Raw genomic sequence first — 57,671 nt, forward strand, 5'->3', positions numbered from 1 at the left:
TACTCGTCCGCTCGACGAGGGGGAAGGGGGGTAGGGGGACGGGGGACGGGGTGGAACGGCGTTCAGCGTCGGGTGTGCTCGGCGGTGCGCTCGGTGTTCTCGGCGATCGCGATGAGGGCGACCACGCCCTCGATCACGAACCTGAGGGCGATGATCAGCAGCAGCGTCGCGATCGGCACGAGGACCACGGTCGCGACGATCAGCGCGATGCCGCCGCCGGGGTTGTACCAGAGCGCCGAGACGCCGTTGAGGATGCCGCCGATGAAGTACACCAGGAAGCCGATGCCGATCGCGATGAGGCCGACGAGGTAGAAGACGCTCGCCAGGCGCCGCGTGATGAACGTGCGGAACGACAGGTCGAACAGCGCGCGCATGAACCCTCGACCGACCTCTTGCGCGTCGTCTGTCAGCGACTGCGGCACGCCGGTGTCGTCGGGGTCCGTCGCCGGGTCGTAGGCGGGGCGAGTGGGCTCCGGTGCGGTCGCCGCCGACGGCGGCTGCGCCGCGCGGGCGGCCTCGTCGGCGGGCTGATCGGGCAGGGGCGGGGGAGTGGGGTTGGACATGGGTCACCTCCGGGGACGTGCCGCCAGCGTATCCGCGGCGCGGTGGCTTCCTTTCCCGCCGCTCCGACACGGGTGCTGACACGCGACGGATCGCCTCGCTAGCATGTGTCGAGCGGGCGGATGCCCCGTGGACGTGTCCCGACGCGTTCCCTACATCGACTCATGGAGGTCGTGCATGGAGTACTACGACGGCTACGGGGCTTGGCTGGCCATCTGGCTCGTGCTGCTGCCAATCCTTTTCATTCTCGCAATCGCCGGATACGTCATCGGCGCTTGGTTCTTGATGAAGGTCTTCGACAAGGCCGGGGTACAGGGCAAGTGGCGCGCGTGGGTGCCTGTCTACAATTCGCTGATCGCCGCCAAGCTCGGTGACCTGTCTCCGTGGGTGATGCTCGGTGCGATCGTCGCTGCCGCGCTCCTGGGCCAGATCCCGATCATCGGCTGGTTGTTCTCGCTCGTCGGGCTTGCGGCATGGGTTCTCGCGGGATGGCGCATTGGACTGAAGCTCGGAAAGGACTGGCCGTGGCTGCTCCTGTGGCTCATTCCCGGCGTCGGTACGTTGATCTGGCTCGGAATCCTCGCTTTCGGCAAGGAGAGCTGGAATGCCGCCGTCAAGCCTTCGCCGTGGCGCAACAGCTTCCTCAAGGACACGACCGTCTGGCAGGGCATCCCGGTTCAGCCGGATGCAGCCGCCGCCGGCGCCCCGGCGCCCGGCTACCAGCCTCCGGCCGGCCAGACGCCCCCGCCCCCGCCCGCCGGCTACACGCCGCCCCCGGCACCGCCCGCCGCTCCCGCGGCCGCGCCGGAGCCGCCGGTGACGCAGCCGCCGGCTGCCGGCTGGCCCGCGGCACCCGAGCCGCCGGCCGCACCGGAGCCGCCGTCGACGGAGCCCCCGTCGGCGCCGGAGCCGCCCAAGCAGCCGTAACCTCTCCGATCACGCCAGACGGCGGTCCCCTCGCGGGGGCCGCCGTCTGGCGTCGGGATAACGTGGAACCATGACCTCTGACCTGCCCCTGCGCCGAGTCGGCGCCTCCGGTCTGCTCGTCTCGGCGGTGGGCCTCGGCTGCAACAACTTCGGCCGCCCCGGCGCCCCGACCGAGAGCCTGGAGGGTACGCGCGCCGTTCTGGACGCCGCGATCGACGCGGGGGTGACGCTCCTCGACACCGCTGACATCTACGGCGCGGAACCCGGCGTGTCGGAGAGCCTCATGGGACAGGCCCTCGAGGGACGCCGCGACCGCGTCCAGCTCGCGACGAAGTTCGGCCACTCCGGCCGCGACATGGGGTACCCGATCTCGGGCGCCAAGGGTTCGCGGGCGTATGTGCGTCGGGCGGTGGAGGCATCCCTCACACGCCTGCGCACCGACTGGATCGACCTCTACCAGCTGCACACGCCCGATCCCGACACGCCCATCGCCGAGACCTTGGACGTGCTCACCGACCTCACGCGCGAGGGCAAGATCCGCTACGTCGGCCACTCCAACCTGCCGGGCTGGCAGATCGCCGAAGCCGAGTTCACCGCCGCGGAGCGCGGCGGTGTGCGGTTCGTCTCCGCGCAGAACCACTACAGCCTGCTCGCGCGCGGAGCCGAACGCGAGGTGCTGCCCGCCGTGCGTCGGTACGACCTCGGCTTCCTGCCGTTCTTCCCCCTGCACAATGGGCTGCTCACCGGCAAGTTCTCGCGCGAACACGCTCCGTCCGACACCCGGATCATGCGGCAGCGGCCCGAGATCTGGCAGAACGCGCCGTGGGACGCGCTCGACGCGTACGCGGCCTTCTGCGACGATCGCGGCATCACCATGCTCGAGGCGACGTTCGGCTGGCTGCTTGCGCAGAAGGGTCTCGCCAGTGTCATCGCGGGTGCCACGTCGGCCGAGCAGGTGCGATCGAACGCCGCCGCGGCGACGGCATGGGCGCCCACGTCCGACGATCTCGCCGAGATCGACCGGATCTTCCCGCTGCCGCGCGACCCGGCCGCCTGACCGATCGAGAGGAACGACGACCGTGCTCGGCAAGCTTCTCGTGCGCTATCTGCGTCCTGCGTGGGCGCTGATCGTCGCCGTCGTCGTCTTCCAACTCTCCCAGTCGATCGCCTCGCTGCTGCTGCCGACGCTCAACGCCGACATCATCGACGAGGGCGTCGTCAAGGGAGACATCCCATACATCTGGAGCACCGGCGGGGTGATGCTCCTCGTGAGCGTCGTGCAGATCGTGTGTGCGATCGTGGCCGTCTACTTCGGTTCACGCCTGGCGATGGGCATGGGCCGCGATCTGCGCGGCGATCTGTTCGAGCGTGTCGTCGCGTTCTCGCAGCGCGAGGTGGGCCAGTTCGGTCCGGCCTCGCTGATCACCCGCAACACCAACGACGTTCAGCAGGTGCAGATGCTGGTGCAGGTGTCGGCGACGCTCATGGTCTCGGCGCCGATCCTCGCGATCGGCGGCGTCATCATGGCCATCCGCCAGGATGCCGGTCTCTCCTGGCTGATGGCGGTCTCGATCCCGGTGCTCCTGGTGATCGTCGGTCTGATCGTGTGGCGCATGGTGCCCGCCTTCACCAGGATGCAGAAGCGCATCGATCGGATCAACCAGATCATGCGCGAGCAGCTCACCGGCATCCGGGTCGTGCGCGCCTTCGTCCGCGAAGACCAGGAGCGGGCCCGGTTCGAAACCGCGAGCGACTCGGTGATGGAGACCGCGCTGCGGGCGGGCAACCTCATGGCGCTGATGTTCCCGGCCGTGATGCTCGTGCTGAACCTGTCGAGCGTCGCGGTCATCTGGTTCGGTGCCTTCCAGGTGCAGAACGACGGTGTCGAGATCGGCACGCTGTTCGCCTTCCTCACCTACCTGATGCAGATTCTGATGGGCGTGATGATGGCGACGTTCATGTTCGTCATGATCCCGCGCGCGGCCGTGTGCGCCGACCGCATCGGCGAGGTGCTCCACACTGCGCCGTCGGTGACGGCGCCGACCGCGGCGGCGTCGGCGCCGGCGCCGCTCGGGCGGGTCGAGTTCGAACACGTGGACTTCGCCTACCCGGGAGCCGAGGACCCGGTGCTCCAGGACATCAGCTTCGCCGTGGAGCCGGGGACCACCACCGCGATCATCGGCTCGACCGGTGCCGGCAAGTCCACCCTCATCGGCCTCGTCCCACGGCTGTTCGACGTGACCGCCGGGGTGGTGCGGGTCGACGGTCTCGACGTACGCGACTACGACCCCGACGAGCTGTGGCGACGGATCGGTCTCGTCCCGCAGCGCGCGTTCCTCTTCTCGGGGACGATCGGCTCGAACCTGCGCTACGGCGATGCGGATGCCACGGACGACCAACTGTGGGAGGCGCTCGACATCGCGCAGGCCGACTTCGTACGCTCCTCCGAGGAGGGCCTGGAGGCACCGATCGCGCAGGGGGGCACGAACGTGTCGGGCGGTCAGCGCCAACGCCTCGCGATCGCTCGGGCGCTCGTCAAGCGGCCGAGCGTGTACGTCTTCGACGACTCGTTCTCGGCGCTGGATCTCAGCACCGATGCCGCGTTGCGGCGCGCGCTCGACCGTGAGCTTCCCACGGCGACACGGCTGATCGTCGCCCAGCGCGTGTCGACGATCCAGCACGCCGACCAGATCATCGTGCTCGATCACGGCCGCATGGTCGGCATCGGGACGCACGACGAGCTCGTGGAGTCGAACGAGACCTACCGCGAGATCGTCGAATCGCAGCTCGCGGCGGAGGAGGCGGCGTGAGCGGCGGGCGCCCGATGGGTGGGCCGATGGGGCGTGGGATGCAGGCGCCCGCAGCCAAGGCGCAGAACTTCGGACCGAGCGCGAAGCGGCTGCTCGGCACCCTGCGCACCGATATGCCCCGGCTGATCGTGGTGCTGGTGCTCGGTGTGCTGTCGGTCGCGCTGAGCGTCATGGGGCCCAAAGTGCTCGGCGAGGGCACCAACATCGTGTTCGCCGGATTCATCTCGATGCAGGTGCCTGCCGGCGCGACCCAGCAGGAGGTCGTCGACGGCCTCATCGCGAACGGTCAGCAGGAGCAGGCCGACATGCTCGCGGCGATGGAGTTCACCCCGGGCGCCGGAATCGACTTCGATGCGCTCGGCGGGATCATGATCGCGGTCCTGGCGATCTACATCGGCGCGAGCATCTTCGGCTGGCTGCAGGCGCGCATCCTCAACGGTGTCGTGCAGCGCGCGATGCACCGGCTCCGGATGCGCGTCGAGGAGAAGATCCACCGGCTGCCGTTGTCGTACTTCGACAGGGTGCAGCGCGGCGAGCTGCTCAGCCGCGTCACCAACGACGTCGACAACATCGGCCAGACGATGCAGCAGACGCTGTCACAGGTGATCGTCTCGCTGCTGACGGTCGTCGGCGTCATGGTGATGATGTTCATCATCTCGCCCCTGCTCGCCGTCATCGCGCTCGTCACGATCCCGCTCACGATCGCCATCACGATCGTGGTCGCCCGCCGTTCGCAGAAGCTGTTCGTGGCGCAGTGGAAGACCACCGGCATCCTCAACGCCCGCGTCGAGGAGACCTTCTCGGGCCATGCGATCGTCAAGACCTTCGGACACCAGGAAGAGGCCGAGCGCGACTTCCGCGCCGAGAACGAGCAGCTGTATCGCGCGAGCTTCGGCGCCCAGTTCGTCTCGGGCATCATCATGCCCGCCATGATGTTCGTGGGGAACCTCGTCTATGTCGCGATCGCCGTCGTCGGCGGCATCCAGGTCGCGGGCGGCCTGCTGTCGATCGGCGACGTGCAGGCGTTCATCCAGTACTCGCGGCAGTTCACGCAGCCGCTGAGCCAACTCGGATCGATGGCGAATCTGCTCCAGTCCGGCGTCGCAAGCGCCGAGCGCGTGTTCGAACTGCTCGACGAGCCCGAGCAGACCCCTGACGACGATCCCTCCCGGACGGCGCCGGAGGACGCAAGCGACCTCGAGTTCGACAGCGTGGCGTTCCGATACGTCGACGACAGGCCGCTGATCGAGGGCCTCTCGCTCGCGGCACGGCCGGGCAGCACGGTGGCGATCGTCGGGCCGACCGGCGCGGGCAAGACGACGCTCGTGAACCTGATCATGCGGTTCTACGACGTCGACGGGGGCCGGATCACCCTCGACGGCGTGGACACGCGCCGCATGACCCGTGACGATCTGCGTTCGCGCACCGGCATGGTGCTGCAGGACACGTGGCTGTTCGCGGGCACGATCCGCGAGAACATCGCGTACGGCCGCCCCGGTGCGACCGAGGAGGAGATCGTGGATGCCGCGACCGCGGCGTACGTCGACCGCTTCGTCCATGCGCTGCCCGACGGCTACGACACCGAACTCGACGACGATGCCACGAACCTGAGCGTCGGCGAGCGCCAGCTCGTGACGATCGCCCGGGCGTTCCTGGCCGACCCCCGCATCCTGATCCTCGACGAGGCGACCAGCTCGGTCGACACCCGCACCGAACTGCTCATCCAGCGGGCGATGTCGAGGCTGCGCGCCGACCGCACCGCGTTCGTCATCGCACACCGGCTGTCGACCATCCGCGATGCCGACCTCATCCTCGTGATGGAGGACGGATCGATCGTCGAGCAGGGGACGCACGACGAGCTGCTGCGCGCGCGCGGAGCGTACTTCCGGCTCTACAACGCCCAATTCGAAGCGCCGCTCGAAGACGACAGCGACCCCGATGTGGCACCGCTGGTCGCCGGCGAGCCGGTGACCTCGCGCGTGCCGATCGCCGCGCCGTCCGAGGGCGATCCCGAGGGTGGCACTAGGATGTGAGCACGCCGACCCGCCAGACGGCCGGGTGGTGACGCAACCGGCCGACGGGAGGACAGGGCGTGCCCGAGGTATCCACCCAGACCCGCAGCATCCCGGTGCCGGGTGGGCAGCTCGAACTCTCGTGGGCCGCGGCCACCGACACCGGGCGCCGCCGCGACGTCAACCAGGACGCCGTGATGACGGCCTTCCCGCTGTTCGTCGTCGCCGACGGGATGGGCGGCCACCTCGGGGGCGAGATCGCCAGCGCCAGCACCGTCGACCGCCTGCGTGCCGTGGCCGAGAGCGGTCAGGTCAGCACCGACGCCATCGAGGATGCGCTGGCCGCCGCGGTCACCGACATCTCCCTTCATCCGGAGACCACCGATGAGGGCACCGGGACGACCGTCACCGGCGTGTTCCTCGACGTCGACGGGGACGAGCCGCACTGGGTGACGCTCAACATCGGCGACTCCCGTGTCTACCTCGTCCGCGACGGATCGGTCGTGCAGGTGACCACCGACCACTCGGTCGTGCAGGAACTCGTCGCGGCGGGCCGCCTGAGTCCGGAAGAGGCCGAGAACCACCCGTACGGCAACGTGATCACCCGCGCGGTCGGTCCCACCGAAGGGGTGACCCCTGACTACGTGCGCATCGACATCGTCGACGGCGACCGATTCGTCATCTGCTCCGACGGACTCACCAAGGAGCTGACCGACTACGGGATCCTCCACTTCCTCGGTGAGAACCCCGATCCGGCTGCCGCTGTGACGGCAATGCTCGAGGCCGCACTCGAGAACGGCGGACGCGACAACATCACGATCATCGTGCTCGATGTCGCCCTGCGCGAGACGCCGGGCGCACCGGCGTCCTGACCGGCACTCCGCCCCTCCACAGGCGTCGATTCCGCGTCATCGATCCACAGGTCCGCTCTCATCGAGCGGATGCCGGCGGACACAGGCTGTCATAGGGGTGTGACCACCGCACTCGACGCCGCAGAGCCGCTCGTCCTGCCCGATGCGTGGGAGCCGCCGGCGCGCCCGCCGCTGCCGCTCGTCGCCTCGACCGTCCCGATGGTCGGCGCGGTGGTGCTGTGGGCGGTCACCGGGTCGATGCTCACGCTGTGGCTCGCCGCGCTCGGACCGCTCATCGCGCTCGCGTCGGTGCTCGACCACCGCCGGGCCACACGGTCCGGCCGTCGCCGTGCAGACTCTGCTGCGGCCGGAGCCCGCCGTCGGGTGGCCGCCGAGATCGAGGCGCGACACGCGCGTGAGCGCGCCGCCCGGTGGCTGCGGCATCCCGACGTCGCGGGCGCCGTGACGGCGAGCGACGCGGTCTGGCGCGAGCGCGAGGTCGGAGGGCTCGTGATCGGCGCCGGCGAGGTCGCGTCGTCGATCACCGTCGCCGGCGGGCGCGGCGACCAGGAGTCCACGTCGTTGCGCGCGCGCGCGTCGGTGCTCGACGGCGCTCCCGTGGTCGTCGACCCGCGCGACGGCGTGGTCGTCGTGGGGCAGGGGGTGGCGGCCGCTGCGGTCCACCGGGCCCTGGTCCTGCAACTCGCCCTCACCGCGGCGCCGGGTTCTGTGCGGCTGGTCGGGCCGCTGCGCGGTGGGGATGCCTGGGCTGCGGAGCTGCCGCATCGGCTGGTCGCCGAGGGGTCGACGCTCGCGCTCGCGGCGACGGCGGACGCCGACCTCGTGATCGCGCGCGCGGACTCATCGCGAGCCCGACCCGCGCGGTGCGCCGTGGTCGTACGGGTCGACGCTCCGGGCACGGCGGTCGTGTCGCAGGCCGGGATCGATCGGGTGGTCGTTCCCGAGGCGATCGCGATGGAGCAGGCCGTCTGGATCGCCCGCGACCTGGCGGCGCGGGCCGAGCGCACACTCGGCGTCACCGCGGCCCCGCCCGCTTCGCTGTCGCTGTCGTCGCTGCCGGCGACATCACGGGCCACGCAAGGGCGCGACGCACTCGAGGTCGCGTTCGGAATCGGCGACGACGGCCCGGCACTCGTCGACCTCGTCGCCGACGGCCCGCACGCGATCGTGGCGGGCATCACGGGATCGGGAAAGAGCGAGCTGCTCATCAGCTGGATCGTCGCCCTGTGCGCGATGCACAGCACCACGCAGGTGACTTTCCTGCTCGCCGACTTCAAGGGCGGCAGCGCTTTCGAGCCGTTGGCGGGTCTTCCGCATGTCGTCGGCGTGGTCACCGACCTCGACGGCGGCGGGGCGCGCCGGGCGCTGGAGAGCCTGCGTGCCGAGATCCGTCGACGTGAAGGCGCGCTCGCCGACGCCGGAGCCCGCGACATCCTCGATCCGCGAGTCGAGCTTCCTCGACTGGTGGTGGTCGTCGACGAGTTCGCGGCGCTGCTGGCCGATCATCCCGAGCTCGACGTGATGTTCACCGACCTCGCCGCACGGGGTCGTGCCCTCGGCATCCACCTCGTCCTGGGCACGCAGCGCGTGACAGGAGTCGTCCGCGAGCGTCTGCTGGCAAACGTGCCGCTTCGGCTCAGCCTGCGCGTGGCCGACCCCGTCGACAGCCGAACCGTGGTCGGCAGCGATGCCGCCGCGCGCATCCCCGGCGGCGTGGCCGGCCGGGGCGTCGCCCTGGTGCGCCGTGCGGGCGACGCCGTCCCCGAGCGGGTGCGCGTCGCGCGGGCTGATGCCGACGACATCGCGCGTGTCATCGAACGCGCTGCGGGGCAGCGCGCGCCTCGCACCTGGCTTCCTCCGCTGCCGCGCAGGGTCGAACTGCCCGACCTCGTCCGTGCCGACGACGAGATCGCTCTGGGACTCGCTGATGAACCCGAACGTCAGCGTCAGGTCACGGCGGGCCTCACGCTCGCCGACCGCGGCTTGGCCGTCGTCGGCGGCGCGGGGTCGGGGCTGACGACGGTGATCGACGTGATCTCGGCCCAGGCCGATCGTCTCGTGCGGGTTCCCGCCGATCTCGAGCAGGCGTGGGACGCGGTGTGCCGGGCGACCGACGTTCCTGTCGACCGCGGCACCGTCGTCGCGATCGACGACCTCGACGCGCTTCTTGCGGGGTTCCCGCCCGAGTACGCGCAGGAGCTGCGGGAGCGGCTCGAGCATCTGGCGCGCACCGCCGGCGCCACCGGGTCGCTCGTCGTGGCCTCGGCGCGGCGCCCGTCCGGACCCGTCGCGCGGGTGCTCGACCTGCTGCCGCGCCGCCTGCTGCTTCCGCTGCCCTCGCGAACAGACCACGTGGCCGCCGGTGGATCCTCCGAGCACTACCTTGCAGGGGCCCCGCCCGGACGCGCGCGCCTGGACGGCATCGCGGTCCAGGTCGCGACGGCGCCGCGCCGACCAGTCGCGCTCGCCGGCCCGCCCTCGCCGTGGCATCCGAGTGCCCCCCTCACCGGATGGGTCGGCCGTCCCGGGCCGACCTCGCGCGCGGCGCTGGCCGCGTGGCGGACGGGCGGGGTGCGCGTCGTCTCACTCGACGAGTACGTCGCCGACCCCACCGTCACCGCCGACGGGCGGGTGCTCGTCCACGGCGACGCCGATGACTGGCAGCGACACTGGCGGGTGCTCGCCTCGCTGCGCGGCGATCACCACCTCGCGATCGACGCGGCCTGCGCCGCGGAGTACCGCGTGCTCACGGCATCCCGGGCCCTGCCGCCGTTCTGCCACCCGGGCCGCGGGCGGGCCTGGCTGATCGACGCCGGCGCCGACGCGGTGCGCGTCGTTCTGCCGCAGCCCGACGTCGGCTCGGAAGATGTCACGGAGTCGTCTTGACCGGGATGAGCACGCCCCCATAGCGTCAGGGTGTGGTGACATCCCCGATTCAGCTGGATCGGTCGGAGGGCAAAGGGCTCGCAGCAGGGACGCTGGGGCTCTGGGGCTCGACGGTGATCGGCTTGGCCTCGACGGCCCCCGTCTACTCCCTCGTGGCGACGCTGGGCTTCGTCGTGCTCGCCGTGGGTGGCCAGGCTCCGATCGCCTTCGTGCTCGCGTTCATCCCGATGCTGTTCATCGCCTTCGCGTACCGCGAACTCAACAACGAGATCCCCGACTGCGGCACGACCTTCACGTGGGGCACGAAGGCGTTCGGACCGTGGGTGGGGTGGCTGGGCGGGTGGGGCGTCGCGGTGGCGGGCATGGTCGTGCTGGCCAATCTCGCGCAGATCGCCGGGATCTATTTCTGGTCGCTGTTCGGTGACGGGTCTCTCGCCGAGAATGTGCCGCTCGTGACCGCGACGGGGGTCGTGTTCATCGCGACGATGACGTGGGTCAGCTGGCGGGGCGTCGAAATCGGCGAGCGCATCCAGAACGTCCTGCTCGGCATCCAGTACCTCGCACTCGCGATCTTCGTCGTCGCCGCGCTGTGGCAGTTCTTCGACGGCTCGGCGCCGAACCCGACCCCGTTCGATTGGGAGTGGCTCAACCCACTCGCCTTCACCGACTGGAGCGCGTTCACCGAAGCGGTGCTGCTCGCCCTGTTCATCTACTGGGGGTGGGACACGTGCCTCGCCCTCAATGAAGAGACGAAGGACCCCAAACGCATCCCCGGCCTGGCGGCCCTGTTGACGTGCGTGCTGCTGCTGTTCACCTATGTGACGGTCACCATCGCGGCGATGATGTACGCCGGCCTCGGCGACAGCGGCTCGGGGCTGGGAAACGAGGCCAACGCCGACGACTTCTTCCTCGCGGTCAAGGACGGACTCCTCGGTCCCTTCGGGTGGGTGCTGGTGGTCGCGGTGCTCATCTCGGCGATCTCGTCCACGCAGACGACGATCCTGCCCACCGCACGCGGGACGCTCGCGATGGCCGCCTACCGTGCGCTGCCCCGGCGGTTCCTGACGGTGCACCCGGCCTACCGCACCCCGTCGTTCTCGACGATCGTGATGGGCATCGTCGCCAGCATCTACTACATCGGCATGACGCTGATCAGCGACAACATCCTGCAGGACTCGATCCTCTCGCTCGGGCTCGCGATCGCCTTCTACTACGCCATCACCGGCTACGCGTGCGTCTGGTACTACCGGCGCGAGCTGTTCGCCTCGGCACGATCGTTCGTCTTCCGCGGGCTGCTTCCGTTGCTGGGCGCGCTCATGCTCACCTATGCCTTCGTGCAGTCGGCGATCGACATGTACGACGTCGACTACGGCTACACCGTCCTCTTCGGCATCGGCGGCACCTTCGTGATCGGCGTCGGAGCGCTCGCGTTCGGCGTGCTGCTCATGTTCCTCTGGTTCGCATTCCCGGCATCCCGTCCGTTCTTCCGTGGCGAGTCGCTGAACCGCGCGACGCCGGTGCTGGTGCCCGACGATCCCGGCGAGACGGCGCGGTCGGTCGACAGCGGGGTCTGACCCGCCTCAGCGATCCGCCCAGAGCCGTTCGATCGGGATGCTGCGACCGAGGATGTTCGACGCCGCGCGGTGACCGGACAGCATCGCGGCGGGCACGGTGGCCGGATCGTCGGTCCAGGTCGCCTCGCCCGCGAGGTGGAGTACGCCGCCGATCGGCGTCGCCAGGGCATCGTGATCGGCGGTGGTCGATCCGACCGTCATGTACGCGTAGGAACCGTGGGCGAACGGGTCGTCCTGCCACGCGGTGGTCCACACGCGCGTCGGCGCCGGCGCGCTCTCGCCGTAGAGGCGGCGCAGCTGCGCCATGACCGACGCCACGACGCGGGCCTCGTCCCATCCGCGCGTCTGGACGGCGGCCGGACCGGCGGCGAAGGTGAGCAGCGTCGGAGTTCCGTGCAGGGCGGTGAGGTCGTACCAGGAGTGCCACCACCGGCCCTCGGGACCCTGTTGGCGGATCGCGTAGACCCCCTCATCCCAGAACCGCTGCGGGAACTGCAGGAAGACCTTCTCGAACGCATTCATCCTCAGCCGGCTCAGCGCACCCGAGACGGGCTCGGGCAGGGGAGGATCGATCGCGAACCCGGCCGACTGCAGTACGCCCACCGGCACCGACACGACGACGGTCGCCGCGGCGAACACGCCGGTCTGCGTCGTCACCGTCACTTCATCGGTCGACCAGTCCACTCGCGACACGACCTGCGCGAGGCGGATGTCCAAGCCGTCCGCGAGGCGTGTCGGCAGCCGGTCGTAGCCATCGGGGAACACCACCTCGTCACCGTCGATGCTGTCGTCATCGAGTCCGTGCGCGGCGAGATTTTCGATCCACGCGCCGTACTGCTCCTCGCAGCGGTGCTCGAAGTATTCGCGCACCCGCTGGGCGCGGTCGTCGTCCCAGCCCTGGGCCGCAAGCGCCTGCTCGGTCACGTCGCGGTACGAGGCATCCGGCGCCGACGACTCGATCACGCCGAGCAGGGTCTCGTCGACCGAATGGATGTCGTTCGTGAACCGGCGGGCGGCGGCATCCGTCAGGCGCGTGCCGTCGGGTGCGTAGTAGGCGATCGGGCGACTGTCGGGCTGATAGCCGCCGACCGTGAACTCGACGGTGCGCATGCCGAACGCCTCGGCTGCCGCGGCGACGGGGCTGTCGTCGACACCGTGGATCCATGAGGCGCCGAGATCGGTGGCCGGTCCGGTGCTGCGGTCGGTGTGAACCCGCCCGCCCACACGATCGCGTGCCTCGAGCACGATCACGCGGCGGCCCGCGTCGACGAGCAGGCGGGCGGCCGTCAGGCCGGCGACGCCGGCGCCCACCACGATGGTGTCGACCCGATCCATCTCCGGTCCTCCGCGGAGCCGCGTGCCGTCGCCGACTCAGGCGAGCGTGTCGGCGAGCGACGCGAGAGGCAGATCGTGCGCGGTGGCAACACCGGGGTTGACGACGGCGCCGGCCACGGTGTTGAGCCCGGCGGCGAGCCCGGCATCGGCGCGCAGCGCGTCCGTCCATCCACGGCGCGTCACCTGGCGGATGTACGGGAGGGTGGCGTTGGTGAGCGCCGACGTCGACGTGTTGGGCACGGCTCCGGGCATGTTCGCGACGCAGTAGAAGACGCTGCCGTGCACGGCGAACGTGGGGTCGGCGTGCGTGGTCGGGTGCGTGTCGGCGAAGCATCCGCCCTGGTCGACGGCGATGTCGACCAGCACCGAACCGGGCCGCATGCGTGCGACCATGTCGTTCGTCACGAGCTTCGGCGCCTTCGCTCCGGGGATGAGCACCGAGCCGATCACGAGATCCGAGGCCGTCACGGCGCGGTCGAGGTCGAGCGGATTCGACGCGGCGGTCTTGACGCGCCCCTGGAAATGGTCGTCGAGGTAGCGAAGCCGTTGCACGTTCGTGTCGAAGATCGTCACGTCGGCGCCCATTCCCACAGCGATGACCGCGGCGTTCGCTCCCGCCACGCCGCCGCCGATCACGGTGACCGTCGCGGGGCGCGTGCCCGGGACCCCCGACATCAGCAGGCCCAGACCGCCCGCCGAGCGCATCAGGGTCGCCGCGCCGACCATCGGCGCGAGCCGCCCTGCCACCTCGCTCATCGGGGCGAGCAGGGGCAGGCCGCCGGTGGTCCCCTGCACCGTCTCGTAGGCGATCGCGGTGACCCCGTCGGCGACGAGCCGCTCGGTGAGCGGCCGGTCGGCGGCCAGGTGCAGGTAGGTGAACAGCACGAGGTCGTCGCGGAAGTAGTCGTACTCGCTCGCGATCGGCTCCTTGACCTTCAGCAGCAGCTCGGCGCGGGCCCATACCTCGGCAGGGTCGTCGAGCAGCGTCGCGCCGGCGGCGGTGTACTCCGCGTCGGGCATCGACGAGCCCTCGCCCGCGCCGCGTTGCACGAAGACCTCGTGCCCGGTCGCGACGAGGTCGTGCACGCCCGCGGGCGTGAGCGCGACGCGGTATTCGTTGTTCTTCACCTCGGTGGGGACGCTGATCCTCATCGTGTGTCCTTTCCGCTCCGCCGTTGGAGCGCTGTCGGCTCCGGGTCGGAGCGCCGCTAGAAGGCCGGGCGGATAGCGCCGACCGCCTGACCGCTGCCCGAGACGGACAGCGGAAGCTTCGTCATGACCTCGGCCACCGCGGACGGTGCGAGGGCGCCGGCGCGCTCGAGCAGCCGAACGGCGACCGCCGCCGCGGCGCGTCCCGAGCCGTCGAGCATCTTGAGCGCCGCCGTGGTGCCGTCGGGGGCGACCATCACCATCACGCCTTCGGCTCCGGTCTTGGCGAACACGCCGAGCTGTTCGATCGCGATGGTGTCCGGGCGGCCCGGACCGTCGATGGTCCAGGGGTGTGCCCGGACGGCCTCGACGAGGGCGCCGGCGCTGCGGTGAAGGGCGAACGGCGAGGTCGTCGACGACGTGCCGATGCGGTGGATCGCCTTGGCGAGTCCGAACAGGGTCATCGCGTAGACCGGGGCGCCGCAGCCGTCTACCGCGGTCGCCGACACCTTCTCTCCGATCAGCCGCTCCACGACGTCGCGGATGTGGGCCTGAAGCGGATGCTGCGGATCGAGGTAGCCTTCGGGACTCCAGTCGGCGGCCCGGCACGCGAGCAGCATCGCGGCGTGCTTGCCCGAGCAGTTCATGCGGATGCGCGAGGGTTCGGCATGGTCGCGCACCATCTCGTCGCGCGCCGCCCGATCGCCCGGCCACGCGGGAGGGCAGCCGAGGGCGTCTTCACCGAGTCCTGCGGCATCCAGGATGTCGCGCACCACCGCGACGTGACGGTCGGTCCCCGAGTGACTGGCCGTCGCCAGTCCCAGCCGCTCTCCTTCGAGCGCGGCGCCCGCCGAGACGCACGCGAGAGCCTGCAACGGCTTCAGGGTCGAGCGGGGGAGGATCAGCGCGCCGGTGTCGCCGAGCTTCTCGGCGACAGTGCCGTCAGGGGCGATGACGACGGCCGTGCCGATGTGGCGCGACTCGACGAAGCCACTCCGCTCGACGACGGCGAGTTCGACCGCCGAGGCTGCGGGAAAGGTCTGCGGCACGGGGCCAGCCTAGCGCTGAGCGGCGCCGCGGCGCCGTGACAGACTGTTGCGCATGTGGGGTGAGCATCGATACTCCGTCCGGACGACCTGGACGGGCGATCGCGGCACCGGAACCTCCGGGTATCGCGACTACGATCGCGCCGTCACGGTGTCGATCGACGGCAAACCCGACCTGCTCGCCTCCAGCGACAAGCCGTTCCGCGGCGATGCCTCGCGATGGAACCCCGAGGACATGCTGCTGGCCGCCCTCAGCGAGTGCCACCTGCTCGCGTACCTGCACGCGTGCGTCGGCGTCGGCGTCGTGGTCGTCGGCTACGAGGACGAGGCGAGCGGGCTCATGGTCGAGGACGGCCGCGGCGGCGGCGCATTCCACGAGGTCGTGCTGCGCCCGACGGTGACGGTCGCCGACGCCTCGATGACGGATGCCGCGACGGCCGCGCACGCGCAGGCGAACGAATGGTGCTTCATCGCCAACTCGGTGAACTTCCCCGTGCGCCACGAGCCGACGATCCGCGTCGCGCCCGCGTCGCCCTGACACCGCCATCCCTCGACGGGGCAGGGGAGGCGGTGTGCTCAGCGCCGCTCGTGCGGGAGGGCCTGCTTGATGCGCTCGATCGTGCCGTGTGCGGGGGCCTCGTTGTAGGCGCCGGCGAGCTCCTGGCCGGACAGCGCATGGATCGCGGACATGATGTCGTCCGTGGCCAGGCGTCGGGCACGGCCCGAGGTCGCAGGACCATGATGGGACAGGTCGAGCGGCGTGCCGAACCTCACGGTCGCGCGGTGGCGCAGCGACGGCATCCGCGCGCCCACGGGCATGACCTCGGCGGTGCCGATGAGTCCGACCGGCACCACGGGCGCGCCGGTCTGCAGGGCGAGGAATGCGACACCGGTGCGTCCCTTGTACAGCCGCCCGTCGAGCGACCGCGTGCCCTCGGGGTACAGCGCGACCGCGCTGCCTTCCTCGAGCAGGCGGCGCTGCTGGTCGAGTGCGTCCAGCGCGGCTTGTCCGGCCCCGCGCTGCACGGGCACGGCACCGATCGCCGTGAAGAACCAGCGGGAGGCGGGCTTGTCGAAGTAGCTCGACTTGGCGAGGAAGTGCACGGGCCGGGGCGCGCCGACCGGGATCGCGATCGAGTCGATGAACGACAGATGGTTGCTCGCGAGGATCACCGGCCCGTCGCGCGGAACGTGCTCGCGGCCTTCGATGCGAGGGCGGTACACCAGCCGGGCGAGGGGTGCCACCACCCTGCGACCGAACGCGTACGCGAGGCCCATGCGGGTGACGGACGCGGGGGTCGCGTCACCGTCGGATGCCATCCGTCGAGGCTACCCGCGGACTCATGCCGACGGAGGCATGACGCGTTCCCAGCCGGGTCAGAGGAAAAGTGCGGAAAGATGGAGCATCCCGACTTCCGAATGAGGTTCTCCTGTGCGCTTCCGCTCTGTCGCCGCTGTGTCCGCTGCCGCTTTGACGGCCCTCGTGCTGGCGGGCTGCACCTCGACGGCCGAGCCGTCGGAGTCGCCGGCATCCGCCGACCCGTCCGTGTCGGATGCCGCGCTGTGCGAGGCGGTGGCTGAATCGGGGGAGGCGTCCGAGGCCGTCACCGTCGAAGGAACCGCCGGCGAACCGTCCGAGGTCACGTTCGAGTTCCCTCTCGACATCCCGGCCCTGCAGAGCACGGTGATCGACGAGGGCTCCGGCGACCCGGTCGAGGCGGGCCAGCTCGTGTCGTATGCCCTGTCGGCGTTCAGCGCCGACACCGGCGAGAAGCTCGGCGACATCGGCTACGGTGACACCCCCGTGCTGCCGGCGCAGATCTCGGCCGAGAACCCGATCGGCCAGATCATCGGCTGCGCCGCGCCTGGAGCGCGCGTGGTCGCCACCTTCCCGCCGTCGGACGCCGCCGGCGGCGAGGTGTACGTCTTCGACTTCCTCGGCGTCGTGCCGGACGCCGCGTGGGGCGAGGAGCAGCCGGCCGTCGAGGGCATGCCCACCGTCGAGCTTGCCGAGGACGGCACCCCGTCGGTGACGCTGCCCGACGGCGACATCCCCACCGAGTTCGAGAAGGCGACCCTCAAGGAGGGCGACGGCCAGGTCGTCGAGCAGGGCGACGCCGTGCTCGTGCAGTATCACGGCGTGTCATGGGACACCGGCGAGGTCTTCGACCAGAGCTGGGGCGGTCAGCCGTTCACGTTCTCGACGAACGGCGGGGTGGTGCAGGGCTTCGCCGACGCGGTGCTCGGCGAGACCGTCGGCTCGCAGGTGATCGCGATCCTGCCGCCCTCGGTCGCCTACGGCGAGGGCGAGATCAATGACGCCGACCTGACCGGCCAGACGCTGGTGTTCGTCGTCGACATCCTCGGCGTGCAGCCCGAATCGTCCTGATCGTTCGGCGCGTCGCGGCATCCGCTGGATAGGCTGAGCGGATGCGGCGCGTCATCGTCCTCGGTTCCACCGGGTCCATCGGAACCCAGGCGCTGGAGGTCATCCGCGCCAACCCCCGCCGGTTCGATGTGGTCGGTCTGGCCGCAGGCTCCGACCGGGCGCAGGTCGAGCGGCAGGCCGCGGAGTTCGACGTCGAGCACACCGCGCTGGGCGCCGACGAGGCGGAGCAGCTGGTCCGCGACGTCGACGCCGACGTCGTTCTCAACGGCATCACCGGGTCGGTCGGCCTCGGACCCACGCTCGCTGCGCTCGAGACCGGTCGCACGCTCGCCCTCGCGAACAAGGAGTCGCTCATCGTCGGCGGTGACCTCGTCACGGCGAGGGCCGAGCCCGGTCAGATCGTTCCGGTCGACTCAGAGCACTCCGCCATCGCGCAGGCGCTGCGATCGGGCGGGCGCAGCGAAGTGCGGCGGCTCGTCCTGACGGCGTCAGGGGGGCCCTTCCGAGGTCGGGCCCGCCATGAGCTCGTCGACGTGACGCCGGCCCAGGCGCTGGCTCATCCCACATGGAACATGGGGCGGGTGGTGACGACGAACTCCGCGACGCTGGTCAACAAGGGACTCGAGGTCATCGAAGCGCATCTGCTCTTCGACGTCGCCCTCGGCGACATCGAGGTCGTGGTGCATCCGCAGTCGATCGTGCACTCGATGGTCGAGTTCATCGACGGGTCGACGATCGCGCAGGCGTCGCCGCCGGACATGCGGCTGCCGATCGCGCTGGGGCTCGACTGGCCTGACCGCATCGCCGGCGTGGGGCGCCCGCTGGACTGGTCGTCGGCCACTGCGTGGACCTTCGAGCCGCTCGACGACGCCGCATTCCCCGCCGTTCGCCTCGCCAAGCAGGTCGGTCGCGCCGGAGGCACGTTCCCGGCCGTGTACAACGCGGCGAACGAGCAGGCCGTCGACGCGTTCCACGACGGTCGCATCGGCTTCCTCGACATCGTGGACGTGATCGAGCGGGTCGTCGACGCCCACGACGCGCCCGACACCCTGACGCGTCAGTCGCTCGCGGCGGCCGAGGCATGGGCGCGGGATGCCGCCGACCGCGCGATCGCGTCGTCTTCGTCCTGAGGACGTCCACGGCGCGGACACCCTGCGCGCGGACGGTTCAGGTCCAGGCGGTGGTGGGGTCGGACAGGGGCGTCTCGTCGTCGGGGTAGGGCACCGGCCAGGTGGGATCGGGCACGGGCCAGCCGGCGGCACGCAACGCGCGGCGGGCGAGTTCGCGCGCCGAATAGGGGATGCGCTCGCCGCGGATGTCGCGGTAGTCCTGGTGGCCCGGACCCGCCCAGAGGATCGCGTCACCGTCGCCGACCATCGAGACCGCCTCGAGGATCGCACGCTCTGGTGGTGAGAACTCGTGGATGTCGCCGTCAGGACGGGCGGCGCGCGCCCCCGCGAGCAGCGTGCGGCGGATCTGCTCGGGGTTCTCCCTGCGCGGATGGTGGTCGGTGACGATGAGGATGTCGCTGCCCTCGACGGCGGTGCGCCCCATGTCCAGCCGCTTGGTGGCGTCGCGGTCGCCGTCGGCGCCGACGAGCATGAGCACCGTGCCGGGCGTGACGCGCCGCACGGCGGCGAGGGTCTTCTCGAAGGCGTCGGGGGTGTGTCCGAAGTCGACGTAGACGGCCGGCCCGCGATCGCCCGACACCAACTGGGTACGGCCGGGCAGGTGGGCCTGGATGCGCTGCCCGTCGAGAGCGCGCGCGATGCGCTCCCAGTCGTAGCCCGCCTCGAGGATCATGACGATCGCCAGGCCCGCGTTGGCCGCCATGTGCGGCCCGATCACGGGCACCACGGTGGTCAGTGAGCGGCCGTCGGCCGCCGACAGGGTGAACTCGGTGCCCGACGGGCGCTCGTCGAGGATCGTCACCGTCCAGTCGGCGGCGACGTCGGGGTCGACGGCGATCGCCGGGGTGGCGATCGTGACGAACGGCACTTCGCTGCGCGCCGAGACCTCGGCGCCGGGTACCGAGTCGAGGCAGATGACCGCCCGCCGCGAGCGGTCGGGCCGGAAGAACGGGATCTTGGCCTCGAAGTACTCGCGCATGTCGGCGTAGTCGTCGAGGTGGTCGTGTGTGAGATTGGTGAAGCCGGCGACGTCGAAGACGATTCCGTCCACCCGCTGCCGGCTGATGGCCTGCGCACTCACCTCGACGGCGACGGCTTCGACCCCGCGCTCGCGCATGAGCGCGAACAGCGCGTGCATCTCGTAGGCCTCGGGCGTGGTGAGCCGCGACACGACGACCTGGCCGGCGATGTGCCGCTCGGCGGTCGACGAGAGCCCGGTGGTCACCCCCATCTGCGAGAGGATGCCCTCGAGCAGGTGCGACACGCTCGTCTTGCCGTTGGTGCCGGTCGTGCCCAGCAGCAGCGGCAGCTCGTCGTCGCGTCCGGTGCCGTAGACCCATGCGGACAGGTCGCCGATGATCCCGCGAGGGTGGTCGACGACCACGACCGGGAGGCCGCTGGTGGCGGCGGTGTCCGCGCCCTCGGCGTCGGTGACCACCGCGACCGCTCCGTTGTCCGCCGCGGTCTGGGCGAACTCGGCACCGTGGCGCAGGGCGCCGCGGGCGGCGACGAACACGTCGCCGGCACGCAGATCGGCCGTGGCGAGGGTGATGCCGGTCAGTTCGACGCCGGATGCGTCACCTCGCAGTTCGCCGCGGAAGCGGTCGACGAGGTCGTCGAGACGGCGTCGGGGTGGGGTTTCGGGGCGCAGAACCGGGGGGAGGTTCGCGGGTGGGTCGCTCTGCATGGCGTTCCATCTTCTCACTCGGAGAGTGGGATCGCCGTCGTCCCGGAGGCCGGTGGGACGACGGCGATCCTCGGGCGCTCCCCAGGCGCCCCTCTCGGGTCAGCTCTTGCGGGTGCGCCAGAGCGAGACGCCGAGTGCCGCGAGGCCGGCCACCAGGCCGCCGGCGGCAAGCCAGCGTGCGACCGGGTCGTCCGCCGATGCCGAGGCATCCGTCGCGTCCGCCGAGTCGGAGTGTCCGTCGGTGTCGTCCGTCGCGGCGTGGTCGTCGGTCTCCTCCGACTCCTCGCCGTGACCGTGGCCGTCGTCGGTGGCCTCGCCGACGGTCACGACCGGCGCAGGCGAGTCGAGGTCGTGCGGGTCCTCACCCTCTTCGGCGATCTCGACCCAGGCGTTCTCACCCTCGGTGCACGACTGCACCGTCGGGAACGCGAGCGTGCTGCCGGCGGTGTCCTCGCCGAGCAGCACGTCGAGAGCGACGCTCGCCTTGTAGCCGTCCTCGACGGGCGTGTCCGTGGTGTAGGTCACGCTCGTGGGAACGCCGTCCTCACCTTCCTCGACGGTGATCGTCCATCCGGCCTGCACGTTCGGCTTGACGCCCGCGACTCCCTCGGGGATCTCGATGGCGAGCGCCGTGGTCGGTGCGCCGTCGCAGCCGTGCGAGAACGCGAAGGTGAGCGTCGTGTTCGAGCCGGCGGCAGGCGTTCCCGGAGTGACGTTGACGTGGGCGGATGCCGCGAGAGGGGCTCCCACGGCGAGGGCGACGCCGGCGGCGATGCCCAGGCCGACGGTGAGACGGCTGCGGTTGCGGGCACGGGCGGTGCTGTGGGTGGTGGACATGGTGATTCCTTCGTCGTCTGTGCGCGGGCAGGCACGGCGGCCCGCCCAGGCGGAGGGGTGTCGCGTGCCAGGAGGGCACGGCGACGGGGGGATGGGGTCAGCGGGCGGCGAGCGCCGGCGGACCCCGCCGAGACAACGACGAGAGGGCGAGGAGGAAGGCGGGGGCGGTGACCGGCGCGGTCGTGGCCGCGAGAGGGCCGCCGGCGACAGGGGCCGCGATGGCGCCGATGCGTGCGAAGACCGACCGCATGCCCCGTGCGAGGGCGCGCAGCATCCGCTCGCCGGAGTAGAGCACGACGATGGTCGCTGCGGCGGCGACGACGTGCATCGCGGTCATCGACGCATCGGGTGCGACGGACGGACCCGAGAGCAGCGCGAGGGAGACGGCGCCGTGGTGGCCCGCGGGTGACGCGACGGCCGCCGTGCCGTGGCCGACGAGCGTGAACGCGACGTGCAGGAAGAGCTGCGCGATCAGCACCGTTGCGGCCACACGCCAGCCGGCGAGGCGACGGCCGGCCAGGAGCACAGCGAACGGCCAGGCCAGCAGCGCGACGGCCGCGACGACGCCGGGCGACGGTGCCGCGCCGCCGCCGATCGTGTGGGCGGCGGCCCCGAGGAGCACGGCGACGAGCGCACCGATCGCTCCGCGCGCGGCGCGGACCTGTCGTGTCGTCACGGCTCCTCCTGCGAGGAGGCTAGCCGATGCACGGGCCCGCGACCAACAATTCGCCGGCGAATGTCGTCACGGCCAACTCAAAGACTCGCGCGGGTACCGTGGGGCGTGTGGAGATCCTGCTCTTCGTGATCGGCGTCGTGCTGCTGGTCGTGGGCCTGGCCGTGTCGATCGCGCTGCACGAGCTCGGTCACCTCTGGCCGGCCAAGCGCTTCGGCGTGCGCGTCGGGCAGTACATGATCGGCTTCGGCCCCACGCTGTGGTCGCGACGTCGGGGCGAGACCGAGTACGGCGTGAAGGCGATCCCGCTTGGTGGCTACATCTCGATGGCCGGCATGTACCCGCCCTCTCCTGCGCAGCAGGCGGCGAGGGCGTCGGGGCAGCGCACGGGTCGTGCGGGCGGCGGATTCTTCGCGACGATGGTGCAGGATGCCCGCGCCGCCAACGACGAGACGATGACCGGCGACGACGACCAGCGCGTCTTCTACCGGCTGCCCGTCTGGAAGCGCGTCGTGATCATGCTCGGCGGGCCGATCATGAACCTGCTGTTCGCGATCGTGCTGTTCACGGTCCTGCTGTCGGGGATCGGGCTCCAGATGGCGACGACGACCGTCGCGTCGCTGGCCGAGTGCGTGCCCGCCAGTTCCACCTCGGCGTGCGAGCCGGGTGATGTCACACCGCCGTCGGTGGAAGCGGGCCTCGAGCCAGGCGACGTGATCCTGTCGATCGGCGGCACTCCTGTCGCGGACTTCGCCGAGGCATCCGAGATCGTGCAGGCGTCGGCGGGGGAGCAGCTGGCCGTCGTCGTCGAGCGCGACGGTCAGCAGCTGACGCTCACGGCGACGCCCGCCGCGATCACCGGTCAGCAGGTCGGAGCCGACGGCGAGACCGCGAGCGTGGAGGTCGGGTTCCTCGGATTCCGGCCCACCGTCGAGTTCGTTCGTCAGCCCGTCTGGGCAGGTTCGCAGGCCGCGGTCGAGAACGTCGGCGCGGTCGCCGGCATCATCTGGCAGCTGCCGGTGAAGGTGTGGGATACGGCGGCGACCCTCGTCACCGGCGACGAGCGCGACCCGAACGGGCCGCTCAGCGTCGTCGGTGCCGGCGTCATCGCCGGCGAGGTCGCGGCGGCCGATGCACCGATCCTCAACCGTGTCTCGGGGCTGATCGCACTGCTGGCCTCGCTGAACATCGCGCTGTTCGTCTTCAACCTCATCCCGCTGCTGCCGCTGGACGGCGGGCACGTCGTCGTGGCGCTGTGGGACGGCATCAAGCGCGTCTTCGCGCGGCTGACCGGGCGTCCCGAACCGAAACCCGTCGACGCCGCGAAGCTCATTCCCGTCACGTTCGTCGTGGTCATCGGGCTCATCGCGATGGGTGCTGTGCTGATCCTCGCCGACCTGGTCAATCCCGTCTCGATCTTCTGATCCGAGGTCGCGCCGAGCGGCGCGATCACCGATGTCGCGAGGGACGAGTCGCGCGGACAGGCGCGGCGAGGTACGGCTAGGCGCCGACGGGCGCGAGGGCGTGCTGCACCAGCCGCTGCAGGGTCGTCATGCCGTCTCGCGACAGGATCGACTCCAGGTGGCCCTGGATCGACGCGCAGCCTGCTCCCCGCAGCGCGAACACGTCGCCCGACCGCGGGTCGGCGGCGATCTGCACGTCGCCGATCGCCTCGGTGCCGGGCGCGACGCGGGCGGTGAACGTGTTGTAGAAGCCGATGGATGCCGGCATCCCGAACACGTCCACGGTCTTCTGCAGACCCTGATGCGGCCTGTCGAGGGGCACGAGCGGGATCCCGAGCGAGTCGGCGAGGATCTGGTGGCTGAGGCACACGGCCAACAGCGGGCGGCCCGACGCACGCCGATGCGCAACGATCTCGCGCATCCGTCGCATCCGGATGCTGCGCTCAGCCCGCGGGTCGCCGGGGCCGGGGCCGGCGACGAGCAGCTCGGCCGAGAGCACGTCGTCATCGGTCACCTCGCTCCACAGCGCGATGCGCACCGACAGACCGAGGTGTCGCAGCTGGTGGGCGAGCATCGTGGTGAACCGATCCTCGGCGTCGACGACCAGCGCCGAGCGACCCTCGAACGGTCCGCCGGGCTCGGGGTCCTGCGGGTTCATCCAGAACGGCGCGAGCCGGGTGTTGCGCGAGGCGAGCAATGTCGCGATCTCGGGGTCCGCGGCGAGGGCGGGGTGCGCCGGGGCGGGGGCGTCCGGGTCGGCGTCGGCATCGGCCGATACCTCGAGGGCGGCTTCCCGCTCGATCGCGCCGATCGCACCCAGGACCCCAGCGGCCTTGCCGTGGGTCTCGCCGACCTCGCCCGCAGGGTCGGAGTGTCGCACGAGCGTGGCGCCCACGGGCACACTCAGCCGACCGCCCTCGAGGTAGGCGGTGCGGATGAGGATCGGCGCGTCCAGGTCGTGGGTCGGCGCTGCGGCATCCCCAGCTTCGGCGACCGGTGTGAACAGTGCCGCGACGCCCGAGTAGTACCCGCGTGGGGTGCGCTCGTGGCGGCGGATCACCGTGCACGCGTTCTGCATCGGCGAGCCGGTCACGGTCGGCGCGAACATCGTCTCGCGCAGGATGTCGCGCGGGTCGAGGGTGCTGCGACCGCGCAGCATGTACTCGGTGTGCGTGAGCCGCGACATCTCCTTGAGGTGCGGGCCGGTGATGCGGCCGCCGTCGGAGCACACGGCGCTCATCATCTTGAGCTCCTCGTCGACCACCATGAAGAGCTCCTCTGTCTCCTTGGTGCTGCGCAGGAACTCGCCGAGCGTCTCGGCGGTCGCGCCGCCCGCGGGATGCCGGAACGTTCCCGAGATGGGGTTCATGGTGACGACGCCGCCTTGGGCACTCACGTGCGCCTCAGGGCTCGCGCCGACCGCGACGTGGTCGGCAGTGACGACCGCGAAGGTCCAGTAGGCCCCGCGCTCGTGCTCGAGCAGCGCACGGAACCACGTCAGCGCGGCCGTGCGCGCGTCGGCGTCGACGGCGGCACGGTAGTCGCGACGGATGACGAAGTTCGCCCCCTCGCCGCGGCCGATCTCGTCCGAGATGACGCGGCGCACGATCTCGGCGTATCCCGCGTCGTCGATGTCGAACCCGGCGTCGCGCAGCGCGATCGGTTCGGTGGGAAGCTCGGCCATCGCCGTCTCGAGCGGCACGGCGACATGTCCGTCGACGACGAGGCAGCGCAGCGGCGCAGCGTCGTCGTGGCACTCGAAACCCCGCTCCTGCACCTGGCGGTAGGGCACGAGGGCGAGCACCTCGCGGGGCGTGCCCGCGGCATCCGTCAACGGGATGTCGGCGAGCACGGCGACATCGATGACGTCGCCGGTGAGCACTTCGACGGTGCGCCCGTCACGGGCGATCAGGGCGAAGGATGCCGCGTCCGCGAGCGCTGCGGACAGGGTCGGGCTGGATGTCATCGCCGTTCTTTCCGGGATCGGGCGGTCGCTCAGACAGAAAGACCGCCACAGGGGCGGTCTTCGGGTTCGCGAACACACGCCTCAGCGGGCGGGCCACCACGTGAGGTTCGCGAACATGCGCCGAAACTATCACAGCGCGCGGGATCGGCTCGTCGCGAGGAAATGCGGGCGAACGAGTGATCGTTGTCCTCCGCGGGTCAGGCACCAGTCGTCGATGCGACCCCGCGTCGCGGGCGCGTGCACGATACTGGCCGTGTCGGCCGGACGAGGAGCTGCGAGTGAAGAACCTTCCCCTCATCGAGCGCTCGCCCGACCCCGAGCAGCCGCCGTCGCGCGGCGAGAAGCGCCCGTCGATCGCGGCCAGGATCGGTTCGCTCGGCCAGAACCGGCTGGGCGCGCTGCTGCTGGTCATCGCCACCGTCGTCGCGATCGTGTGGGTGAACCTCTCAGCCGCGTCGTATGAGGCGTTCTGGGAGACGCACCTGAGCATCGCGTTCGGTGACATCCACCTCGACTTCACGCTGCACGCGCTCGTGAACGACGCACTGATGGCGATCTTCTTCTTCACCGTCGGTCTCGAGGTCCGCCGTGAGTTCGCGATCGGCGAGCTGACGAGCTGGTCGCGCGCCGTCGTCCCCGTCGTCGCGGCGGTCGCCGGTCTCGCGGTGCCGGCGGTGATCTACCTGCTGATCGCGAACGGTTCGGGGTTCGAGCACGCGTGGGGTGTCGTGATCTCGACCGACACCGCCTTCATCGTCGGCGCGCTCGCCCTGATCGGTCCCAAGGCGTCGGGGCGCCTGCGCATCTTCCTGCTGACGCTCGCCGTCGTCGACGACATCGGGGCGCTCAGCATCATCGCGCTGTTCTACACCGCCGATTTCACGCCGATGCCCTTGCTCGTCGCTGCGGCCGGGCTCGTCGGCGTGTACTTCACGCGGTACGTGCCGAAGGGGCGCGGTCCGATCTATGCGACCCTCGCCGTGATCGTGTGGCTGGCCTTCCTCGCGTCGGGCGTGCACCCGACGCTCGCCGGAGTCGCGATCGCCCTGCTCGTACCCGTCTACCGGCCCAACCGGCGCGATGTCGAGCAGGCGCTCGAGCTGGCGCGCACGTTCCGCCAGTCGCCGAACAGCGAGTACGCCCGGGCGGCGGCGAACAGCCTGCGCGAATCGATCTCGATCAACGAGCGGCTCCAGTCCGCGTATGCGCCGTACGTCGCCTACGTGATCCTTCCCGTGTTCGCGCTCGCGAACGCCGGGGTCCAGATCAGCGGCGAGATCCTCGCCGATGCCGCGATGTCGCCTGTGATGTGGGCGATCGTCGCCGGCCTCGTTGCGGGCAAGTTCCTCGGGGTGTTCGGCTCGTCGGTGCTGGTGAAGGTGTTCCGGCTCGGTGAATTCGGTCCCGGCCTGACGCTCGACCGCATCGCGGGCGGCGCGGCGCTGTGCGGCATCGGCTTCACCATCTCGCTGTTCATCGTGCAGCTCGCGATCGACGACCCGGAAGTGCAGAACGAGGCGCGGGTCGGGGTGCTCGCGGCATCCGTCATCGCTTTCCTGCTCGCGACGGTCATCTTCCGCGTGTCGGATTCCCGGCGCCCCGACGACGACGCGGGTCACACGCTCGTGCGGCCCGTCGACCCCGAGCGTGACCATGTCTACGGACGAGCGGATGCGCCGCTCGAGATCGTCGAGTACGGCGACTACCAGTGCGAGTTCTGTCTGAAGGCTTCCGGCTCGATCGAGCAGGTGCGCGAGCAGCTCGGCGATCGGCTGCGGTACGTATGGCGGCATGCGCCGCTCGAGCGCTACCATCCCAACGCACTCGCCGCGGCCGAGGCGGCCGAGGCGGCCGGCCTGCAGGGCAAGTACACCGAGTTCGCGCGCAGCCTGTTCGCCGATCAAGAGCATCAGCTGCCATCCGACATCATCCGCCGTGCGCGCGAGCTCGGCCTCGACATCGACCGTTTCGAGCACGACCTGAGCTCGGCGAAGGTGACCGCGCGCGTGCGCGACGACATGCTCGATGCCGAGACGATGGACATCACGTCGGTGCCGACGTTCTTCGTGAACGGGGTGCGCCACACCGGGCCCTACGACGCGCGCTCGCTCATCCGCGCGCTGGAGCGCACCGCGGCGGTCGTCCCGGACGCTCAGCCCGGCCCGACCGGCGCGGCGTAGGCTGGAGGGGTGCCTGCAGTCAACATCGGGATGCCCCGTGTACCGGAAGTCCTCGCGCCGCGCCGCAAGAGCCGCCAGATCAAGGTGGGCAAGGTGCTCGTGGGCGGTGACGCTCCCGTCAGCGTCCAGTCGATGACCACGACACCGACGACGAACATCAACGCCACCCTTCAGCAGATCGCCGAGTTGACGGCATCCGGCTGTGAGATCGTGCGTGTCGCCGTACCCTCTCAGGACGACGCGGATGTGCTGCACATCATCGCCAAGAAGAGCCAGATCCCGGTGATCGCCGACATCCACTTCCAGCCGAAGTACGTGTTCCAGGCCATCGATGCCGGCTGCGCCGCGGTGCGGGTGAACCCCGGCAACATCCGCCAGTTCGACGACAAGGTGGGCGAGATCGCCAAGGCCGCGAAGGACGCCGGGGTGTCGCTGCGCATCGGCGTGAACGCCGGCTCGCTCGACAAGCGACTGCTCGAGAAGTACGGCAAGGCCACGCCCGAGGCGCTCGTCGAGAGCGCGGTGTGGGAGGCGTCGCTGTTCGAGGAGCACGACTTCCACGACTTCAAGATCTCGGTCAAGCACAACGACCCGATCGTGATGGTCAAGGCCTACCGTCAGCTCGCCGAGCGCGGCGACTGGCCGCTGCACCTCGGCGTCACCGAGGCCGGACCCGCCTTCCAGGGCACGATCAAGAGCGCCACGGCGTTCGGAATCCTGCTGGCGGAGGGAATCGGCGACACGATCCGCGTCTCGCTCTCGGCGCCGCCTGCCGAAGAGGTCAAGGTGGGCCATCAGATCCTGCAGTCGCTGAATCTGCGCGAGCGCAAGCTCGAGATCGTGTCGTGCCCCTCGTGCGGTCGCGCTCAGGTCGACGTGTACACGCTTGCCGACAACGTGACCGAGGGGCTCAAGGACATGACCGTGCCGCTGCGCGTCGCCGTCATGGGATGCGTCGTGAACGGGCCCGGTGAGGCGCGCGAAGCCGACCTGGGAGTCGCGAGCGGCAACGGCAAGGGGCAGATCTTCGTGAAGGGGCAGGTCATCAAGACGGTGCCCGAGGCCGAGATCGTGCAGACGCTCATCGACGAGGCGAACCGGATCGCCGCCGAGATGGGTCCGGACGCTCCGACCGGCACCGCGCAGGTCGTCACCACCTGATCGACCGCGCATGGGTGTCGCGCCGTACCTCGATCTCGCCGACACGGGGTTCGATGTCACGTCGGATTCGGTGCACGCCGCGCGGGATGCGTCGTGGTACGCCGAGACCCCGTACGGCTGGGCGATCCTTCGGTACGCCGAAGGGACGGCGCTGCTGAAGGACAGGCGATTCCGGCAGGGGAACGCGCGCTGGCCCGACCAGAACGGCATCCACGACGGCCCGTGGCGGCAGTGGTGGCAGCAGACGCTGCTGAGCCTCGAGGGCCAGGATCATCTGCGGCTGCGGCGTCTGCTCGGACCTGCGTTCCGCAACAAGACCATCGAGGCGATGCGGCCGCGGTTCCAGCTGCTCGCGAACGAGCTGATCGACGGGTTCGCGGCTGCGGACGCGGATGGCTGGGGTCGCGTGGAGTTCGTCACGCAGTTCGCCGAACCCTATGCCTCGCGCATCCTCTGCTATCTGCTCGGACTGCCCGACGACGAGTGGCCGCAGATCGCGCAGTGGGCCGACGATCTCGGCAAGTCGTTCGGCGTCCGGGTGCGCGACGATCTGCCGCGGATCGAGGCGGCGCTCGAGGGCTTGACCGGCTACATCGAAGAGGTGATCGCCGAGCGTCAGCGGCGCCCGCAGGGCGATCTGGTGACGACCCTGATCCAGGCGCACGAGGACGGCGATGCGCTCTCGCGTCGCGAACTGAGCGTCGCGCTGGTGTTCCTCGCCTTCGCGGGCATGGAGACGACGCGCAACCAGCTCGGGCTCGCGCTGCAGACGCTGCTCGCCCAGCCCGACCAGTGGGCGCTGCTGGGAGAGCGGCCCGAGCTCGGGACGCGGGCCGTCGAGGAGATCATGCGCGTGAACCCGACCGTGACCTGGGTGACCCGTGAGGCGATCGAGGATGTCGATCTGAACGGCCTCCACGTGCCCGCGGGCGGGATCGTGCAGGTGCTCTCGCACGCGATGGGAACGGACCCCGAGGCGATGGGGTCGGTGGGGGCGGCCGCGAGGATCGACCTCGCGGTGGACGACCGGCCGCTGCACAGCGGCTTCGGTGGCGGCATCCATCACTGCCTCGGTCACTTCGTCGCTCGGACGGACATGTCGGTCGCCCTGCCGCTGCTGGCACGACGGATGCCTCGCGCCGAGGCCGATGGACCGGGGGAGTGGCTTCCGGTATCGGGGAACACGGGACCGGTGCGGTATCCGATCCGGTTCCGGCCCGCGGTCTGAGCCGGCTGCGTGCTCGGCCGCGCGCATCCGGCCGCCGCGCGGCCATACATTCCCCGGTGATTCGAGCTTGCAGAGGTCACGGAACGATCACGTTCGCCGAAGGGCGTAATCTATCGGCCATCACCGGGAGGGGCCGTGAAGCGAGGACACGCGAAGCACGTCATCGGCGAAGACGAGCAGATCGCCCGCTATGCGTATGTGCTGGGAAACGTGCCGTCCGCCGTCGCGGACAGGGCTTATGCGGCCGCCTTCGGCCGACTCTCACCGGCACAGCAGGAACAGATCACCAGCGGGTTGCGCGACCGACTTCCGGAAGGCGCTGTCGGAACGACTCCGCTCGATTGTGAAGCGTTCGCGACGTCGATGCGCAGTCTCCACGCGCGCCACGCGATCGTGACCACTCCCGGTGCGGCGGCGCTCGCGGCCGCCTTCGTCGCAAGCCCGCCGATCGTCGCCTACTTCACGACGGGTGCAGGGTCGGTGGGGATAGACGAGCAGCCGCCGTGGTTGCACGAGCTCGCCGGCCACGAAACGGCCCCGAAGGACGCCGGATGGCCCAGTCGCTTCGGACACCTGGAGCGCTGGGGGTGATCGCCGAGCTCGCTCGGCATCGATCCGGGCCCGCCGCGCGGCGCCACGAGGCTGTCCGCGTGGCGCTGCTCCGAGCCGTCGTGCTGTCGGGACTCGGCGCGATCGCCGTGCTGGCGGCGGCCGGCCGGGTGATTCGGTTGCTCGATGGCGACGATCCTCGCGAGGACCGGGCCGTACGTGCGCTCCAGGACGCGCTCGGCCACCGACCGGGCGACGGCGACGCGGTCGGCGCGACCGCCTCCGCGCAGTCGGGCGAGCCGCGCGAGATGCTCGACGTGCTCACGGCACCACTGTCGTGGTACTCGGGCGTGCCGCAGACCATCGCGAACGGGGCGATCTGGTGCGGGGCGACCTGGCTGCTGACCCGCGACCGGCGTTCGGCGATCGCGCCTGCGACGGCGCTCGCCCTCGAGACCACGTGCTTCGTGGCATCGGCGGCGCTCGTTCGCCGGCCACGCCCCGACCGGGTGTGGCGCCCGGAACAGCCGCACGCGACGTCGTCGTTCCCGTCGGGGCACACTGCTGCGGCCTTCGCGCTCCACGGCACCCTGGCCGACCTGCTCGACCGCCACGGCGCTCGCGGCGCCCGCCTCCTCGGCCCCATTCTCCGGTACGGGATTCCCGGAGCGATCGCGTTCTCGCGCGTCTACCGCGGCCAGCACCACATCTCGGACACGGTCGCGGGCGTCGCCCTCGGGGTGTGGAGCGCCGGGGTCGTGCGACGAGCGATGCTCTCGTCGTAGGCAGGCTCAACCGCCCGGCGCCTCCGGGCCCTGGAAGCCGCCGTCCTCTGCCCCGCGCGCATCCGCCGCGCGCGCGATGAGCACGGGCTCCTGGTCGAGGCAGAGATCGATGACGCCGCGGAGCAGCCCGCCGACGCTGGTCGAGCCCAGCAGTCGGTAGCGGTCGTACTCGCCGAGCGGAGCCATCGCGGCAAGTTGCCAGGCCGACTCCACCGGATCGTCCGAGAGCTCCGAGCCCGGATCCCACCGCGCCTCGTCGAGCACCGAGGCGAGCGTCGCGAGGCGGCGCACGACGCGCTCGGCTTCGCCGAGGAGCGGTGCGAGCGCATCGTCCCATTCGAGGGCGGCGATCGGCGACACCTCTGCCAGCGGATGCGGGTCGTCCTCGAGCCACCGGTCGATGGCGATCCGCTCACCGCCGACCGCGATCACGTGCAGATCCGCAGCGCCCGCGTCGATCCGGAGCACGCGCGCCCTCACGCCGATCTCCGCGCGTTCGTCTCCGCCGCCGGCTTCGTGTCCCCGCTCGATGAGCACGACGCCGAACTCCGGACCCTCCACGTCGAGCAGCCGGCCGATCATCGTGAGGTAGCGGGGCTCGAACACCCTCAGTGCGAGCGGCGTGTACGGGAACAGCACGCTCCCGAGGGGGAACATGGCCACGGGGTCCATGACCACCAGTCAATCAGCCTGACGCTGCGCTGGCGCCGCTGCCCGTACTCCGCCGAGGTCATCCTCCCTTCGGAGGCGACGCACCGATGGGGACGTCGCCGATCTGGTCCTCCGGCAGGTACATGATCCAGTCGATCACCATCCGGGTCTCGGTCGGCGTCGTCGCGTCGGGACTCCCGGGCCACACGCCGCCGACAGCGAGACTGAACAGCACGTGCGTCGGAGCATCGAAGACCCAGCGCCCCGGCAGCGGCACATCCCACTCCTCGACGTCCATGACGATCCGATCGTCGACGGCGAGGATGACCCGGCCCGGATGCTTCTCGACGGTGTACACGTGGAAGTCGTCGGCGAGAGGCGCAGGCATGTTCACTCCCTCGTTGATCGACCAACGGTCGGTGCGCCCGGTGGGGCCGTGCAGGTGGTGGACGCTGCGAGAAGTGTCGTTCGGAGTCTCGACGACGTCGATCTCACCCGCTGCCGGCCACCCCACCGTGTCGATCGAGTCGCCGAGCAACCAGAACGCGGGAAGCAGACCCTGCCCCTCGGGCAGCTGAATGCGAGCCGACAGCCGGCCGTAGGTGAAGGACCATTTGTCGTGCGTCGTGAGGCGCCCGGAGGTGGGAGTCGAGCCGTCGGCGGGCACCGTCGCGGTGATCACCAGATTCCCCTCACCGTCCAGCTCGACGGCCTCCTCCGTGTACTCCTGGAGTTCCTCGTTCCCCCATCCGCCCGCCCCGGTCTGAATCGACCACACATTCCGGTCGGGTGCGGCCCCCGCAGGGCCGTCGAAGTCGTCGAAGAGGATGTCGCGATCGCCGTAGCCGCCGGTGAACGGCGGCACCCCGGTGGTCCACCACTGCACGCCGAGCACGACGGCGATCGCCGCCACCACGGCGACGGCGGCCAGCAGGAGCCACCGCCCGCGCGTGCGGCGCGGGGGCTGCGGGCTCACGGCCGGCCGGCTCACGGTCGTCGCGTTCACTCGAGCAGGCCTATCGGGTCCGCGCACATCAGCGCGCACGCGGCCTCGAGGCCGGCGCGGTCGAACAGGGTCGCGTCGAAGCTCATCGACACGTGCAGGCGACCGCGCAGGAACGCGGTGAGCGCGGTGACCCCGTTCCGCCGCGCCGGATCCACCGACACGCGCAGCATCCCGCCCGTCGGCATCGCCCAGGGGAGCGGCTCGAGCGTGCGCAGGAACCCCATGTCGCTGACGATCGGAGTAGCCGCGGAGGGGACCGACACCGACCTGTGCCGTCTCCAGGGGGCGGTGGCCACGCCTACGGCGAGAGCCGCCAGCGGCCGCCCCAGCCGCAGGTCGCGCGAGAACCGGGCTGCGGCGGGGACGACGCCGCCGCCCCCGCGAACGGGGTGGCCTGTGACGAAGTTCGCCAGCGTGGACCTGCCCGACGGCAGGTAGCGCCGCAGATCCACCAGGATCGACCCCTCGTCCGAGACCGGGATCCCGACCCGGTCGAGCGCGGCCCGCAACGCGAACAGCATCGCCACCGAAGGCGGGACCTTGCGGTGACTCCACGCAGCGAACGCGCGGAACGTCTCGCTCGTCATCGTCCCCGACACGAGGTCGAGCGACGCCCGCTCGCCGGGCACGGTTCCGGCGGCGGGGGATGGGCGCCGCTCGTGCCAGCGATCGCCGACCAGCGAGGCGACGCGCCTCGGGTGGCGTGCGAATGTGTTCCACAGTGCGGATTCGAGCGGGTGCTCGTCGCCGGCGTTGGTGAAGACCGCGGGCGTCCCACGACCGGCGAGCACGGCCGACGTGAGCATCGTGCCGAAGAAGCCGTCGCCCAGGCGGTGGTCGATGCACAGCGAGGCGCGATCCTCGCCGAGGAAGACCGTGAAGCCGAGGTCTTCGCGGGCGATCTCGCGCAGTCGCGGCAGGCCCTCGTCCCCGGTGTACTCCTTCGGCAGCTCTCTGACCGCACGCTCCGCCTGCTCATCCAGCGCGGTCGGATCGAACCGCCATCGTCCGCGTGTCACCACTCGACCGGCACGGGCGTGAGCGCCGGCCCCGAGGACGTCCCGCACGGCTCGGACGACGACATCGCGGGAGGGCACGACGATCGGCGAGAGTTCGACGCTGATCCGCACGCCCTCGGCGAGCCTGTCGGTGGCGCTCAGCCGCCCCGAGGCGACCCGCGCGGGAAGGACCGGGGGCGCGACATCGCCCCGCGCCTGGGCGCGAGGACGTTGCACGATCGCCATGGCGTCACACGTCCGTCATGGCAGCGGCGAGATCGGGGGCGAACTCGAGCGGCAGGTCGAGTCCGTCGAACCACGTCGCCGCGTAGCTCGTCAGCTTGCCGTTGGCGTTGTCGATGGCGATCACGCGCCTGCCCATCTGGAGGGCCAGGAGCATCGCGTGCAGCCGGTCCGTCACCACGGTCTCGCCCGGTGTCAGCAGTGCGATCCCGGTCCGCAGCCGTTGCGCGGCGTCGGCGAACCACCTCTCGGTCGAGCGGTTCATCGAGCGGGTCACGGCGCCTTCGACGATGGTGCGTCGCGCTCGCTGTCGGACGCGGTCGGCGAACGTGAGGGGCGGCCAGTCGATCGCAGCCGGGTGGGCGGCCGGGAGCGCGCTCTCCTGATCTCGGCGCAGCAGGCACACGAAGCCTCTCGTCGGCGGCTCGGCCTCCAGATGGCCGAGCATGTGCACGCTGTCGGGGGCGAGCATCGCCTGTGGAACGAGGTCGCACACCGAGGCGAGGGAGTCCTCGTCGCGGACAGCGAGACGCAGGGTTCGCCGCGTGGCCATTCGCGCCGCGAACTCCTCGCGGTCGGCGGCGCTGCCGAAGTGCACCGACTGCGGAAGCTGGATGAGCTCGGTGTCTGCCCTGAGGCTCTCGGACAAGAGGTAGCGATGCCCGCTGTGCTGCGGGTAGAGCCCGCCGAAATTGCCGCCGCCCTGGATCGCGACGGGGGTCGTGGATTCGTAGACGCGCGGCGAGAGCGTGCGCCACGAGTAGGTGGCATCGATCTCGATCCCGGCACGTCGCCAGAACTCGGCCTGGCCGAGTGCGATGACCGAGTCGCCGATGTTCTCGTAGTCGGGGAAGTCGGTGAGGACCAGTCGTTCGATTCCCCGGTGCAGCCGGCTCAGAGCCAGGAAGGATCGTCGCCGCATCTCTTCGATCGGGTCGGCTAGCGGACCCTCGAACCGCGTGTTCTCGATGGGTAGGGTCATGGGGCCTCCTCGACGTGGCGGGATCGTGAGCGTGCGGACACGGACGCGCGCAGAATCTCGCGCCCGCCGGCGTCGAGCGCGAGGAAGTAGTAGACAGCGCCCGCGCAGACGGCCCAGACGGCCGCGAACACCGGGATCAGCGGGAGCGGGGGATCGAAGAGACCGGCCAGGTAGAGGAGCACGGCCAGCGGTGCGACCGTTCCGAACGGCAGAAGAAGACAGCGCACGGCGAAGTCGCGCGCCCGCAGCCCCAGTCGGCGGAGGGCGATCAGCACGTACAGGGGCTCCAGCAGCAGCACGGGGAGGGTCAGACCCACCGCGATTCCGGGGAGCCCGAGCATCGTTCCCAGCACGGCGGCCAGTGCCGTGCCCGTGACGGCCCAGATCACGTGCAGCACGGCATACCCCCGCACCGACCCCTGCGCCACGAGGATCGGGACGGCGAGCAGATGGTTGTTGTTGGCGAACATCGAGATCAGCAGGATCTGCGCGACGATCGCGGCAGCGGCACCTTCCGGCCCGAGCCAGGCGGTCATGATCGCGGGCATGAACACGAGTGTGGGGACCAGGACGATCGTCATCAGCATGTTCGCGAACGTCGTCCCCCTGACGTAGAGCTCCGCGACGGGGGTCCCCGTGGCGCCACCCTCCCGCATCGACGCCGTCGGCAGGACCGCCGTCGCGAGCGACCCTGTCACCTCCTTGACCAGGAGGTAGATGCGCTGGGCGGCCGCGTACAGCGCCGCGAAGGCGATCGGCATCAGAAGCGCCGTCAGGATTCCGCCCACCTGCATGATCACGACCCCCGCGATGTCGAGCACCATCAGCTGTGAGCTGACACCGAACAGCTCGCGGAAGACGCGCCACCGGAAGTCGCGCGGGCGTGCGCTGATCTCGGGGGCGCGCAGACGCCGCAGCACATAGGTCGCGACGCCGAAGCCGAGGATGGCCGTGACGTCGACGATCGCCACGGCGACGATGCCCAGATCCGCCCAGCACACGCCGACGGTGACGAGGATGCGGAACACGGCGACGCCGATCAGGAGGTAGTTCACATCATTCAGCCGACCGACGCCCGCAAGGATCTGGCGATTCGACGCGAAGACGAGGGTGAGGAACACGTTGACCACCCCGAGGACGCACAGCGCCCATGCGGTCGGCGTCAGATCGTCGTCGAACCGGGCGTTCGGCACGACGAGGGCGAAGGCCGCGGCCGTCGCGCCCGCGAGGAGGAACGCGGCGATGACGAAGAACACGGTGCTCGCCGAGGCGATGCTTCGCATTCGGGTGACGTCGTGCGAGGGCACCGCGACGCCGATGAAGCGTGTGGTGGCCCCGCCGATGCCGAGGTCCTGCTGGAAGAGCGAGCCCACGGCGACCGTCAGCACATAGAGGCCGTACGACTCCGCGCCGAACGCCGTGAGGACGACGGGCAGCAACGCGACGTACGCCACGAGCGACGCGAACCTCGCGATGTACGTCGTGACGATCGCGCTCGCCAGTCCGCCCGCGGCCGCCGGGCGTCGTCGTGTGGCACCTCGCCGAGTACGACTCACGGTGGGTGCAGTGCTCGTGCCCATGTCAGCCCCGCCCGACTTCGCGGGAGCCCGAGCTCAGGTCGAGCCGGTAGACGAGCGTCTCATCGGACTCGTAGTCGAGCACCCAGCGCGCGTCGTCGTTCAGGAAGCCCTCGAAGCGCTCCAGCGCACCGTCGGGCAGAGTCCCGTAGTAGTTGCTGTAGTCGCGCATCTGCTGGGTGATGACCACGAGCGCCGGACGCTGTTCCCACACGAGGCTGTCGGTGAGTCGCGTGACGCGGCGCGGATCGGCGAACTCCTCCTGCTCCCACCCCGGCCATGACGTCAGCCACATGTCGATGCCGCTGTCGAACAGTTCGTTCGCCCGCACGAACTCGACGTACTCGGCCACGATGCGCCCGGGAGCGCCGGGGGCGACCCCGATGGTCAGCGTCGCCGGATCCTCGTGCGTGAGGATGTCGGTCGTGAGGGCGACCGACTCGAGCGTGACGCGGTTGGCGAACCAGCCGCCGTACGACGTCTGGATCGAGGCGACGCACACCAGAGCGACCAGCGCCGTCGCACCGACGCGGACGAGGTTGCACGCCCGCGTGGCGCCGCCCTCGAGCATCCGTGTCAGCCCGGGCGCCAGGATCAGCATGCATCCCGGTATCGAGTACAGGAAGACGCGGAAAAGCGCCTCGCCACCGTAGCCCTGGCCGACCAGGATCAGCGCGGGCGAGAAGGCCACGACCGCCGGGACGAGCGTGTCACGCCACGGCTCGGCGCGGCGCAGCAGACGTCGCACGATGATCGCGACCGCGGACGCCCACACCAGTCCGGTGATCGCACGCGCGACCCACGAGTTGAACACCTGCCCGCTGCTCGGATCGCCGAGCGCCTCGCTGCTCGCCGAAGGAGTGAGGATGTTGCTCAGGATGTCGAAGTTGAGCAGGTCGCCGAAGGTCGTGACCACGCTCAGGTGCATGAGCAGGTAGCCGACGGCGATGGCCGCGAACACCGCGACGATGTAGCGAGGTCGGATGCGCCCGAGCACCGTGAGCAGCAGCACCGCGGCGAGGATCCAATAGGGCGTGAGCTGGTGCGTCACCACGATGGCGCTGAAGATGAACACCGCGACCCAGGACGCCGCCGTGCTCCGCGTCGAGGCGAGCACGAGCGCGACGACCACGATGCCCAGGGCGAAGCCGAAAGCCTGCGGTGAGAGGTAGTCCTGCCCTACCCAGTTGACCGCCTGCGCGCCGAACGCGGCGACCAGCGCCGTCGGGATCGTGAACCCGAATGTCCGGGCGAGGTAGTACACGGCGCCGGCGAACGCCAGCTGCGAGCCCACCGTGAACCACTGCGCGATCACGATCGTCTCCGCGCCCGTGATGGTGCCGACCCAGGCGATGAACGAGAACATGCCCGGCCAGTGATGGTAGATGCCGGCGGTGAGGTCGACGCCGCCGAAGCGTTGGATGTAGTCGATCGGCCCGAAGTGCTTGTAGGTCCACGAGTACAGCGGTGCGTCGGTCGACACGGCCGTCGGCAGCCGCATCATCAGCACGGTGACGACGAGCGTGAGCCACGCCGTGCGCAGCGCGCCGGCGGCGATGGCCACGCAGAACGCGACCGCGACCAAGGCGATCGAGAGGGGGAACAGCGGGCTCGCCGCGGCCACGAGTCCGAACAGGTGCCACGGTGCGTCGCGCAGCGACGGGACGGCCAGGATCCAGCAGATCGAGGCGAGCAGCAGGAGGATGGCCGCCGGTGCCCATCGCGCCCGGGATGCCCGAGACGAAGCTGCCGTCGTGGTCGGCCGGACGCGGGCAGTGGTGATCGTCACGCGCGCCTCCTCAGTCCGAACGAGGTGGCAGCGCCGAGGCAGGTCGCCGCGGCGATCGCGAGCAGCGAGAGCGAAGGCGCCCACCATTCGAGATTCACGAGGGCCGTGGTCAACAGGATCGCGGTCGACAGGCCCACCGCGGGAACGACGATGGGCGCGAAGCCGGCGGGGAGGGGAACCCACGCTCGGAGGAGTGCGCCCGGACCGATGAGCACGAACGCGGCCAGGAACACGAGCGACAGACCTGCGGGCAGCGGCAGCAGGGCGAGCAGGCCCGCCAGACCTCCGATGGCGGCCAGGAGGGACCAGGTGCGACGCTCGAGGACGGATCCGCGGGACCGCGGACCGTCCAGCGTGCCTGCCGCGCGCTGCGCCCGGCGCTCCGCGAAGTACGCGGCCGGACCCCCGGTGATGCTCCCGAGCTCGAGACGGCCCACACCCGCGGCCTCGTCGGCCACCGGCGACGGGTCGCCGTCGACGTTCGACATCCGCTTGTTGAGCAGGCGGTGCACCGCGCCGGGGGCACGGACCAGCGCGGCACCGAGCATCCGCGGATCGAGGGCGACGGTCGTCGCCCACGCGCCGAAGCCTCGACCGTACCCGATCGCCTGCGATTCGAGCGCGGCGAGATCGTCGCGGTGACGGTGCCACACGACGGCATCCGGAGCGACCGCGATCGACCGGCCGTCGTAGAGGATCCGCACGAACATGTCGAGGTCTTCACCGCCTTTGGTGCGTGTCCCCGCCCCGAGGGCGGTGTCGAAGCCGCCGAGTGACAGCATGTGGTCGCGACGCACGGCGAAGTTCGCGCCGGTGCCGAATTCTCCGACGCAGAACGGGAACATCGGCAGGTCGGCCGGCGGCTCGCTCATGCGGTATACGCGCCCTGTCGTGAGCTTCGACCAACTCACGCGCGAATCGAACCACGCCTGTACTCCGTTTCGCAGCTCGCCGCTGGGGACGACGCCCGTCACGCACCCCACGTCGTCGGCCCGAACGAATCCGGCGGCGATCGCCCACAGCCATTGGCTGTCCACGATCACGTCGTCGTCGGTGAAGGCGACGATGTGCGACGACGCGGCGCGCAGTCCGGCGTTGCGCGCGTGCGAGAGCCCGGGCGCATCTTCGCGCACGTACCGGAAGTCGTCGAACTCTGCGGTCACGAGAGCGAGGGTGTCGTCGGTCGACGGCGCGTTGTCGACGACGATCACCTCCCTCGCGGGGTAGTCCACACCCGCGATCGCGTTCAGGCACTCCCGGAGTAGCGCGCCGCGATCCCGCGTGCACACGACGACGGTGATGGGCTGCGGCGCGGCGGGGGCGGCGGGTGCGGGCAACGGCACCTCCGCGACGGCGGCGGCGAGCGCGGCGGGATCGAGATGTCCGTCCGAGATCGGCAGCGACACATACCCGCGCACGGCGCCGTGGTCGCGCACGAGCAGTCGGGCGCGATCGAACTCTTCGCCGGCTTCGAGCACGATACGATCCGGAGCCGGAGAGAGCGCGGATGCCTCGACCAGACCCACCCACGTGGCGTGCGCCCGGTCTACCGGGCCGTGAAGAGGCATGGCGCAGGCCAGGGTGAGGGCGGTCATGCGGGCGCTCCTTAGGCGTCGACGACGAGGTGGCTGCGGACGCGCTGTCGGGAGAGGCCGATCCCGCCCACGATGGCGAGTGCGGCTGCGCCCGACGTGACGGCGATCGCCGCCCCGAGGGCTCCGAAGTGCGGAACGAGCACGAACACGGCGGTCAGCAGGATCGCGACATACGCCGCGTTGCCCGCCAGGACGGGCAGGACCCGGTGCTGTGCGCGGATGAGAGCCGACCAGATGTCGTACCCCGGCCGCAGCGCGCTCGCTCCGGCGAGCAGGCCGACCACGGCCATGCCATAGAGCGGGGGGTATCCGCGTCCGAGCAGCGCGAACATCACAGGGGTCACGAGCGTGGCGACGATGCCCAGCACGCCGACGGCGATCGCGACCCGCACTGCGTAGCCGCGAGCCAGGTCCGCGCTCGGTGCGGACGCGCCGACCGCGTTGCGGGCGAGCGCGGTCGCAACGGCGACGCCGACGAGGTCGAGCGCGACGCTGAACTGGAACGCGATCGCGAAGATCGCGCCTTGGGCGGGGGACGCCAGCTGAGTCACGAGGAACGCGAGCGACAGGCCGGCGCCCAGCACGACGCCGACGGCGATCGCATTCTGCGCGGTGAGTCGCCGCAGCGATCTCGCGAGCCGGGGATCCCAGGCCCGCGAGCCGCCGCCGACGGCGTCTTCACGTCGCAGCGCGCGGGGGACGAGGATGCCGAGGCTCAGTACCGTCATGCCGGCTGCGGGGATGATCGTCGCCGTGACCAGTGGTTCGGGCACCGGCGCCGACGCTGAGGCGAATGCCACGAGCAGGCCGAGCTTCACGAGCGTGGCCGTGCCGTTGACGATGAGGGTCCCGCGGGCATCGGACGCGCCGGCCAGCGCCTGCGCCTGCACGTTGAACATGGCCCACGCGATCGTGCACACGGTCACGATGACCCACAGCTGCGCCGGGGGTCGTCCGGTGGGCAGCACGATCGCCGCGAGGAGTCCGGCGGCGTTCCCGGTCACCGAGGCGAGGACCGCGGTCGTCACGCATGCCCGGCGCAGGGCCTCCCTCGCGGCTGGTCCCCCGAGCGGAAGCATCACGACCAGTGCGCTCCCCGGACCGTTCGACGCGAGTGCCGCCGCGGCCATCACCACGGCGAGAATCGATGCCTCCACGCCGAGCTGGGTCTGGGGGATCCACAGCGCGGCGAGAAGCCAGAACACGAGTCCCGAGCCGGAGGTGGCTGCGAATCCGCCCGCGAGCCACAGGGAGTCTCGGGTCACCCGACGCCGGAGCGGCGCGGCCGCTTCGCGCGCGCTCGGGGCGACCTGCTCCACGGACATCACGCGGCGGCTCCGATCGCGAGCTCATCGCGCACGGCGCCCGGCTGGATCTGTGCGGCCAGGCCACGGACATAGCCGAGCGTGGTCGCGCCCAGGCAGAGCACGATGGCGGCTGCGCCCCGGAGCCGGCCGGCGCGGAGCTCGCGAGCGACGCCGGCGGGGAGTACCCGTCGGGCGTACACCGACTCGTCCGACAGCGCATCTCGGCGGCCGATCGTCCGCGCCAGGGCCGCCTTCGAGAGCCCTTCGCACCACCCGCGGTGCACGACGTACTTCATCGTCGTGCGATCTGCGCTGACATGATGCCCGACGGTGGCCGTCGGCTCGTAGCGGATGATCGCGCCGGCATCCTGCTGGCGAAGTCTGATGCACGCCTCGGTCTCTTCGCATCCGATCGGTCGACGTCCCACTCGACCGGTGTCGGGGTTGAAAGCGCCGATCCCCACGAGCGGTGCCCGCCGGAAGGCCATCGAGCACCCCATGACGTTCCGGACGTCGGCGGATTCCTGAGGCAGACCGCGGTAGCTGCAGCCCACGACCCAGAGCAGCTCGGGCGGGAGGACCGCGGGAGTCGCTCCCGGCCAGATCGGTTCGGCGCTTCCGCCGACGGCGACCACCGCGGGGTCGGCGAAGGGTGCGACGAGCGTCGCAAGCCATCCGGGACGGGCGTAGGCGTCGTCGTCGAGGAACGCGACGACCTCGGCGGTGGTCGCGTTCAGTGCGGTGTTGCGCGCCGCCGACAGGCCCTGACGGCCGCTGTTGGCCAGTACCGTCGCTTCGGGCCACGCCCGACGCGCGCGCTCGAGCAGCTGCGGGTTGTGGTCGATGACGAGCACGGTGTCGTGAGCGGGCTCCTGACTGCGCAGAGACGCCATGGCGAGCGCGAGCTGGTCCCAGCGATCGAGGGTGTAGGCGCAGACCACCACGCTGACGGAAACCATGATCAGCCGATCGACGAGACGGGTTCCTCCACAGGCGCGGAGGAGGTGACGCTGCGCGTGACGTCCGCCCGCGCCGACGGTGTCGGCTGCGCAGCGACGTGGGTGACCGCGCGGCGGCGGCCGGATCGCTTCATCCGCTCGTCCAGCACGGTGCGCAGGACCCGCAGTCCGTCGCTGATCGCGTGGAGATTGCTCTCGCCGTGGATGCGGGGCAGTTCCACGCTGGGCACCTCGACGACCCGCATGCGGTTCTCGGCGAAACGGCAGTTGAGAAGCGTTTCGATCTCGAATCCATCCCCCCACAGCATCTGCCCTTCGGCACCGGGGATGTCGACGTCGGGGAGGTCCAGGCTCGGCACGATCCGACGCCAGAAGGCGTTGTAGCCGTAGCAGAGGTCTGTGTACCGGGTACCGAGCAGCACATTGGTGAGCAGGTTGAGGAACTTGTTGCCGAGGTTGCGATGGAACGTGATGTCCTCGCTCGAGCCGCCGCGCATGAAGCGGCTGCCCTTGCTCACGTCCGCCCCCGCGATGAGGGCGTCGACGAATCGCGGGATCTCGTCCGCATCCGCCGAGCCGTCCGCGTCGAACATCACGATGATGTCGCCGGTCGCGCGCTGGAAGCCGCACACGAGGGCGTTGCCCTTGCCGCGACGGGTCTGCGTGATGACGTCGACCGAGGGGCGCACGCGGCGTGCGACCTCGGGCGTGTTGTCGACCGAGTGCCCGTCGACGACGATGATCTCGTGCACGTCCGGCAGCAGGGGGAGCACGACCTCGAGGTTCTTCGCCTCGTTCCGTGCCGGGACGATGATGGAGATGGTGGGTGCGGTCTGAGAGCTTGACATCGGTACGGACCTTTCGATCTGAGGGGAGCGGAGCTGGTGATGTGGCGGTGCGGCGGGCCCGTGCAAGCGCCCGTCGCGGCGATGCGGATCCTTCGTGCACCCCGGTGTCGCTTCCTCCGATGGAGGTGTCCGATGGGGCTCTGTCAGTGGTGCGGTAGTGCTCTGGTTCGAGCGTGGGCGCGCGGTGTTACACCCAGATGAACGCGCCGCCAGAGTCGTGTTAACGCGACCGATTCGGTGTCCCCTCTTCGGGGGACACTTGGAGGATCAGGCGCTATTGTGTCCTCCATTAGGGGGACATTTGGAGGATCGTCACAGATCTTCCGACCCTCGCTCGAGATCGAACGATGATGGTCGGTCGACATCACACGGAGTCCCCGTCAGGGGTCGATGGGCCGAAGGGGATCACTGTGGCCAAGAAGACCAGAGCGGTCGAGAGTTCCTCCGACCTCTGCTCGTGCGGGCACGCTCGAGAGGCCCACGAGCACTATCGCCGAGGCACGGAGTGCTCGATCTGCGATGCTCGGACCTGCTCGTCCTTCTCGCTCGCGACGGTCCCCGCATACTCCAAGACGGGCTGACGCCCTCGCGCGCGGCGCGGCGGCGGCGCCTCAGAGGTTGCGGCGTGCGTCCGGGTCGTCGGCGAGTCGATCGGCTTCGCGTGCCACGGCTTCCTGCTCCGCTTCGCTCAGCGGCGGCAGGCCGACTTCATCCGCCGGGATGCCCGCGTACGGGTCGGCTCCGGGGAACTCCTGGCTGAACGAGCCTGCGACCCCTCCTCCGGGGGGCACCTCGTCGCCGGCGGCGCCGAGCAGCGTCTCCTCGCCGGCTTCCTGCTCGGGTACGTCGTCTCCGAGATGCTTCCGGTGCCACTCGCCGCTCATGTCCACTCCCACTCGTACCGACAGCGCCACATCCGCATCATTCGCGGAGTGTGCGTGAAGTCTACGACCCCGCCCTCGCAGACGGCGCCGATCCGGCGAACCCTGCGCTCACTGCGGGAAGAGATTTCTCAGGTCTAGTGTCATATCCGGGCTTCGCCGTTCGTGGACTGTTCAGGCGACGAAAGCAGGTCGCCACGACCGACGAGCCGCGACACGGCTCTGCCGAGAGGAGACGACAATGCCCAAGTACCTGATCGCGTTCAACGACGAGTGGGTGCCCGTGCACACCCCCGACGAACTGCGCCGAAAGGGCGAGGCGTCGCAGGCCGTGCTCGCCGACATGAGGGAAGCGGGCGTCTTCCTCTATGCCGACGGTGGCATCGACGCCTCCACTGCGGTGTTCAGCGTCGTCAGCAAGGGCGGCGAGCCGGTCTTCACCGACGGTCCCTTCGTGGAGTCGAAGGAGCACCTCGGCGGCTTCACCGTCATCGAGGTCGCCGACGACGAGGCTGCGCGCCACTGGGCGGGTCGGCTGGCGGTCGCGCTCGACTGGCCGCAGGAGGTGCACCGGTTCCCGTCCGACATGGGCGAGATCATCGAGCGGCATGCGGCCGAGGCCTCCGACCCAGCCCCGCGGGAGTCGTGACCGGCACCCGCGTCGAACAGGCTCTCACCCGCGCCCACCGCGAGGAGTGGGCGCGGGTGGTGGCGAGCCTCGTCCGGCGTTTCGGCGACCTCGACCTCGCGGAGGATGCCGCGGCCGAGGCCTACGTCGTCGCTCTCGAGCGGTGGCAGCGCGACGGAGTGCCGCCCAACCCCGGCGGGTGGCTCACCACCACCGCGACGCGGCGGGCGATCGACCGGCTGCGCCGCGAGAGTCAGCGGCACGACAAGCACCAGGCGGCGCGCATGCTCGTCGATGACAGTCCGCCCGAGCCGGTCGGCGCGGTCCAGGACGACCGTCTGCGGCTCTTGTTCACGTGCTGCCACCCCGCGCTGGGGATGGAGGCGCGGGTCGCGCTGACGCTCCGGCTCGTCGGCGGGCTCACCGTCGCCGAGATCGCGCGTGCGTTCTTCGTCGCCGACACGACCGTGGCGCAGCGGATCACGCGCGCGAAGGCGAAGATCGCGGCCGAGCGGATTCCCTACCGGATGCCGTCGGCGACCGACGTGCGGGAGCGCCTCGCCGGTGTGCTCGCGGTCGTCTACCTGGTCTTCAACGAGGGATACCTCGCGACGGCGGGCGACGACCCGGTGCGCGTGGACCTCACCGACGAGGCGATCCGACTGGGCCGCATGCTGCGAGACCTGCTCCCCGGCGAGGGCGAGGTGAGCGGTCTGCTGGCACTCATGCTCTTGTCGGATGCCCGGCGCGCCGCGCGCGTCTCGCGGTCGGGCGAGCTGGTCACCCTCGAGGAGCAGGATCGCGGCGCGTGGGATCGCGTGCTCATCGCCGCGGGTCACGCTCTCGTGCGCGAGAGCATCGATGCGGTCGCCGCGGGCGGGCCCCCGCCCGGCCAGTACCAGCTGCTCGCGGCGATCAACGCGGTGCACACGGATGCCGCATCCGCCCGCGACACGGACTGGTCGCAGATCGTCGCGCTGTACGACCGACTGCTGCGGATCGACGGCTCGCCGATGGTGCGGCTCAACCGCGCCATCGCCGTCGCCGAGCTCGACGGGCCCGACGTCGCGCTGGCCGGGATCGACCGACTGACGGACGCGCTCGACGGCTATCACGCCTTCCACGCGGCCCGCGCCGACCTGCTGCGGCGGATCGGGCGCAGCGCAGAGTCGCGCTCCGCCTACGACCGGGCCCTCGCCATGGTGGGCAACGCCGCCGAGCGGCGGTATCTGACGCGGCGGCGGGACCAGATCGCGCCGTGAGTCAGTGCAGCGTGCCTGCCGGGGTGGCGGCATCCGTCGGCGTCGCGAGAGAGGTGCGCACGGCGATCGTCAGCGCCGTGGCGATGTCGGCCAGCGGCAGCTCGGGCTCATCGGCGGGCGCCTGACCCGTCGCCCACGGCACGTGGATGAACCCGGCGCGCAGGCCCGGACGCCGGGCCGCTTCGTCGAGCGCGACGAACGAGACGTGGTTGCACACATAGGTGCCGGCCGTGTGCGACAGGGTGGCCGGGATGCCGGCATCCGTCATCGCCGCGACGATCGCCTTGACGGGGATGCTGCTGAAGTACGCAGGGGGAGAGCCGTCGACGCAGGGCACGTCGATCGGCTGCGCACCGGCGTTGTCGGGGATGCGCGCGTCGATGAGGTTCACGGCGATGCGCTCGGGGGTGACAGCGGCTCGGCCGCCGGCCAATCCGGTGGCGATGACGATGTCGGGGGAGTGCTCGGCGATGAGCGCGCGCAGGCGCTCGGAGGCTCGCTCGAAGGCGACCGGCAGCACCGCGGTGACCAGGGTGTCGGGCCCCTCCCACGCCGACGCCACGAGGTGGACGGCTTCGCCCGACGGATTGGCGGCGTCGCCGCCGAACGGCTCGAACCCGGTCAGCAGCACGGTGGTCACGATCACTCCCAGAGGCGATGGTACGCGTTGATGGCGGGCTGCCCGCCGAGGTGCGCGTACAGCACGGTCGAGTCCGCCGGGATGTCGCGCGAGGCGACGAGGTCGATGAGGCCGGCCAGCGACTTGCCCTCGTAGACCGGGTCGGTGATCATCGCCTCGAGCTGTGCCCCGAGCGCCATCGCCTCCATCGTCGAGGCCACCGGGATGCCGTAGAGGTCGCCGGCCCATCCCCCGAGCACCTGGATCTCGTCGTCGCGCACGTCGCGGCCCAGCTCGATCAGCTCGGCGGTGTTGCGCGCGATCCGCGCGACCTGATCTCGGGTCTTGTCGAGCGTGGCGGATGCGTCGATGCCGAGCACGCGGCGCTTCGCTCCGGTGAGTTCCTCGAGGGCGGCGAAACCGGCGATCATGCCGGCGTGCGTCGAGCCGGTCACGGTGCACACCACGATGGTGTCGAAGAACACGCCGAGCTGTCGCTCCTGCTCGGCGACCTCGAACGCCCAGTTGGCGAAGCCGAGTCCGCCCAGCGGGTGCTCCGACGCACCGGCAGGGATCGGGTAGGGCGTTCCGCCGGCGTCCTCGACCTCCTGCAGGGCGGCCTTCCACGAGTCGCGGATGCCGATGTCGAAGCCCGAGTCGTCGAGCCGGGAGTCGGCTCCCATCATGCGGGAGAGCAGGATGTTGCCGACGCGGTCGTTGACCGGGTCGTCCCAGGGCACCCACTTCTCCTGCACGAGTCGGGCCTTCAGGCCCAGGTGCGCCGCGACGGCGGCGACCTGGCGGGTGTGGTTGGACTGGTACCCGCCGATCGACACGAGCGTGTCGGCGCCGGAGGCGAGCACATCGGGCACGATGTACTCGAGCTTGCGCACCTTGTTGCCGCCGTACGCCAGCCCGCTCGAGACGTCCTCGCGCTTGGCCCAGATCTCTGCGCCGCCCAGGTGCTGCGTCAGCCGGTTCAGGTGCTGCAACGGGCTCGGCCCGAACGTGAGCGGGTGGCGGGGGAACTCGTCGAGCTTCATGTGCGTCCTCGGATCGATCACGGGTCGGTCGTGGATGGATCACCGCGACAGTACCAGCATGCAATATATTGCCCGCGTTCGCGGCGTCCGTCGAATCCGAGCATCGGCATCCGCCCGCGTAGACTCGTCGCTCGTGGTCACCCGTCTGTCGCACTTCTTCCTCCGCACGCTCCGCGAAGACCCGGCTGACGCCGAGGTCACCAGCCACCGACTGCTGGTCCGTGCCGGCTACATCCGCCGCACGGCGCCCGGCATCTTCTCGTGGCTGCCGTTGGGGCTGAAGGTCAAGGCGCGCATCGAGGCGATCATCCGCGAGGAGATGGCGAACGCAGGCGCCTACGAGGTGCACTTCCCGGCGTTGGTCCCCGCCGACCCGTACAAGGAGTCGGGTCGCTACGACGCCTACGGCGATGGCATCTTCCGGCTGAGCGACCGTCGAGGGGCCGACTACCTGCTCGCGCCGACCCACGAGGAACTGTTCACCCTCCTCGTCAAGGACCTCTACTCGTCGTACAAAGATCTGCCGCTGGCGATCTACCAGATCCAGGACAAGTACCGCGACGAGGCGCGTCCGCGCGCCGGACTGCTGCGCGGCCGCGAATTCACGATGAAGGACGCCTACTCGTTCGACTGGAACGACGAGGGGCTGGATGCCTCGTACCAGGCCCAGCGCGACGCCTACGAGCGGATCTTTCAGCGGCTCGGACTCGAGTACGTCATCGTGCAGGCCGACAACGGCCTGATGGGCGGCGCGCGCAGCGAGGAGTTCTTGCACCCCACGCCCGTCGGCGAGGACACGTTCGTACGGTCGGCGGGCGGGTATGCCGCGAACGTCGAGGCGTTCGAGACCGTCGTGCCCGAGCCGATTCCGTTCGACGGCCTCGGCTCGCCGGTGATCTTCGACTCGCCGAACACGCCGACGATCGCGACGCTCGTCGAACACGCCAACGCGCATCTGCCTGTTCCCGCGCCCGGGATCGCCGGGCCCGCCACCGCCGACGCGACCGCGTGGACCGCCGCGCACACCCTCAAGAACGTCGTGCTCGCGCTCACCCACCTCGACGGCACCCGCGAGGTCGTCGTCGTCGGCATCCCGGGGGACCGAGACGTCGATGACAAGCGCGTCGAAGTCGCCTTCGCCCCCGCAGCGGTCGAGCCGGCGACGGACGCCGACTTCGAGGCGAACCCGCTGCTCGTGCGCGGCTACATCGGTCCCTGGTCCGAGACCGGCGCGATGCTCGGTGAAGAGTCGGCCACCGGCATCCGGTACCTGCTCGATCCGCGCGTCGTCGACGGCACCGCGTGGATCACCGGTGCCAACAGCGACGAGAAGCACGTCCACACGCTCGTTGCGGGGCGCGACTTCGCCGGTGACGGATTCATCGAGGTCGCGTCGGTGCGTGCAGGCGATGCGGCGCCCGACGGCTCCGGCCCGGTCGAGCTCGCGCGCGGCATGGAGATCGGACACGTCTTCCAGCTCGGACGCTTCTTCGCCGACACGCTCGGGCTGAAGGTGCTCGATCCGAACGGCAAGCTCGTCACGGTCACGATGGGCTCGTACGGCATCGGGGTCACTCGCATCCTCGCGATCCTCGCTGAGCTCAACAACGACGAGAAGGGCCTGGTGTGGCCCGCATCGGTCGCGCCGTTCGATGTCCACGTCGTCGCGACGGGCAAGGACGCCGCGGCGTTCGAACTCGCCGAGTCGGCGAGCGCCGAGCTCGAGGCATCCGGGCTGGACGTCCTCTACGACGACCGGCCGAAGGTCTCGCCGGGCGTGAAGTTCGCCGACGCCGAGCTGGTCGGCGTGCCGCGCGTGCTCGTGGCGGGCCGCGGCGCCGCCGACGGCCAGGTCGAGCTGTGGAATCGCCGCACCGGCGACCGCGAGACCCTTCCCCTCGCCGAGGCGCTCGCTCGCCTCACCGCGTAGCGGCACCGACTTCTCTCACAGCAGTTCGACGTCGTCGCCCGCCGTCGCGCACCGAGCCACGGCGACGAACCCTGCGTCCACTCGGATGGCCCCATCCGTTCACCCCGCGGTCGCCGCGATTTCGGCGTGCGCCGAGATGCTGTTGCAGACCACGACGCACGACCATCGGGCGTTGACGACTGCATCCTCGGAGGGCCGCCATGAGCATCATCGAAGACCGTACGCCGCTGCCCATGGCCGACCACGTGCGCGGCAAGCGTTCGGCCGTGACCTGCCAGTTCAAGTGCGCCAACGCGTGCGTCGGTCCGGAGTGCAACTCGTCGTCGAACCCGCACTTCCGCGACATCGCCTCGGCCGCACTGTCGCGCCGCGCCATGCTGGGCCTCGGAGCCGCGGCGGCATTCTCGGCGACCGTCGCGGCGCTCGGCGGTTCGAGTGCTCCGGTGTCTTCTCCCGTCGCGGCCGGCAGCGGCGGCGCGGGCGCTGCCTTCGCGAAGCCGAAGGCCCTCGGCCCGCTCGCCTTCGAGCCGATCGCGCCCGTCGCGCGCACGGTCGACGCCTTCACGGTGCCGACGGGATACCGGTGGGAGCCGATGATCCGTTGGGGTGACCCGCTGTTCGCCAAGACGCCGACGTTCGACTTCTCGGCGCAGACCCCCGAGGCGCAGGCGCAGCAGTTCGGATACAACTGCGACTACCTCGACATCATCGCCGACACCAACCGACGGACCGGCGTGCTGGTGTGCAACCACGAGTATGTGAACCCCAACATCATGTTCGCGCCGACGACGGATGCTGCAGAGCTGCAGCGCCGCGGCGAGATCTACAAGATGGCCCAAGGCTTCACTGTCGTCGAGATCGAGCGCAGCCGATCGGACGTGCGCTGGAGCTACGTCGTGGGCGGTCGCCGCAACCGCCGCCTCACGGTCGAGTCGGCATTCGCGATGACCGGGCCGGCCGCCGGGTCGGATCTGCTCAAGACCGCCGCCGACAACACAGGTCGCAAGGTCAAGGGCACACTCGGCAACTGCGCGGGCGGAACCACCCCGTGGGGCACCGTGCTGTCGGGCGAGGAGAACTTCAACGGCTACTTCGCCTGGGCCGCCGACACTCCCGCCCAGAAGCGGTACCAGTCCAGCGCCACCACGACGACGTCGACGGGGTGGAGCTCGTACGACGCGCGCTTCGACGCCCACGACCCCGACTACGTCAACGAGCCCAATCGCTTCGGCTGGATCGTCGAGATCGACCCGCAGGATCCGAAGTCGACTCCGCGCAAGCACACGGCGATGGGTCGGATGAAGCACGAGGGCGCGAACGTCATCGTCGCCGAAGACGGGCACGTCGTCGCCTACATGGGCGACGACGAGCGAAACGACTACCTGTACAAGTTCGTGTCCAAGGGAACTTTCGACCCGCGACCGGGCAACGGCGCGCGCAAGAAGAACATGAGCCTGCTCGAGGAGGGTGACCTGTTCGTCGCGCGGTTCTCGGGCAATTCGCCCGCCGGGCAGATCACGGGTACCGGAGCGCTGCCGGCCGACGGACTGTTCGACGGGTTGGGAGAGTGGGTGGCTCTCACTCGAAACGGGGAGAGCGCGGTTCCCGGCATGTCGATCGATGAGGTTCTGATCTACACGCGTCTCGCGGCAGACGCGGTGGGGGCGACCAAAATGGATCGTCCCGAAGACGTCGAGCCGAATCCGGCGACCGGCAAGGTGTACGTCGCTCTCACCAACAACTCGCAGCGCGGCTCCGCCTCCGCCCTCGACGAGGCGAACCCCGTCACCGGCAACCGGTACGGTCACGTCATCGAGCTGACCGAGACCTCCGGCCAGACCGGTACCACGTTCGGCTGGAGCATCCTGCTGCTGTGCGGTGACCCGGCCACGTTCGGCAACGCGTACTTCGCAGGATTCCCGGCCGACCTCGTGTCACCGATCTCGTGCCCCGACAATCTCGCGTTCGATTCGGCGGGGAACCTGTGGATCTCGACCGACGGTGCGCCGAGCACCATCGGCTACAACGACGGTCTCTTCCTCGTACCGCTCGAGGGTGCCGAGCGCGGCCGCGTGCAGCAGTTCCTCGCGGTGCCGCGCGACGCCGAGACCTGCGGTCCGGTGATCCACGACCAGGAGGGTCTCGTGTTCGTCGCGGTGCAGCACCCCGGCGAGGACGGCGCGGTCGGAGCGCAGACCTCGCTGTTCCCCGACTACGGGTCGAGCGCGCCCGGCGATGTGCCGAACGCGCCGCGACCCTCGGTCGTGCAGGTGTCGAAGATCTGACGGGGTCAGAGCCGCGCGTAGCGTGCGCGGGCGAAGCAGTACACGCCGTAGGCGATCAGGCCGACTCCCACGGCTCCGGCCAGGAACGGGCCGCCCGGCACGCCGAGCAGAGTCTGGAACGCCTGGTCGAGGCCGCCCGCCTTCTCCGGGTCGAACTGCACGGCGGCGACGACGAGGAGGATGCCGACGATGCCCAGCGCGATGCCCTTGGCGACGTATCCGACCACACCGAGCGTCGTCACCGACTTTCCGACCGTGCCCCCGGGCACGGAGAGATCCTCCTTGAACTTCTGCGTGATGCCCTTGAAGACGAAGTAACCGCCGACTCCGACGACCCCGAGACCGACGGCGCCGAGGATGAGGGGGCCTCCGGGCAGGCTGAGGAGCTGTGCGCTGAAACTCTGCGTCGACTGGTCGCCGTTCGGATTGCCCCCCATTGCGATCGTCGCGGCGATGAAGCCGAGAGCGATGTAGACCACCGCGCGGCCCCAGTCCGAGAGACGATGAGCCCATTTCTTGGCGGTGCTCTCGCCTCGGGCGATGATGCCTTCGGTGATGTAGTACAGCGCCAGCGCCCAGACTCCGACCGCGATGACCCACAGCAGGAAGATGCCTCCCGGTGCGTCCGCCACCGTCTTCAGGGCGCCGTTCTGATCGGCTTCGCCGCCGGCGCCGCCGATGGTCGCGACGAGTACCAGCACTCCGATGAGGATGTGGACCACTCCGTTGGCGGCGTAGCCCGCACGGGCGAGGATGCGAACGGGCTTGCTGTCGCCGACTTCGCGGGCTGCGTGGCGCGTGGTGGTTGTCATGTCGCGAGAGTACGACCGCGGGCCCGCACCGGTGAGGGTATTGACGCGGCTGGTGCGGCCGTGGCAGTGGCTATTCGCCGTGCGGCGCTCCATGCAGGTGATCGCGGTGCTTCTGGGCCTGGTGCTTCCTGGTCGTCACGTCGATCGGACCCGTGACGGACAGCTCGTCCTCCCATACCTCGATGCCCTCGACGCCGGGCAGGCGGTCGCGGGTGAAGACGGGGTCGCGGCCCTCGCGGCGCTGCGCGGTGTAGTCCTTCAGCAGCCTGAACGCGATACCCGACAGCAGGGCGATCGCGACGAGGTTCACCAATGCCATGAGGCCCATGGCGCCGTCGGCGAAGTCCCATACGACGTCGACCGACAGCAGCGCTCCCGCGCCGACGGCGAGCACCGCGAAGACGCGGTAGCCCGTCAGCACGCCGCGGCTCGGCGTGATGAACTCGATGTTCGACTCGCCGTAGTAGTAGTTGCCGAGGATCGAGCTGAACGCGAGCAGGAACACGACGATCATCAGCAGGACGTTCGCCCACGCTCCGAGCGAGTCGGTGACCGCGCTCTGCGTGAGGCTGATGCCGCGCTCGGCGCCGTTCACGTCCGGAACGGACACGAGGATGATGAACGCAGTGATCGAGCACACCAGGAACGTGTCGAAGTAGACGCCGAGGGACTGCACGAGTCCCTGCTTCACCGGATGCGTGACGGCGGCGGTCGCGCCCGCGTTCGGCGCCGAGCCCAGTCCCGCCTCGTTCGAGAACATGCCGCGCTTCACGCCGGTCAGGATGATGTAGCCGAGTGTGGCGCCGACCACTTCGCTCACTCCGAACGCCTGCGTGAAGATCCGCGCGAACACGGCCGGGATCTGGTCGATGTGGATGACGACGATCGCGAGCCCCATCAGAAGGTAGACCAGCGCCATGATCGGCACGAGGAACTGCGTCACCGAGGCGATGCGCCGTACGCCGCCGAAGATCACGAGGGCCATGAGAACGGCGAGCGTGATGCCCGTGGCCCACGGCAGCCATCCCGAGACGTCCTCGCCGAGTCCGCCGGCGACCGTCGCCTGGATCGTGTTCGCCTGCAGCGAGCTGAAGGCGATGGGGAAGCAGATGATCAGGATGACCGCGAACAGCACGCCCATCCACCGCGCCTTGAGGCCCCGCTGCATGTAGTACGCAGGGCCACCGCGGAATCCGTCCTGGTCGCGCGTCTTGAACAGCTGGGCGAGCGACGACTCGATGAACGCCGAAGCGGCACCGATGAAGGCCATGAGCCACATCCAGAACACCGCCCCCGGGCCACCCCACGCGATCGCGGTTCCGACGCCCGCGATGTTCCCGACGCCGACGCGGGACGCCGCCGAGATCGTGAAGGCCTGGAAAGCCGACACCGACTGGGGTTCGCCCTTCTCATCGCGCGGGGTCTTGTCGGTCAGAGTGCGGAACATCTCGGGGATGAGCCGGAACTGCACGACGCCCGACCGGATGGTGAAGTACAGCCCCAATCCGACGACGACCGGCAGCACGATCCAGGTCCACAGGTTGTCGCCCCACGTCAGGAGCCAGGCGTCGATCGCTTCCATCGGCTCAGTATGTCGGCGCGCCGCTCGTGGCGACAAGAGTCCTCACGGCCGGCGCGCCTATCATGTGCGGGTGAAGCGGGACCCTCGCACTCGACGTCTGCGCCTGAGCGCATTGCCGGCGCTGCTGGAGTCCGCTCCCGCGTGGCTACGCATCGTCGCGGGCCTCGGACTCGTGCTGCTCGGAGCCCTCATGCTCACGCGGCCGCTCTCGTCGGTGATCCTCCTCGGTGTCTACGTCGCGCTGAGCGCGATCATCTCGGGGATCGCCGAGGTCGCCAGCCGGCACTCCTCGGCGACGTGGGTCACCCGCGTGTTCGCGGCGGCCTGGATCCTTCTCGGTATCGCCGTACTCGCCTTCCTCGGACGCAGCCTCGACATCCTGCCGGCGGCGCTCGCCGCGCTGCTGATCGTGGGTGGACTGGCATCTTTGGGCGACGCCCTCTCGGGCGGGACCGTCACCGAGCGCATCCTCGCGGCGGCGTGGGGAGGCAGCCAGTTCGTGTTCGGCATCCTGGCCCTCGCGTGGCCCGACGTCACGGTGCTGCTGGTCGCGATCGTCTTCGGTGTCCGCACGATCGCGTTCGGCGGTTCACTGCTGTTCCGCGCGATCCGGGAGCGCGCCCGGCCGAGCCCGCTCGAGGAGCACACGCGCGAGGTCGGCCGCCGACGCTCCTACATCACCGGTGCCGCTCGCATCGTGCTCGCGGTGATCCTCGTCGTTGTGTCGGTCGGAGCCTGGGCGGTCAACGACTGGCTCGACGAGGGGGCACCCGTCGTCGACGCGTTCTACACGCCGCCCCGCGATGTGCCGACGCGACACGGGATGCTGATCCGCTCGGACGACTTCGCCGGCCGGGCGCCCGACGGTGCCGAGGTGCGCCGCATCCTGTACACGACACGGACGGCCCTGGGCGAGCCGGCGGTGGCCAGTGCGCTCGTCATCTCGCCGGAGGATTCGCTGCCGGGACTTCGGCCGGTCGTCGCGTGGAACCACGGCACGACAGGAGTCGCGCGCGGGTGTGCGCCGAGTCTGCGCGAGGAGGCGGCGACCGGGTGGATGATCCCCGCCGTCGACGACGCCATCGCGCGCGGCTGGGTCGTGGTGGCATCCGACTACTCGGGACAGGGCGCACCCGGGGTGTTCCCCTATCTGATCGGCGTGGGCGAGGCGCAGTCGACCCTCGACGCCGTGCTCGCGGCCGACCAGGTCGAGGGCATCGCCCTGTCGCCGGAAGTCGCGGTGTGGGGGCACAGCCAGGGCGGCCACGCCGCACTGTGGGCCTCGCAGCTGGCGGACGACTACGCCGCCGAGCTCGACATCGTCGGCACCGCGGTGCTCGCACCGGTCTCGGACCCCCACGCTCTGGCCGAGGCCATGGTGACGGGCGAGCCCGACGCGCTGCTGTCGATCCTCACGTCGTGGGTGCTGGTGCCGTATGCCGACACCTATCCCGACGTGAATCTCACCCAGTACGTGCTGCCGGGAGGGCGCACGATCGTGCGGGAGATGACCCGGCGCTGCCCGAGCGAACCCGGCGTGATCGTGTCGGTCGCCGCGGCGCTGGGCCTCAGCGAGGACCAGCCGCTGTACACCGGCGACCTCACCGCCGGCCCGCTCGGCCGGCGCCTGCAGGAGAACGCCGCCGTCGGCCCCTGGCCGTCGCCTCTGCTCGTGGCCTGGGGCGATGCCGATGAGGTCGTCCCGCCGCGGTTGCAGGAGGAGTTCGTCGCATCCCTGTGCGCATCGGGGGAGCAGGTGCGCTGGGTGCGCTATGCCGGGTACAACCACCTCGAGCCCCTGCAGCCACCCTCGCGGTTCCTGCCGGTGCTGCTGAATTGGACCCAGGCCAGGTTCCTCGATCGGGATACTCCCGTCGACGACTGCATCCGGTAACGTTGTAGGGTTCCGGCGCGCCGCGCCCGCCGGTGAGAGCTGAATACGGAGGCCATCGTGGATATCGATCTCGGACTGCTGAAGACGATCGAGCGGGAGAAGGACATCCCCTTCGACGAGCTCGTGCGGATCATCGAGCAGGCCATCCTGACCGCTTACGCCAAGCACAGCTCGCCCGACGGAGAGCTCCCCGAGGGGGCCCGTGCCGAGCTCGACCGCAAGACCGGACACGTCGCGATCTTCGTGCCCCTCACCGACGACGACGGTGCGGTGATCGGCGAGGAGGAGACCACCCCCGACGACTTCGGTCGCATCGCCGCCTTCGCCGCCAAGCAGGTCATCAGCCAGCGCCTGCGCGACATCGCCGACGACGCCGTGCTCGGCGAGTTCCGCGGCAAGGAGGGCGACATCGTCGCCGGCGTCGTGCAGCAGGGCCCCAACCCGCGCATGGTGCACGTCGACCTGGGCACGGTCGAGGCGATCCTGCCTCCCGAAGAGCAGGTTCCCGGCGAGGAGTACGCGCACGGGTCGCGCTTGCGGGTGTACGTGACCAGTGTCGCCAAGGGCACGAAGGGCCCGTCGATCACGGTGTCGCGCACGCACCCGGGGCTGGTGCGCAAGCTGTTCGCCCTCGAGGTGCCCGAGATCCCGGCGGGCCTCGTCGAGATCGTCTCCCTCGCGCGCGAGGCCGGTCACCGCACCAAGATCGCCGTCAAAGCGAACGATCCGTCGATCAACGCGAAGGGCGCGTGCATCGGAGAGCTCGGCCGACGGGTGCGCGCCGTCACCGAGGAGCTGAGCGGCGAGAAGATCGACATCGTCGACTACGACGCCGAACTGCCCGCGTTCGTCGCCAACGCCCTGTCGCCGGCGAAGGTGACATCGGCGTTCGTCCTCGACGCCAACACCAAGGCGGTGCGCGCGCTCGTCCCCGACTACCAGCTCTCGCTCGCGATCGGCAAGGAAGGGCAGAACGCCCGACTGGCCGCGAAGCTCACCGGCGCGAAGATCGACATCCAGCCGGATTCGATCTTGGAGTCGTGACGGCCGGACACACCGGGCCCTCAGCCCTGAGGTGTAAGATGGAATCAGTACGAACGTGCGTCGGATGCCGTACGCGTGCCCCCCGATCCTCCCTTCTCAGGGTGGTCGCCATCGATTCCGTTCTCGTCCCCGACGAGCGCGCATCGATGCCGGGACGGGGCGCGTGGGTGCATGAGACGACCGAGTGCATGGATGCCGCGATCCGGCGCCGTGCCTTCGTGCGAGCATTGCGTGTGTCAGGCCCGCTTGACACGCAGACCATCGAGAAACGGCTGAACGGCTATGGACACAAAGTGAACGGCTCGAAATGAGACCCGTCCGCAACTAACGGTCTGCCCTGTCCGGGGTAGACCCCCCAGACAGGAGAATTGTGGCAAAACCACGCGTGCACGAGATCGCTTCCGAGCTCGGCGTCGACAGCAAGGTCGCCCTCGCGAAGCTCAAGGAACTCGGCGAATTCGTCAAGAGTCCGTCCTCCACCATCGAGCCCCCGGTGGCTCGCAAGCTCCGCGCTGC

At 70.3% G+C, this 57,671-nt stretch carries 48 protein-coding genes (1 of these 48 cut by a window edge); 24 read left to right on the forward strand and 24 right to left on the reverse strand.

Going from position 1 to position 57,671, the window contains the following annotated elements; translation table 11 throughout:
• Positions 1–62: 62 nt before the first annotated feature.
• Entirely contained in the window at positions 63–563 is a 501-nt protein-coding gene (locus ABD663_RS06190; RefSeq protein WP_344737074.1) for a DUF4282 domain-containing protein, read from the reverse strand.
• A gap of 175 nt (positions 564–738) precedes the next feature.
• On the opposite strand from ABD663_RS06190, the gene ABD663_RS06195 reads away from it, so the two are divergent.
• From ABD663_RS06195 to ABD663_RS06225, 7 genes are all read left to right on the forward strand, one after another.
• Complete coding sequence (locus tag ABD663_RS06195) at positions 739–1,488, forward strand: large exoprotein (protein WP_344737075.1); 750 nt, start codon at positions 739–741, stop codon at positions 1,486–1,488.
• A 70-nt stretch (positions 1,489–1,558) separates the two neighbouring features.
• Positions 1,559–2,545 (forward strand): aldo/keto reductase, encoded by a 987-nt coding sequence (locus ABD663_RS06200; protein ID WP_344737076.1) that lies wholly within the window; start codon positions 1,559–1,561, stop codon positions 2,543–2,545.
• A gap of 22 nt (positions 2,546–2,567) precedes the next feature.
• Positions 2,568–4,298, forward strand: a complete 1,731-nt coding sequence (locus ABD663_RS06205) for an ABC transporter ATP-binding protein (protein ID WP_344737077.1) — start codon at positions 2,568–2,570, stop codon at positions 4,296–4,298.
• A 14-nt stretch (positions 4,299–4,312) separates the two neighbouring features.
• The gene (locus ABD663_RS06210) at positions 4,313–6,331 is read left to right on the forward strand and encodes an ABC transporter ATP-binding protein (RefSeq protein WP_344737130.1); all 2,019 of its coding nucleotides are present in this window, start codon (positions 4,313–4,315) and stop codon (positions 6,329–6,331) included.
• A gap of 59 nt (positions 6,332–6,390) precedes the next feature.
• On the forward strand, positions 6,391–7,182 hold the full coding sequence (locus ABD663_RS06215) for a PP2C family protein-serine/threonine phosphatase (protein WP_344737078.1): 792 nt from the start codon (positions 6,391–6,393) through the stop codon (positions 7,180–7,182).
• A 99-nt stretch (positions 7,183–7,281) separates the two neighbouring features.
• Positions 7,282–10,068: an FtsK/SpoIIIE domain-containing protein gene (locus ABD663_RS06220; protein WP_344737079.1), complete on the forward strand. Its 2,787-nt coding sequence runs from the start codon at positions 7,282–7,284 to the stop codon at positions 10,066–10,068.
• Between the two features lie 32 nt (positions 10,069–10,100).
• Positions 10,101–11,642, forward strand: a complete 1,542-nt coding sequence (locus ABD663_RS06225) for an APC family permease (RefSeq protein ID WP_344737080.1) — start codon at positions 10,101–10,103, stop codon at positions 11,640–11,642.
• A gap of 6 nt (positions 11,643–11,648) precedes the next feature.
• On the opposite strand, the gene ABD663_RS06230 is transcribed toward ABD663_RS06225, so the two are convergent.
• Genes ABD663_RS06230 through ABD663_RS06240 form a run of 3 tightly spaced genes read right to left on the reverse strand, consistent with a single transcriptional unit; the run spans position 11,649 to position 15,175 of the window.
• On the reverse strand, positions 11,649–12,977 hold the full coding sequence (locus tag ABD663_RS06230) for a flavin monoamine oxidase family protein (RefSeq protein ID WP_344737081.1): 1,329 nt from the start codon (positions 12,975–12,977) through the stop codon (positions 11,649–11,651).
• Between the two features lie 36 nt (positions 12,978–13,013).
• Entirely contained in the window at positions 13,014–14,129 is a 1,116-nt protein-coding gene (ald, locus tag ABD663_RS06235) for an alanine dehydrogenase (protein ID WP_344737082.1), read from the reverse strand.
• Between the two features lie 56 nt (positions 14,130–14,185).
• A complete protein-coding gene (locus ABD663_RS06240) occupies positions 14,186–15,175 on the reverse strand; it encodes an asparaginase (protein ID WP_344737083.1) in 990 nt (329 codons plus the stop codon).
• Positions 15,176–15,227: 52 nt separating this feature from the next.
• Between ABD663_RS06240 and ABD663_RS06245 the strand changes: the two genes are divergently transcribed.
• Positions 15,228–15,710 (forward strand): OsmC family protein, encoded by a 483-nt coding sequence (locus ABD663_RS06245; protein ID WP_344737084.1) that lies wholly within the window; start codon positions 15,228–15,230, stop codon positions 15,708–15,710.
• Positions 15,711–15,748: 38 nt separating this feature from the next.
• Here the strand turns inward: ABD663_RS06245 and ABD663_RS06250 are convergent, their stop codons facing one another.
• Positions 15,749–16,492 carry a lysophospholipid acyltransferase family protein gene (locus ABD663_RS06250; protein ID WP_425561766.1) on the reverse strand — a complete coding sequence of 248 codons (744 nt, stop codon included), beginning with the start codon at positions 16,490–16,492 and terminating at the stop codon, positions 15,749–15,751.
• A 112-nt stretch (positions 16,493–16,604) separates the two neighbouring features.
• Here ABD663_RS06250 and ABD663_RS06255 point away from each other — a divergent pair, with 112 nt between their 5' ends.
• Both ABD663_RS06255 and dxr read left to right on the forward strand, forming a co-directional pair.
• Positions 16,605–17,561, forward strand: coding sequence for an FKBP-type peptidyl-prolyl cis-trans isomerase (locus ABD663_RS06255; protein WP_344737085.1), 957 nt, complete (start codon positions 16,605–16,607; stop codon positions 17,559–17,561).
• A gap of 41 nt (positions 17,562–17,602) precedes the next feature.
• Positions 17,603–18,691 carry a 1-deoxy-D-xylulose-5-phosphate reductoisomerase gene (gene dxr / locus ABD663_RS06260; protein WP_344737086.1) on the forward strand — a complete coding sequence of 363 codons (1,089 nt, stop codon included), beginning with the start codon at positions 17,603–17,605 and terminating at the stop codon, positions 18,689–18,691.
• A 37-nt stretch (positions 18,692–18,728) separates the two neighbouring features.
• On the opposite strand, the gene ABD663_RS06265 is transcribed toward dxr, so the two are convergent.
• From ABD663_RS06265 to ABD663_RS06275, 3 genes are all read right to left on the reverse strand, one after another.
• The gene (locus ABD663_RS06265) at positions 18,729–20,378 is read right to left on the reverse strand and encodes a Mur ligase family protein (protein WP_344737087.1); all 1,650 of its coding nucleotides are present in this window, start codon (positions 20,376–20,378) and stop codon (positions 18,729–18,731) included.
• A 99-nt stretch (positions 20,379–20,477) separates the two neighbouring features.
• Complete coding sequence (locus tag ABD663_RS06270) at positions 20,478–21,215, reverse strand: YcnI family protein (protein ID WP_344737088.1); 738 nt, start codon at positions 21,213–21,215, stop codon at positions 20,478–20,480.
• Positions 21,216–21,312: 97 nt separating this feature from the next.
• Entirely contained in the window at positions 21,313–21,891 is a 579-nt protein-coding gene (locus ABD663_RS06275) for a hypothetical protein (protein ID WP_344737089.1), read from the reverse strand.
• A gap of 107 nt (positions 21,892–21,998) precedes the next feature.
• On the opposite strand from ABD663_RS06275, the gene ABD663_RS06280 reads away from it, so the two are divergent.
• Positions 21,999–23,312: a M50 family metallopeptidase gene (locus tag ABD663_RS06280; protein ID WP_344737090.1), complete on the forward strand. Its 1,314-nt coding sequence runs from the start codon at positions 21,999–22,001 to the stop codon at positions 23,310–23,312.
• Positions 23,313–23,388: 76 nt separating this feature from the next.
• Here the strand turns inward: ABD663_RS06280 and ABD663_RS06285 are convergent, their stop codons facing one another.
• On the reverse strand, positions 23,389–25,317 hold the full coding sequence (locus ABD663_RS06285; RefSeq protein ID WP_344737091.1) for an anthranilate synthase family protein: 1,929 nt from the start codon (positions 25,315–25,317) through the stop codon (positions 23,389–23,391).
• A 278-nt stretch (positions 25,318–25,595) separates the two neighbouring features.
• Between ABD663_RS06285 and nhaA the strand changes: the two genes are divergently transcribed.
• From nhaA to ABD663_RS06310, 5 genes are all read left to right on the forward strand, one after another.
• Entirely contained in the window at positions 25,596–27,497 is a 1,902-nt protein-coding gene (gene nhaA / locus ABD663_RS06290) for a Na+/H+ antiporter NhaA (RefSeq protein WP_344737092.1), read from the forward strand.
• 30 nt (positions 27,498–27,527) lie between these two features.
• Positions 27,528–28,658 carry a flavodoxin-dependent (E)-4-hydroxy-3-methylbut-2-enyl-diphosphate synthase gene (gene ispG, locus ABD663_RS06295; RefSeq protein ID WP_344737132.1) on the forward strand — a complete coding sequence of 377 codons (1,131 nt, stop codon included), beginning with the start codon at positions 27,528–27,530 and terminating at the stop codon, positions 28,656–28,658.
• A gap of 10 nt (positions 28,659–28,668) precedes the next feature.
• Positions 28,669–29,886, forward strand: coding sequence for a cytochrome P450 (locus ABD663_RS06300; protein ID WP_344737093.1), 1,218 nt, complete (start codon positions 28,669–28,671; stop codon positions 29,884–29,886).
• 135 nt (positions 29,887–30,021) lie between these two features.
• The gene (locus tag ABD663_RS06305; protein WP_344737094.1) at positions 30,022–30,477 is read left to right on the forward strand and encodes a hypothetical protein; all 456 of its coding nucleotides are present in this window, start codon (positions 30,022–30,024) and stop codon (positions 30,475–30,477) included.
• 59 nt (positions 30,478–30,536) lie between these two features.
• Positions 30,537–31,220 (forward strand): phosphatase PAP2 family protein, encoded by a 684-nt coding sequence (locus tag ABD663_RS06310; RefSeq protein ID WP_344737095.1) that lies wholly within the window; start codon positions 30,537–30,539, stop codon positions 31,218–31,220.
• Between the two features lie 6 nt (positions 31,221–31,226).
• On the opposite strand, the gene ABD663_RS06315 is transcribed toward ABD663_RS06310, so the two are convergent.
• The 11 genes from ABD663_RS06315 to ABD663_RS06365 all read right to left on the reverse strand — a co-directional run bounded on the left by ABD663_RS06315 (position 31,227) and on the right by ABD663_RS06365 (position 44,059).
• Complete coding sequence (locus tag ABD663_RS06315; RefSeq protein ID WP_344737096.1) at positions 31,227–31,892, reverse strand: LON peptidase substrate-binding domain-containing protein; 666 nt, start codon at positions 31,890–31,892, stop codon at positions 31,227–31,229.
• Positions 31,893–31,950: 58 nt separating this feature from the next.
• Positions 31,951–32,847 (reverse strand): glycoside hydrolase family 16 protein, encoded by an 897-nt coding sequence (locus ABD663_RS06320; protein WP_344737097.1) that lies wholly within the window; start codon positions 32,845–32,847, stop codon positions 31,951–31,953.
• A gap of 26 nt (positions 32,848–32,873) precedes the next feature.
• A complete protein-coding gene (locus tag ABD663_RS06325; RefSeq protein WP_344737098.1) occupies positions 32,874–34,121 on the reverse strand; it encodes a hypothetical protein in 1,248 nt (415 codons plus the stop codon).
• A 4-nt stretch (positions 34,122–34,125) separates the two neighbouring features.
• A complete protein-coding gene (locus ABD663_RS06330) occupies positions 34,126–35,100 on the reverse strand; it encodes a polysaccharide pyruvyl transferase family protein (protein WP_344737099.1) in 975 nt (324 codons plus the stop codon).
• Positions 35,097–36,680 (reverse strand): MATE family efflux transporter, encoded by a 1,584-nt coding sequence (locus ABD663_RS06335; protein WP_344737100.1) that lies wholly within the window; start codon positions 36,678–36,680, stop codon positions 35,097–35,099. The genes ABD663_RS06330 and ABD663_RS06335 overlap by 4 nt, the downstream gene beginning before the upstream one ends.
• Before the next feature lies 1 nt (position 36,681).
• Entirely contained in the window at positions 36,682–38,466 is a 1,785-nt protein-coding gene (locus ABD663_RS06340; protein WP_344737101.1) for an LTA synthase family protein, read from the reverse strand.
• Entirely contained in the window at positions 38,463–40,061 is a 1,599-nt protein-coding gene (locus ABD663_RS06345; RefSeq protein WP_344737103.1) for a glycosyltransferase family 2 protein, read from the reverse strand. The genes ABD663_RS06340 and ABD663_RS06345 overlap by 4 nt, the downstream gene beginning before the upstream one ends.
• A gap of 11 nt (positions 40,062–40,072) precedes the next feature.
• Entirely contained in the window at positions 40,073–41,386 is a 1,314-nt protein-coding gene (locus ABD663_RS06350; RefSeq protein WP_344737104.1) for a lipopolysaccharide biosynthesis protein, read from the reverse strand.
• Entirely contained in the window at positions 41,386–42,327 is a 942-nt protein-coding gene (locus ABD663_RS06355) for a glycosyltransferase family 2 protein (RefSeq protein ID WP_344737105.1), read from the reverse strand. The genes ABD663_RS06350 and ABD663_RS06355 overlap by 1 nt, the downstream gene beginning before the upstream one ends.
• Positions 42,328–42,329: 2 nt before the next feature.
• The gene (locus ABD663_RS06360; protein ID WP_344737106.1) at positions 42,330–43,175 is read right to left on the reverse strand and encodes a glycosyltransferase family 2 protein; all 846 of its coding nucleotides are present in this window, start codon (positions 43,173–43,175) and stop codon (positions 42,330–42,332) included.
• Between the two features lie 611 nt (positions 43,176–43,786).
• Positions 43,787–44,059, reverse strand: a complete 273-nt coding sequence (locus ABD663_RS06365) for a hypothetical protein (protein ID WP_344737107.1) — start codon at positions 44,057–44,059, stop codon at positions 43,787–43,789.
• A gap of 238 nt (positions 44,060–44,297) precedes the next feature.
• On the opposite strand from ABD663_RS06365, the gene ABD663_RS06370 reads away from it, so the two are divergent.
• Positions 44,298–44,705 (forward strand): YciI family protein, encoded by a 408-nt coding sequence (locus tag ABD663_RS06370; RefSeq protein WP_344737108.1) that lies wholly within the window; start codon positions 44,298–44,300, stop codon positions 44,703–44,705.
• Positions 44,702–45,946, forward strand: coding sequence for an RNA polymerase sigma factor (locus tag ABD663_RS06375; RefSeq protein WP_344737109.1), 1,245 nt, complete (start codon positions 44,702–44,704; stop codon positions 45,944–45,946). Before ABD663_RS06370 ends, ABD663_RS06375 begins: the two co-directional genes overlap by 4 nt.
• A 1-nt stretch (position 45,947) precedes the next feature.
• Here ABD663_RS06375 and pcp read toward each other — a convergent pair whose 3' ends face one another.
• Positions 45,948–46,586, reverse strand: coding sequence for a pyroglutamyl-peptidase I (gene pcp / locus ABD663_RS06380; RefSeq protein WP_344737110.1), 639 nt, complete (start codon positions 46,584–46,586; stop codon positions 45,948–45,950).
• A 2-nt stretch (positions 46,587–46,588) separates the two neighbouring features.
• Positions 46,589–47,608 carry a 1-aminocyclopropane-1-carboxylate deaminase gene (locus ABD663_RS06385; RefSeq protein WP_344737111.1) on the reverse strand — a complete coding sequence of 340 codons (1,020 nt, stop codon included), beginning with the start codon at positions 47,606–47,608 and terminating at the stop codon, positions 46,589–46,591.
• A gap of 133 nt (positions 47,609–47,741) precedes the next feature.
• On the opposite strand from ABD663_RS06385, the gene ABD663_RS06390 reads away from it, so the two are divergent.
• Positions 47,742–49,538 carry a proline--tRNA ligase gene (locus tag ABD663_RS06390; RefSeq protein ID WP_344737112.1) on the forward strand — a complete coding sequence of 599 codons (1,797 nt, stop codon included), beginning with the start codon at positions 47,742–47,744 and terminating at the stop codon, positions 49,536–49,538.
• Between the two features lie 200 nt (positions 49,539–49,738).
• The gene (locus ABD663_RS06395; RefSeq protein WP_344737114.1) at positions 49,739–51,823 is read left to right on the forward strand and encodes a PhoX family protein; all 2,085 of its coding nucleotides are present in this window, start codon (positions 49,739–49,741) and stop codon (positions 51,821–51,823) included.
• Positions 51,824–51,828: 5 nt separating this feature from the next.
• On the opposite strand, the gene ABD663_RS06400 is transcribed toward ABD663_RS06395, so the two are convergent.
• Both ABD663_RS06400 and ABD663_RS06405 read right to left on the reverse strand, forming a co-directional pair.
• Positions 51,829–52,635 carry a DUF1206 domain-containing protein gene (locus ABD663_RS06400; protein ID WP_344737116.1) on the reverse strand — a complete coding sequence of 269 codons (807 nt, stop codon included), beginning with the start codon at positions 52,633–52,635 and terminating at the stop codon, positions 51,829–51,831.
• 70 nt (positions 52,636–52,705) lie between these two features.
• Positions 52,706–54,217: an alanine/glycine:cation symporter family protein gene (locus ABD663_RS06405; protein ID WP_344737118.1), complete on the reverse strand. Its 1,512-nt coding sequence runs from the start codon at positions 54,215–54,217 to the stop codon at positions 52,706–52,708.
• Positions 54,218–54,287: 70 nt separating this feature from the next.
• Between ABD663_RS06405 and ABD663_RS06410 the strand changes: the two genes are divergently transcribed.
• The 4 genes from ABD663_RS06410 to ABD663_RS06425 all read left to right on the forward strand — a co-directional run.
• A complete protein-coding gene (locus ABD663_RS06410; protein WP_344737119.1) occupies positions 54,288–56,111 on the forward strand; it encodes a lipase family protein in 1,824 nt (607 codons plus the stop codon).
• 57 nt (positions 56,112–56,168) lie between these two features.
• Positions 56,169–57,155, forward strand: a complete 987-nt coding sequence (gene nusA / locus ABD663_RS06415) for a transcription termination factor NusA (protein ID WP_344737121.1) — start codon at positions 56,169–56,171, stop codon at positions 57,153–57,155.
• A gap of 38 nt (positions 57,156–57,193) precedes the next feature.
• Positions 57,194–57,466, forward strand: coding sequence for a YlxR family protein (locus ABD663_RS06420; RefSeq protein ID WP_344737122.1), 273 nt, complete (start codon positions 57,194–57,196; stop codon positions 57,464–57,466).
• Positions 57,467–57,525: 59 nt separating this feature from the next.
• Positions 57,526–57,671 carry part of the coding region annotated (locus tag ABD663_RS06425) for a translation initiation factor IF-2 N-terminal domain-containing protein (protein WP_425561767.1) on the forward strand (this coding region is incomplete at its 3' end). Its footprint extends 221 nt past the window's final position, so 146 of the 367 annotated nt are shown.

It is taken from the genome of Microbacterium awajiense (assembly GCF_039536545.1).
Classification (GTDB): domain Bacteria; phylum Actinomycetota; class Actinomycetes; order Actinomycetales; family Microbacteriaceae; genus Microbacterium; species Microbacterium awajiense.

What these genes read in the sequence shown, in the direction of transcription:
- ABD663_RS06190 (WP_344737074.1), bottom strand. Translation starts at nt 563, where the DNA reads ATGTCCAACCCCACTCCCCCGCCCCTGCCCGATCAGCCCGCCGACGAG.
- ABD663_RS06195 (WP_344737075.1), top strand. Translation starts at nt 739, where the DNA reads ATGGAGTACTACGACGGCTACGGGGCTTGGCTGGCCATCTGGCTCGTG.
- ABD663_RS06200 (WP_344737076.1), top strand. Translation starts at nt 1,559, where the DNA reads ATGACCTCTGACCTGCCCCTGCGCCGAGTCGGCGCCTCCGGTCTGCTC.
- ABD663_RS06210 (WP_344737130.1), top strand. Translation starts at nt 4,313, where the DNA reads ATGGGTGGGCCGATGGGGCGTGGGATGCAGGCGCCCGCAGCCAAGGCG.
- ABD663_RS06230 (WP_344737081.1), bottom strand. Translation starts at nt 12,977, where the DNA reads ATGGATCGGGTCGACACCATCGTGGTGGGCGCCGGCGTCGCCGGCCTG.
- ald (WP_344737082.1), bottom strand. Translation starts at nt 14,129, where the DNA reads ATGAGGATCAGCGTCCCCACCGAGGTGAAGAACAACGAATACCGCGTC.
- ABD663_RS06245 (WP_344737084.1), top strand. Translation starts at nt 15,228, where the DNA reads ATGTGGGGTGAGCATCGATACTCCGTCCGGACGACCTGGACGGGCGAT.
- ABD663_RS06250 (WP_425561766.1), bottom strand. Translation starts at nt 16,492, where the DNA reads ATGGCATCCGACGGTGACGCGACCCCCGCGTCCGTCACCCGCATGGGC.
- dxr (WP_344737086.1), top strand. Translation starts at nt 17,603, where the DNA reads ATGCGGCGCGTCATCGTCCTCGGTTCCACCGGGTCCATCGGAACCCAG.
- ABD663_RS06265 (WP_344737087.1), bottom strand. Translation starts at nt 20,378, where the DNA reads ATGCAGAGCGACCCACCCGCGAACCTCCCCCCGGTTCTGCGCCCCGAA.
- ABD663_RS06270 (WP_344737088.1), bottom strand. Translation starts at nt 21,215, where the DNA reads ATGTCCACCACCCACAGCACCGCCCGTGCCCGCAACCGCAGCCGTCTC.
- ABD663_RS06285 (WP_344737091.1), bottom strand. Translation starts at nt 25,317, where the DNA reads ATGACATCCAGCCCGACCCTGTCCGCAGCGCTCGCGGACGCGGCATCC.
- ispG (WP_344737132.1), top strand. Translation starts at nt 27,528, where the DNA reads ATGCCCCGTGTACCGGAAGTCCTCGCGCCGCGCCGCAAGAGCCGCCAG.
- ABD663_RS06300 (WP_344737093.1), top strand. Translation starts at nt 28,669, where the DNA reads ATGGGTGTCGCGCCGTACCTCGATCTCGCCGACACGGGGTTCGATGTC.
- ABD663_RS06315 (WP_344737096.1), bottom strand. Translation starts at nt 31,892, where the DNA reads ATGGACCCCGTGGCCATGTTCCCCCTCGGGAGCGTGCTGTTCCCGTAC.
- ABD663_RS06325 (WP_344737098.1), bottom strand. Translation starts at nt 34,121, where the DNA reads ATGGCGATCGTGCAACGTCCTCGCGCCCAGGCGCGGGGCGATGTCGCG.
- ABD663_RS06330 (WP_344737099.1), bottom strand. Translation starts at nt 35,100, where the DNA reads ATGACCCTACCCATCGAGAACACGCGGTTCGAGGGTCCGCTAGCCGAC.
- ABD663_RS06335 (WP_344737100.1), bottom strand. Translation starts at nt 36,680, where the DNA reads ATGGGCACGAGCACTGCACCCACCGTGAGTCGTACTCGGCGAGGTGCC.
- ABD663_RS06345 (WP_344737103.1), bottom strand. Translation starts at nt 40,061, where the DNA reads ATGACCGCCCTCACCCTGGCCTGCGCCATGCCTCTTCACGGCCCGGTA.
- ABD663_RS06350 (WP_344737104.1), bottom strand. Translation starts at nt 41,386, where the DNA reads ATGTCCGTGGAGCAGGTCGCCCCGAGCGCGCGCGAAGCGGCCGCGCCG.
- ABD663_RS06355 (WP_344737105.1), bottom strand. Translation starts at nt 42,327, where the DNA reads ATGGTTTCCGTCAGCGTGGTGGTCTGCGCCTACACCCTCGATCGCTGG.
- ABD663_RS06360 (WP_344737106.1), bottom strand. Translation starts at nt 43,175, where the DNA reads ATGTCAAGCTCTCAGACCGCACCCACCATCTCCATCATCGTCCCGGCA.
- ABD663_RS06365 (WP_344737107.1), bottom strand. Translation starts at nt 44,059, where the DNA reads ATGAGCGGCGAGTGGCACCGGAAGCATCTCGGAGACGACGTACCCGAG.
- ABD663_RS06370 (WP_344737108.1), top strand. Translation starts at nt 44,298, where the DNA reads ATGCCCAAGTACCTGATCGCGTTCAACGACGAGTGGGTGCCCGTGCAC.
- ABD663_RS06385 (WP_344737111.1), bottom strand. Translation starts at nt 47,608, where the DNA reads ATGAAGCTCGACGAGTTCCCCCGCCACCCGCTCACGTTCGGGCCGAGC.
- ABD663_RS06395 (WP_344737114.1), top strand. Translation starts at nt 49,739, where the DNA reads ATGAGCATCATCGAAGACCGTACGCCGCTGCCCATGGCCGACCACGTG.
- ABD663_RS06400 (WP_344737116.1), bottom strand. Translation starts at nt 52,635, where the DNA reads ATGACAACCACCACGCGCCACGCAGCCCGCGAAGTCGGCGACAGCAAG.
- ABD663_RS06405 (WP_344737118.1), bottom strand. Translation starts at nt 54,217, where the DNA reads ATGGAAGCGATCGACGCCTGGCTCCTGACGTGGGGCGACAACCTGTGG.
- ABD663_RS06420 (WP_344737122.1), top strand. Translation starts at nt 57,194, where the DNA reads ATGGAATCAGTACGAACGTGCGTCGGATGCCGTACGCGTGCCCCCCGA.